This window comes from Mammaliicoccus sp. Q-M61 (assembly GCF_022386055.1).
Classification (GTDB): domain Bacteria; phylum Bacillota; class Bacilli; order Staphylococcales; family Staphylococcaceae; genus Mammaliicoccus; species Mammaliicoccus sciuri_A.
On record NZ_JAJNJL010000002.1, the window covers coordinates 230,687 to 288,357 of the forward strand.

70 protein-coding genes and 1 riboswitch (2 of these 71 running past the window's edge) are annotated in these 57,671 nt (G+C 32.0%); of the genes, 60 read left to right on the forward strand and 10 right to left on the reverse strand.

The window, feature by feature from the left end; all coding sequences use genetic code 11:
* From dnaK to recO, 16 genes are all read left to right on the forward strand, one after another.
* Window positions 1–586, forward strand: the end of a protein-coding gene (dnaK, locus tag LQ677_RS04530; protein WP_191835624.1) for a molecular chaperone DnaK. 1,250 nt of this gene lie to the left of the window's left edge; the window shows 586 of its 1,836 coding nt (coding positions 1,251–1,836); the start codon falls outside the window, past its left edge; its stop codon occupies window positions 584–586.
* A gap of 94 nt (window positions 587–680) precedes the next feature.
* On the forward strand, window positions 681–1,814 hold the full coding sequence (dnaJ, locus tag LQ677_RS04535; RefSeq protein WP_037588347.1) for a molecular chaperone DnaJ: 1,134 nt from the start codon (window positions 681–683) through the stop codon (window positions 1,812–1,814).
* 3 nt (window positions 1,815–1,817) lie between these two features.
* Window positions 1,818–2,750 (forward strand): 50S ribosomal protein L11 methyltransferase, encoded by a 933-nt coding sequence (prmA, locus tag LQ677_RS04540; RefSeq protein ID WP_126477525.1) that lies wholly within the window; start codon window positions 1,818–1,820, stop codon window positions 2,748–2,750.
* Between the two features lie 8 nt (window positions 2,751–2,758).
* The gene (locus LQ677_RS04545; RefSeq protein ID WP_126477619.1) at window positions 2,759–3,508 is read left to right on the forward strand and encodes a 16S rRNA (uracil(1498)-N(3))-methyltransferase; all 750 of its coding nucleotides are present in this window, start codon (window positions 2,759–2,761) and stop codon (window positions 3,506–3,508) included.
* A gap of 6 nt (window positions 3,509–3,514) precedes the next feature.
* A complete protein-coding gene (gene mtaB, locus LQ677_RS04550; RefSeq protein ID WP_191835623.1) occupies window positions 3,515–4,861 on the forward strand; it encodes a tRNA (N(6)-L-threonylcarbamoyladenosine(37)-C(2))-methylthiotransferase MtaB in 1,347 nt (448 codons plus the stop codon).
* A 124-nt stretch (window positions 4,862–4,985) separates the two neighbouring features.
* Complete coding sequence (gene rpsU / locus LQ677_RS04555) at window positions 4,986–5,162, forward strand: 30S ribosomal protein S21 (RefSeq protein ID WP_016998564.1); 177 nt, start codon at window positions 4,986–4,988, stop codon at window positions 5,160–5,162.
* Between the two features lie 211 nt (window positions 5,163–5,373).
* Window positions 5,374–6,090, forward strand: coding sequence for an NfeD family protein (locus LQ677_RS04560; protein ID WP_191835622.1), 717 nt, complete (start codon window positions 5,374–5,376; stop codon window positions 6,088–6,090).
* Between the two features lie 23 nt (window positions 6,091–6,113).
* Entirely contained in the window at window positions 6,114–7,109 is a 996-nt protein-coding gene (gene floA / locus LQ677_RS04565) for a flotillin-like protein FloA (protein ID WP_025904203.1), read from the forward strand.
* Between the two features lie 15 nt (window positions 7,110–7,124).
* The gene (locus LQ677_RS04570; RefSeq protein WP_191835621.1) at window positions 7,125–7,829 is read left to right on the forward strand and encodes a hypothetical protein; all 705 of its coding nucleotides are present in this window, start codon (window positions 7,125–7,127) and stop codon (window positions 7,827–7,829) included.
* A 102-nt stretch (window positions 7,830–7,931) separates the two neighbouring features.
* Window positions 7,932–8,435, forward strand: a complete 504-nt coding sequence (locus tag LQ677_RS04575; RefSeq protein ID WP_232174156.1) for a PH domain-containing protein — start codon at window positions 7,932–7,934, stop codon at window positions 8,433–8,435.
* A gap of 35 nt (window positions 8,436–8,470) precedes the next feature.
* The gene (locus LQ677_RS04580; RefSeq protein ID WP_037588335.1) at window positions 8,471–9,418 is read left to right on the forward strand and encodes a PhoH family protein; all 948 of its coding nucleotides are present in this window, start codon (window positions 8,471–8,473) and stop codon (window positions 9,416–9,418) included.
* A gap of 1 nt (window position 9,419) precedes the next feature.
* On the forward strand, window positions 9,420–9,881 hold the full coding sequence (ybeY, locus tag LQ677_RS04585) for an rRNA maturation RNase YbeY (RefSeq protein WP_025904199.1): 462 nt from the start codon (window positions 9,420–9,422) through the stop codon (window positions 9,879–9,881).
* Window positions 9,874–10,221: a diacylglycerol kinase family protein gene (locus LQ677_RS04590; protein ID WP_191835620.1), complete on the forward strand. Its 348-nt coding sequence runs from the start codon at window positions 9,874–9,876 to the stop codon at window positions 10,219–10,221. The genes ybeY and LQ677_RS04590 overlap by 8 nt, the downstream gene beginning before the upstream one ends.
* Window positions 10,222–10,240: 19 nt before the next feature.
* Window positions 10,241–10,645, forward strand: coding sequence for a cytidine deaminase (cdd, locus tag LQ677_RS04595; RefSeq protein ID WP_025904197.1), 405 nt, complete (start codon window positions 10,241–10,243; stop codon window positions 10,643–10,645).
* Window positions 10,646–11,545 carry a GTPase Era gene (gene era, locus LQ677_RS04600; protein ID WP_191835619.1) on the forward strand — a complete coding sequence of 300 codons (900 nt, stop codon included), beginning with the start codon at window positions 10,646–10,648 and terminating at the stop codon, window positions 11,543–11,545.
* 22 nt (window positions 11,546–11,567) lie between these two features.
* Complete coding sequence (gene recO / locus LQ677_RS04605; protein WP_159315601.1) at window positions 11,568–12,320, forward strand: DNA repair protein RecO; 753 nt, start codon at window positions 11,568–11,570, stop codon at window positions 12,318–12,320.
* A 103-nt stretch (window positions 12,321–12,423) separates the two neighbouring features.
* On the opposite strand, the gene LQ677_RS04610 is transcribed toward recO, so the two are convergent.
* Window positions 12,424–13,812 carry a glycine--tRNA ligase gene (locus tag LQ677_RS04610; protein WP_025904194.1) on the reverse strand — a complete coding sequence of 463 codons (1,389 nt, stop codon included), beginning with the start codon at window positions 13,810–13,812 and terminating at the stop codon, window positions 12,424–12,426.
* A 294-nt stretch (window positions 13,813–14,106) separates the two neighbouring features.
* On the opposite strand from LQ677_RS04610, the gene ccpN reads away from it, so the two are divergent.
* The 7 genes from ccpN (at window position 14,107) to LQ677_RS04645 (ending at window position 20,757) form a co-directional block, all read left to right on the forward strand.
* A complete protein-coding gene (gene ccpN / locus LQ677_RS04615) occupies window positions 14,107–14,742 on the forward strand; it encodes a transcriptional regulator CcpN (RefSeq protein ID WP_191835618.1) in 636 nt (211 codons plus the stop codon).
* 14 nt (window positions 14,743–14,756) lie between these two features.
* Window positions 14,757–15,572 (forward strand): pyruvate, water dikinase regulatory protein, encoded by an 816-nt coding sequence (locus tag LQ677_RS04620; protein WP_037588325.1) that lies wholly within the window; start codon window positions 14,757–14,759, stop codon window positions 15,570–15,572.
* An 11-nt stretch (window positions 15,573–15,583) separates the two neighbouring features.
* Entirely contained in the window at window positions 15,584–17,356 is a 1,773-nt protein-coding gene (gene dnaG, locus LQ677_RS04625) for a DNA primase (RefSeq protein ID WP_239705285.1), read from the forward strand.
* A 26-nt stretch (window positions 17,357–17,382) separates the two neighbouring features.
* Complete coding sequence (gene rpoD / locus LQ677_RS04630) at window positions 17,383–18,492, forward strand: RNA polymerase sigma factor RpoD (RefSeq protein ID WP_025904190.1); 1,110 nt, start codon at window positions 17,383–17,385, stop codon at window positions 18,490–18,492.
* Window positions 18,493–18,592: 100 nt separating this feature from the next.
* Window positions 18,593–18,946: a c-type cytochrome gene (locus LQ677_RS04635; RefSeq protein WP_025904189.1), complete on the forward strand. Its 354-nt coding sequence runs from the start codon at window positions 18,593–18,595 to the stop codon at window positions 18,944–18,946.
* Window positions 18,947–19,000: 54 nt separating this feature from the next.
* The gene (locus LQ677_RS04640) at window positions 19,001–19,666 is read left to right on the forward strand and encodes a tRNA (adenine(22)-N(1))-methyltransferase (protein ID WP_191835616.1); all 666 of its coding nucleotides are present in this window, start codon (window positions 19,001–19,003) and stop codon (window positions 19,664–19,666) included.
* Window positions 19,666–20,757, forward strand: a complete 1,092-nt coding sequence (locus LQ677_RS04645; RefSeq protein WP_191835615.1) for a Nif3-like dinuclear metal center hexameric protein — start codon at window positions 19,666–19,668, stop codon at window positions 20,755–20,757. Before LQ677_RS04640 ends, LQ677_RS04645 begins: the two co-directional genes overlap by 1 nt.
* A gap of 29 nt (window positions 20,758–20,786) precedes the next feature.
* On the opposite strand, the gene LQ677_RS04650 is transcribed toward LQ677_RS04645, so the two are convergent.
* Window positions 20,787–21,755, reverse strand: a complete 969-nt coding sequence (locus LQ677_RS04650; RefSeq protein WP_191835614.1) for a 4-hydroxy-3-methylbut-2-enyl diphosphate reductase — start codon at window positions 21,753–21,755, stop codon at window positions 20,787–20,789.
* Between the two features lie 149 nt (window positions 21,756–21,904).
* On the opposite strand from LQ677_RS04650, the gene LQ677_RS04655 reads away from it, so the two are divergent.
* The 5 genes from LQ677_RS04655 to LQ677_RS04675 all read left to right on the forward strand — a co-directional run bounded on the left by LQ677_RS04655 (window position 21,905) and on the right by LQ677_RS04675 (window position 26,549).
* On the forward strand, window positions 21,905–23,239 hold the full coding sequence (locus LQ677_RS04655; protein ID WP_025904185.1) for a DEAD/DEAH box helicase: 1,335 nt from the start codon (window positions 21,905–21,907) through the stop codon (window positions 23,237–23,239).
* A 9-nt stretch (window positions 23,240–23,248) separates the two neighbouring features.
* Window positions 23,249–24,139, forward strand: a complete 891-nt coding sequence (locus LQ677_RS04660) for a deoxyribonuclease IV (protein WP_025904184.1) — start codon at window positions 23,249–23,251, stop codon at window positions 24,137–24,139.
* A 245-nt stretch (window positions 24,140–24,384) separates the two neighbouring features.
* The gene (locus LQ677_RS04665; protein ID WP_025904183.1) at window positions 24,385–25,191 is read left to right on the forward strand and encodes a metal ABC transporter ATP-binding protein; all 807 of its coding nucleotides are present in this window, start codon (window positions 24,385–24,387) and stop codon (window positions 25,189–25,191) included.
* 100 nt (window positions 25,192–25,291) lie between these two features.
* Window positions 25,292–26,173 carry a metal ABC transporter permease gene (locus tag LQ677_RS04670; protein ID WP_037588309.1) on the forward strand — a complete coding sequence of 294 codons (882 nt, stop codon included), beginning with the start codon at window positions 25,292–25,294 and terminating at the stop codon, window positions 26,171–26,173.
* A complete protein-coding gene (locus LQ677_RS04675) occupies window positions 26,136–26,549 on the forward strand; it encodes a Fur family transcriptional regulator (protein ID WP_025904181.1) in 414 nt (137 codons plus the stop codon). The genes LQ677_RS04670 and LQ677_RS04675 overlap by 38 nt, the downstream gene beginning before the upstream one ends.
* Window positions 26,550–26,976: 427 nt before the next feature.
* Here the strand turns inward: LQ677_RS04675 and LQ677_RS04680 are convergent, their stop codons facing one another.
* The 3 genes from LQ677_RS04680 to LQ677_RS04690 are packed head-to-tail and all read right to left on the reverse strand — an operon-like array spanning window position 26,977 to window position 29,447.
* Window positions 26,977–27,540, reverse strand: coding sequence for a 5' nucleotidase, NT5C type (locus LQ677_RS04680; RefSeq protein ID WP_191835613.1), 564 nt, complete (start codon window positions 27,538–27,540; stop codon window positions 26,977–26,979).
* Window positions 27,541–27,558: 18 nt separating this feature from the next.
* Entirely contained in the window at window positions 27,559–28,659 is a 1,101-nt protein-coding gene (gene ispG / locus LQ677_RS04685; protein WP_103361136.1) for a flavodoxin-dependent (E)-4-hydroxy-3-methylbut-2-enyl-diphosphate synthase, read from the reverse strand.
* Window positions 28,660–28,691: 32 nt separating this feature from the next.
* Complete coding sequence (locus LQ677_RS04690) at window positions 28,692–29,447, reverse strand: DUF1189 family protein (protein ID WP_126477515.1); 756 nt, start codon at window positions 29,445–29,447, stop codon at window positions 28,692–28,694.
* A gap of 164 nt (window positions 29,448–29,611) precedes the next feature.
* Here LQ677_RS04690 and LQ677_RS04695 point away from each other — a divergent pair, with 164 nt between their 5' ends.
* The 13 genes from LQ677_RS04695 (at window position 29,612) to LQ677_RS04755 (ending at window position 41,110) form a co-directional block, all read left to right on the forward strand.
* Window positions 29,612–30,214 (forward strand): superoxide dismutase, encoded by a 603-nt coding sequence (locus LQ677_RS04695; protein ID WP_025904177.1) that lies wholly within the window; start codon window positions 29,612–29,614, stop codon window positions 30,212–30,214.
* Window positions 30,215–30,404: 190 nt separating this feature from the next.
* A complete protein-coding gene (locus LQ677_RS04700) occupies window positions 30,405–32,450 on the forward strand; it encodes a peptidoglycan D,D-transpeptidase FtsI family protein (protein ID WP_126477514.1) in 2,046 nt (681 codons plus the stop codon).
* Window positions 32,451–32,886: 436 nt separating this feature from the next.
* Window positions 32,887–33,837: a PstS family phosphate ABC transporter substrate-binding protein gene (locus LQ677_RS04705; RefSeq protein ID WP_037588292.1), complete on the forward strand. Its 951-nt coding sequence runs from the start codon at window positions 32,887–32,889 to the stop codon at window positions 33,835–33,837.
* 66 nt (window positions 33,838–33,903) lie between these two features.
* Window positions 33,904–34,833 carry a phosphate ABC transporter permease subunit PstC gene (gene pstC, locus LQ677_RS04710; RefSeq protein WP_037588290.1) on the forward strand — a complete coding sequence of 310 codons (930 nt, stop codon included), beginning with the start codon at window positions 33,904–33,906 and terminating at the stop codon, window positions 34,831–34,833.
* Window position 34,834: 1 nt separating this feature from the next.
* Complete coding sequence (gene pstA, locus LQ677_RS04715) at window positions 34,835–35,737, forward strand: phosphate ABC transporter permease PstA (RefSeq protein ID WP_025904173.1); 903 nt, start codon at window positions 34,835–34,837, stop codon at window positions 35,735–35,737.
* A 78-nt stretch (window positions 35,738–35,815) separates the two neighbouring features.
* Complete coding sequence (pstB, locus tag LQ677_RS04720; protein WP_232174216.1) at window positions 35,816–36,604, forward strand: phosphate ABC transporter ATP-binding protein PstB; 789 nt, start codon at window positions 35,816–35,818, stop codon at window positions 36,602–36,604.
* A gap of 1 nt (window position 36,605) precedes the next feature.
* Window positions 36,606–37,253 (forward strand): phosphate signaling complex protein PhoU, encoded by a 648-nt coding sequence (phoU, locus tag LQ677_RS04725; protein WP_049318772.1) that lies wholly within the window; start codon window positions 36,606–36,608, stop codon window positions 37,251–37,253.
* A gap of 76 nt (window positions 37,254–37,329) precedes the next feature.
* A complete protein-coding gene (gene rpmG / locus LQ677_RS04730) occupies window positions 37,330–37,479 on the forward strand; it encodes a 50S ribosomal protein L33 (RefSeq protein ID WP_016911879.1) in 150 nt (49 codons plus the stop codon).
* 149 nt (window positions 37,480–37,628) lie between these two features.
* The gene (locus LQ677_RS04735; protein ID WP_126477513.1) at window positions 37,629–38,183 is read left to right on the forward strand and encodes a 5-formyltetrahydrofolate cyclo-ligase; all 555 of its coding nucleotides are present in this window, start codon (window positions 37,629–37,631) and stop codon (window positions 38,181–38,183) included.
* Window positions 38,184–39,632 (forward strand): rhomboid family protein, encoded by a 1,449-nt coding sequence (locus LQ677_RS04740; RefSeq protein ID WP_126477512.1) that lies wholly within the window; start codon window positions 38,184–38,186, stop codon window positions 39,630–39,632.
* 4 nt (window positions 39,633–39,636) lie between these two features.
* Window positions 39,637–39,828: a YqgQ family protein gene (locus LQ677_RS04745; RefSeq protein WP_078099923.1), complete on the forward strand. Its 192-nt coding sequence runs from the start codon at window positions 39,637–39,639 to the stop codon at window positions 39,826–39,828.
* A complete protein-coding gene (locus LQ677_RS04750; RefSeq protein ID WP_126477511.1) occupies window positions 39,825–40,796 on the forward strand; it encodes an ROK family glucokinase in 972 nt (323 codons plus the stop codon). The genes LQ677_RS04745 and LQ677_RS04750 overlap by 4 nt, the downstream gene beginning before the upstream one ends.
* On the forward strand, window positions 40,796–41,110 hold the full coding sequence (locus LQ677_RS04755) for an MTH1187 family thiamine-binding protein (protein WP_048539720.1): 315 nt from the start codon (window positions 40,796–40,798) through the stop codon (window positions 41,108–41,110). Before LQ677_RS04750 ends, LQ677_RS04755 begins: the two co-directional genes overlap by 1 nt.
* Before the next feature lie 29 nt (window positions 41,111–41,139).
* Here LQ677_RS04755 and LQ677_RS04760 read toward each other — a convergent pair whose 3' ends face one another.
* Complete coding sequence (locus LQ677_RS04760) at window positions 41,140–41,415, reverse strand: DUF2759 domain-containing protein (RefSeq protein ID WP_224658742.1); 276 nt, start codon at window positions 41,413–41,415, stop codon at window positions 41,140–41,142.
* 61 nt (window positions 41,416–41,476) lie between these two features.
* On the opposite strand from LQ677_RS04760, the gene LQ677_RS04765 reads away from it, so the two are divergent.
* Window positions 41,477–42,109 (forward strand): MBL fold metallo-hydrolase, encoded by a 633-nt coding sequence (locus LQ677_RS04765; protein WP_126477510.1) that lies wholly within the window; start codon window positions 41,477–41,479, stop codon window positions 42,107–42,109.
* 32 nt (window positions 42,110–42,141) lie between these two features.
* On the opposite strand, the gene LQ677_RS04770 is transcribed toward LQ677_RS04765, so the two are convergent.
* Complete coding sequence (locus tag LQ677_RS04770) at window positions 42,142–42,390, reverse strand: DUF2626 family protein (RefSeq protein WP_025904960.1); 249 nt, start codon at window positions 42,388–42,390, stop codon at window positions 42,142–42,144.
* Window positions 42,391–42,543: 153 nt separating this feature from the next.
* Here LQ677_RS04770 and comGA point away from each other — a divergent pair, with 153 nt between their 5' ends.
* The 10 genes from comGA (at window position 42,544) to gcvPB (ending at window position 50,737) form a co-directional block, all read left to right on the forward strand.
* The gene (gene comGA / locus LQ677_RS04775) at window positions 42,544–43,446 is read left to right on the forward strand and encodes a competence type IV pilus ATPase ComGA (RefSeq protein WP_239748130.1); all 903 of its coding nucleotides are present in this window, start codon (window positions 42,544–42,546) and stop codon (window positions 43,444–43,446) included.
* The gene (gene comGB / locus LQ677_RS04780) at window positions 43,436–44,476 is read left to right on the forward strand and encodes a competence type IV pilus assembly protein ComGB (protein WP_126477508.1); all 1,041 of its coding nucleotides are present in this window, start codon (window positions 43,436–43,438) and stop codon (window positions 44,474–44,476) included. The genes comGA and comGB overlap by 11 nt, the downstream gene beginning before the upstream one ends.
* 15 nt (window positions 44,477–44,491) lie before the next feature.
* Window positions 44,492–44,809, forward strand: a complete 318-nt coding sequence (gene comGC / locus LQ677_RS04785; protein WP_037588275.1) for a competence type IV pilus major pilin ComGC — start codon at window positions 44,492–44,494, stop codon at window positions 44,807–44,809.
* Window positions 44,787–45,236, forward strand: a complete 450-nt coding sequence (comGD, locus tag LQ677_RS04790) for a competence type IV pilus minor pilin ComGD (RefSeq protein ID WP_126477618.1) — start codon at window positions 44,787–44,789, stop codon at window positions 45,234–45,236. Before comGC ends, comGD begins: the two co-directional genes overlap by 23 nt.
* Complete coding sequence (gene comGE / locus LQ677_RS04795; protein WP_126477507.1) at window positions 45,220–45,501, forward strand: competence type IV pilus minor pilin ComGE; 282 nt, start codon at window positions 45,220–45,222, stop codon at window positions 45,499–45,501. Before comGD ends, comGE begins: the two co-directional genes overlap by 17 nt.
* The gene (comGF, locus tag LQ677_RS04800; protein WP_191835609.1) at window positions 45,476–45,910 is read left to right on the forward strand and encodes a competence type IV pilus minor pilin ComGF; all 435 of its coding nucleotides are present in this window, start codon (window positions 45,476–45,478) and stop codon (window positions 45,908–45,910) included. The genes comGE and comGF overlap by 26 nt, the downstream gene beginning before the upstream one ends.
* Window positions 45,911–46,144: 234 nt before the next feature.
* A complete protein-coding gene (locus LQ677_RS04805; RefSeq protein WP_037588260.1) occupies window positions 46,145–46,633 on the forward strand; it encodes a shikimate kinase in 489 nt (162 codons plus the stop codon).
* Window positions 46,634–46,649: 16 nt separating this feature from the next.
* Window positions 46,650–46,745: riboswitch (glycine riboswitch) on the forward strand.
* Between the two features lie 80 nt (window positions 46,746–46,825).
* The gene (gene gcvT / locus LQ677_RS04810; protein WP_126477617.1) at window positions 46,826–47,914 is read left to right on the forward strand and encodes a glycine cleavage system aminomethyltransferase GcvT; all 1,089 of its coding nucleotides are present in this window, start codon (window positions 46,826–46,828) and stop codon (window positions 47,912–47,914) included.
* A gap of 11 nt (window positions 47,915–47,925) precedes the next feature.
* Window positions 47,926–49,269 carry an aminomethyl-transferring glycine dehydrogenase subunit GcvPA gene (gene gcvPA, locus LQ677_RS04815; RefSeq protein ID WP_191835608.1) on the forward strand — a complete coding sequence of 448 codons (1,344 nt, stop codon included), beginning with the start codon at window positions 47,926–47,928 and terminating at the stop codon, window positions 49,267–49,269.
* Window positions 49,262–50,737, forward strand: a complete 1,476-nt coding sequence (gene gcvPB / locus LQ677_RS04820) for an aminomethyl-transferring glycine dehydrogenase subunit GcvPB (RefSeq protein WP_037588250.1) — start codon at window positions 49,262–49,264, stop codon at window positions 50,735–50,737. Before gcvPA ends, gcvPB begins: the two co-directional genes overlap by 8 nt.
* 44 nt (window positions 50,738–50,781) lie before the next feature.
* Here the strand turns inward: gcvPB and LQ677_RS04825 are convergent, their stop codons facing one another.
* Window positions 50,782–51,162, reverse strand: a complete 381-nt coding sequence (locus LQ677_RS04825) for a rhodanese-like domain-containing protein (protein ID WP_025904950.1) — start codon at window positions 51,160–51,162, stop codon at window positions 50,782–50,784.
* Window positions 51,163–51,282: 120 nt separating this feature from the next.
* On the opposite strand from LQ677_RS04825, the gene LQ677_RS04830 reads away from it, so the two are divergent.
* Window positions 51,283–52,113, forward strand: coding sequence for a lipoate--protein ligase family protein (locus tag LQ677_RS04830; RefSeq protein ID WP_191835607.1), 831 nt, complete (start codon window positions 51,283–51,285; stop codon window positions 52,111–52,113).
* A 28-nt stretch (window positions 52,114–52,141) separates the two neighbouring features.
* Here the strand turns inward: LQ677_RS04830 and LQ677_RS04835 are convergent, their stop codons facing one another.
* Together LQ677_RS04835 and LQ677_RS04840 are read right to left on the reverse strand one after the other, a co-directional pair.
* On the reverse strand, window positions 52,142–52,354 hold the full coding sequence (locus tag LQ677_RS04835; RefSeq protein ID WP_025904948.1) for an SA1362 family protein: 213 nt from the start codon (window positions 52,352–52,354) through the stop codon (window positions 52,142–52,144).
* A gap of 55 nt (window positions 52,355–52,409) precedes the next feature.
* Window positions 52,410–53,000 (reverse strand): hypothetical protein, encoded by a 591-nt coding sequence (locus LQ677_RS04840; protein WP_191835606.1) that lies wholly within the window; start codon window positions 52,998–53,000, stop codon window positions 52,410–52,412.
* A gap of 99 nt (window positions 53,001–53,099) precedes the next feature.
* Between LQ677_RS04840 and LQ677_RS04845 the strand changes: the two genes are divergently transcribed.
* The 7 genes from LQ677_RS04845 to xseA all read left to right on the forward strand — a co-directional run.
* On the forward strand, window positions 53,100–54,155 hold the full coding sequence (locus LQ677_RS04845; RefSeq protein ID WP_275583255.1) for a M24 family metallopeptidase: 1,056 nt from the start codon (window positions 53,100–53,102) through the stop codon (window positions 54,153–54,155).
* 25 nt (window positions 54,156–54,180) lie between these two features.
* The gene (gene efp, locus LQ677_RS04850) at window positions 54,181–54,738 is read left to right on the forward strand and encodes an elongation factor P (RefSeq protein WP_025904945.1); all 558 of its coding nucleotides are present in this window, start codon (window positions 54,181–54,183) and stop codon (window positions 54,736–54,738) included.
* A gap of 181 nt (window positions 54,739–54,919) precedes the next feature.
* Window positions 54,920–55,369 carry an acetyl-CoA carboxylase biotin carboxyl carrier protein gene (gene accB / locus LQ677_RS04855; RefSeq protein WP_126477501.1) on the forward strand — a complete coding sequence of 150 codons (450 nt, stop codon included), beginning with the start codon at window positions 54,920–54,922 and terminating at the stop codon, window positions 55,367–55,369.
* A gap of 1 nt (window position 55,370) precedes the next feature.
* Complete coding sequence (gene accC, locus LQ677_RS04860; RefSeq protein ID WP_025904943.1) at window positions 55,371–56,729, forward strand: acetyl-CoA carboxylase biotin carboxylase subunit; 1,359 nt, start codon at window positions 55,371–55,373, stop codon at window positions 56,727–56,729.
* 12 nt (window positions 56,730–56,741) lie between these two features.
* The gene (locus LQ677_RS04865; RefSeq protein ID WP_025904942.1) at window positions 56,742–57,101 is read left to right on the forward strand and encodes an Asp23/Gls24 family envelope stress response protein; all 360 of its coding nucleotides are present in this window, start codon (window positions 56,742–56,744) and stop codon (window positions 57,099–57,101) included.
* Window positions 57,102–57,157: 56 nt separating this feature from the next.
* Complete coding sequence (gene nusB / locus LQ677_RS04870) at window positions 57,158–57,550, forward strand: transcription antitermination factor NusB (protein ID WP_025904941.1); 393 nt, start codon at window positions 57,158–57,160, stop codon at window positions 57,548–57,550.
* Window positions 57,551–57,562: 12 nt separating this feature from the next.
* Window positions 57,563–57,671, forward strand: partial view of an exodeoxyribonuclease VII large subunit gene (gene xseA / locus LQ677_RS04875; RefSeq protein ID WP_191835605.1) — the start only. The gene runs 1,217 nt beyond the window's last position; the window shows 109 of its 1,326 coding nt (coding positions 1–109); its start codon is at window positions 57,563–57,565; its stop codon lies off the right edge, out of view.

A 57,671-nucleotide genomic window follows, 5' to 3' on the forward strand; every position in this document is an offset into this window, starting at 1 on the left:
AGCAGCAGATAACAAAACACTTGGTCGATTCCAATTAACGGATATTCCACCAGCTCCACGTGGTGTGCCACAAATCGAAGTATCATTTGATATCGATAAAAATGGTATCGTTAATGTAACAGCTAAAGATTTAGGTACAAACAAAGAACAAAAAATTACGATTGAATCAAGCTCATCATTATCAGATGAAGAAATCGATCGTATGGTTCAAGATGCAGAGAAAAATGCTGAAGCAGACAAAAAACGTCGTGAAGAAATCGATTTAAGAAATGAAGCAGACCAAATGGTATTTACTGTTGAAAAAACTTTAAATGATCTTGGCGATAACGTTGATGAAAGCGAAAAAGCTAAAGCTGAAGAAGCTAAAGAAGAATTGAAAAAAGCACTTGAAGGTACTGATATAGAAGATATCAGAACTAAAAAAGATGCACTTCAAGAAATCGTACAACAATTATCTGTTAAAATGTATGAACAAGCTGCACAAGCACAACAAGGTGCGGAAGGCGCTGAAGGCCAATCTACTTCAAACGATGATGACGTAGTTGATGCTGAATATACAGAAGTCAACGAAGACGATAAAAAATAATACTAATCATTAAAAAGTCAAAGTCAATGTGATTGGCTTTGACTTTTTTAATTCATATACGTATTATAAATCAGTGTGTAAAGGAGAGATTACATTGGCAAAAAGAGACTATTATGAAGTACTTGGCGTATCCAAAGATGCTTCTAAAGATGAAATAAAAAAAGCTTATCGTAAATTATCAAAAAAGTACCATCCTGATATCAATCAAGAAGAAGGTGCTGACGCAAAGTTTAAAGAAATTTCAGAAGCATATGAAGTGCTAAGTGATGAAAACAAACGTGCGCAATACGACAGATTCGGTCATAGTGGTCCGCAACAAGGATTCGGTGGATCACAAGGATTTGGAGGACAAGACTTCTCTGGATTCGGTGGCTTTGAAGATATTTTCGGTTCATTCTTTGGTGGCGGTGGCGCTAGAAGAGATCCTAACGCTCCAAGACAAGGTGATGACTTACAATATAGCATGACATTAACATTTGAAGAAGCTGTATTTGGTACTGAAAAAGATATTACAGTTCGTAAAGATGTAGAATGTGATACATGTCATGGTAATGGTGCTAAACCTGGCACTAAGAAAAAAACTTGTACGTACTGTAACGGACAAGGTCATGTAACAGTTGAACAAAATACTATTCTAGGCAGAATGCAAACGCAAAAAGTTTGTCCTGAATGTGAAGGTTCTGGACAAGTATTTGAAGAAAAATGTTCAGATTGTCATGGTAAAGGTACTCAAAACAAAAAAGTTACAATCAAAGTGAAAGTACCTGAAGGTGTTGATAATGACCAACAAATTCGCTTAGCTGGTAAAGGTGGACCAGGTGTAAATGGTGGACCTGCAGGCGATTTATATGTTGTGTTCAGAGTGAAACCACACAGTAAATTTAGACGTGATGGAGACAATATCTTCTATGATCTAAATCTATCATTTCCTCAAGCAGCATTAGGTGATGAAATTACTGTTCCTACATTGACTGGTAATGTATCATTAACCGTTCCAGCAGGTACACAAACTGGTAAACAATTTAGATTGAGAGAAAAAGGTGTTCAAAACGTTCATGGTTACGGTAAAGGTGATTACTTTGTAACTGTTAAAGTTGTAACACCAGATAAAATGACTGAAAGACAAGAAGAACTATTACGTGAGTTTGCTGAAATAGGTGGAGAAACTATTACAGAACAACCATCTAGCTTTAAAGACAGAGCCAAAAAGTTTTTTAAAGGAGAATAGCCTGTGAATTGGATTGAGTATTCTATCATGATAAATAGCGAAGCAGAACCAGAAGTTACAGCATTGTTAAATGAATTAGGTGCAAATGGTGTCGTAATTGAAGATTCAGCAGAATTAGAGAAAGAACATACAGATGTATACGGTGAGATTTATGAATTAAATCCCGCAGATTATCCTGATCATGATATTAGGGTTAAATGTTATTTTAATGAATTAGTATTTACGGATCAATTAGAACAAGAAATTCAAGAAACAATTGCAAATGTAAATGGCATTCAGTCAGAAATTTTATCGTTTGAGAAAACGATTATTAAAGAATCAGATTGGGAAAATGAATGGAAAAATTATTTCCATCCGTTTAAAGCTTCTGAAAGATTTGCGATTGTTCCAAGTTGGGAACAAGAAGGATATCAAAATAACGAAGGTGATCTTTGCATCAAACTGGATCCAGGTATGGCTTTTGGTACAGGTGACCACCCCACAACAAGTATGTGTTTAAGACATATAGAAGAGGTTGTACAACCTCAACACAAAGTGATTGATGTTGGTACAGGTTCAGGTATTCTAAGCATAGCTTGTCATTTACTAGGGGTAAACGACATTAAAGCGGTGGATTTAGATGATTTAGCAATTAAAGTTGCTAAAGAAAACTTTGAAATCAATGATTGTGAAAAAGATATCGTCGCAGATACTGGCAATTTGCTTACTGAAGAAACAGAACAATATGACGTGGTTATTGCAAATATATTAGCGCATATTATTGATTTAATGATAGAAGATAGTTATGAAAGATTGAATGATAATGGCTACTTTATTACTTCAGGCATTATTGAAGAAAAATCCGATGAAATAATTGAAAAACTACAAAATACTGGTTATACTATCGAAAAAGTACTACGTGAAGATGGTTGGGTTTCAATACGAGCTAGAAAGTAGGAGAAATGATGCAAAGATATTTCTTACAAGAAAACGCTGAGTTAAATCAGCGTTTTTTTATACATAATACAGATGATATACATCATATTAAAAATGTGATGCGCAAAAGTATCGATCAAGAAATTATATTAACTTTTGAAGATCAAAAGTCGTTAATTTCAAAAATCATTGCTTTTCATGACGATAGCATTGAGTTAGAAACGGTAGAAGACATTACAAGACAAACGGAACTACCTGTTGATATAACGATTGCGAGTGGGCTTATTAAAGGCGATAAATATGAATGGTTGCTTCAAAAAGCAACTGAAATGGGTGCGCATCATTTTATTGCTGTCCAATCCGAAAGATCTATTGTCAAATTAGACGAGAAAAAAATATCTAAAAAATTAGATAGATGGCAAAAAATTGTTAAAGAAGCTAGTGAACAAAGTATGAGACTTACTATACCAAGTATAAAGTATAAGTCGAATTTTAAATCAATTTATGATAATATGAATGAATATGATTATGTAATAATAGCTTATGAAGAAGAAGCTAAAAGTGGGGGAACAAGCAAATTTCATCAAATTGGTTCTAACCTTAAACATGGACAAAAGGTTTTAATGATATTTGGACCAGAAGGTGGATTAACTGAAAATGAAGTTAATCTTTATGATGATGCTATTAAGGTGAGTTTAGGACCTAGAATATTAAGAGCTGAAACCGCTCCATTGTATGCTTTAGCTGCTTTAAGCTATCAATTAGAATTAATGAGGTGAATAAAATTGGCTACAGTAGCGTTCCATACGTTAGGTTGTAAAGTAAACCATTATGAAACTGAAGCAATTTGGCAATTATTTAAGGAAAATGATTACGAAAGAGTGGATTTTGAAACGAATGCTGACGTCTTTATCATTAATACTTGTACTGTAACAAATACAGGCGACAAGAAGAGTAGACAAGTGATTAGAAGAGCAATACGTAAAAATCCAGATGCAGTTGTTTGTGTAACAGGTTGTTATGCTCAAACATCTCCTGCTGAAATTATGGCAATTCCGGGCGTTGATATTGTTGTAGGTACTCAAGATAGACATAAACTTATTTCTTATATTGAGGACTATAAACAAAGCAGACAACCTATTAATGGTGTAGGTAATATTATGAAAAACAGAAAGTATGAAGAATTAGAAGTTCCATACTTTACTGACAGAACACGTGCATCATTAAAAATTCAAGAAGGCTGTAATAATTTCTGTACTTTCTGTATCATTCCATGGGCAAGAGGGTTAATGAGATCAAGAGATCCTGAACAAGTAGTAAGCCAAGCAACAACACTTGTAAACTCAGGATATAAAGAAATTGTTTTAACAGGTATTCATACAGGTGGATATGGTGAAGATTTAAAAGATTATAACTTAGCGCAATTATTAAGAGATCTAGAACAAGTTGAAAATCTTGAAAGAATTCGTATTTCATCTATAGAAGCGAGTCAGCTTACAGATGAAGTTATTGATGTTATCGATAAATCAACTAAAGTTGTAAGACATCTTCATATACCATTACAATCAGGTTCTGATACTGTATTGAAACGTATGAGAAGAAAATATACGATGGCACACTTCTCTGAAAGATTACAAAAATTGCATAAAGCTTTACCAGGTTTAGCTGTTACAAGTGATGTAATTGTTGGATTCCCCGGTGAAACTGAAGAAGAATTCCAAGAAACATATGACTTCATTGTTAAACATCAATTTTCTGAATTACACGTGTTCCCTTATTCTATGAGAACAGGAACACCAGCAGCTAGAATGACAGATCAAATTGATGAAGAAGTTAAAAATGAACGCGTACATCGTTTAATTGAATTATCAAATCAATTAGCTAAAGATTATGCTTCTAAATTTGATCAAACTGTATTAGAAGTGATACCTGAAGAAAAAGGTTCAACTGATGGTAAACTAGTCGGATATGCAGATAATTACATGAAGATTGAATTTGAAGGCGATGAATCACTAATTGGAGAATTAGTGAAAGTGAAAGTTATAACACCAGGTTATCCTATCAATAAAGGTAAACTTGTAAAAGTTGTGGATCATGCAACAAATAAAGACGAAAGATTAGTTGCATATTAATATTCATAACAAATGATTATTGACTTAAAAAATGACTTATTTTATAATGTTTAAGTACATAGTAATATATACTATGTAAATGACATATAAAGCTTTGTTGATATTTGGAGGGAGGGAAATACAGATGTCTAAAACAGTAGTTCGTAAAAACGAATCAATCGAAGATGCATTACGTCGCTTCAAACGTACAGTTTCAAAAAGCGGTACGATTCAAGAAGTGCGTAAACGTGAGTTCTATGAAAAACCAAGCGTTAAGCGTAAGAAGAAATCAGAAGCAGCACGTAAACGTAAATTTAAATAATTAATTTTTTATTGAACTCCCTCAATGAATATTAATTAATTATAATGAACAATATTTAACGTTGAACGTCATAAAGAACACATAAACGATATCGTTTATGTGTTCTTTTATTTATTTGAAAAACATTTAAGTTTATAAATTTAGAATATTATGTATATACGTTTTAGTTCACGGCTATTTTATTGTATAATAAATATGAGGGGTGAGATTATTGACATCAGGGTATGAATACATATTTGCTTATTTTCAGAACAACTTGAATTTAGGTATTGTTTCAAGTCAAAGTATGTCGTCTATTGGTGAGTTTATTACAACGCCATTAGTCACATTGATACTGACTTGTATTATTTTTCTAGGTGCACTATATCAATTATATTCAGAACGTATTAATTTTGCGGGAATTTTAAGCTTTATTTGTACACTTATCTTTTTCATCGGCTACGTTTTAATTGATGAAATTAGTTTGATTTCTGTTTTACTTTTTGGGATCGGTGCATTGTTAGTAATAATTGAATTATTTGTTATAGGAGCAGTACTAGGTATCCTTGGTTTTATTGCCATTATTGGTAGTTTCGTATTAGTTGGAGAAAATATCTTAACTATGGGTATGATTATTGCTGTAGCATTAATTCTAACAACGATAGAGTGGGTGATATTAGTGAAAGGATTCAATCGTAAAATACCATTCTTTGATAAAGTCATTCTTAGAGACTCTACAAATAAAGAATCTGGCTATACATCTCATGATGATAGAAGTCATTTGATTGGCAAAATATGTACAACATACACTGCATTGAGGCCCTCAGGAATTATACTTGTTGATGACGAAAGAATAGATGCTGTTTCAGATGGTAGTTTTATTCAGAAGGATAAGCAAGTTAAAATTGTACAGGTTGAAGGTACAAGAGTTGTCGTAAGAGAAATTTAATTTAGACAAGGAGAGAAATGCATATGTTATCAGGTTTAATTGCTTTTGTAATTATTGCTGTCATATTAATCGTACTACTTATGATTTTATTCTCATTTGTACCAGTAGGATTATGGATTTCAGCTATTGCAGCAGGCGTAAAAGTAGGTATTGGTACTTTAGTTGGTATGCGTTTGAGACGTGTATCACCTAGACGTGTTATTAACCCATTAATCAAAGCGCACAAAGCTGGTTTAGCATTAACAACGAACCAGTTAGAATCTCATTATCTTGCAGGAGGTAATGTTGATAGAGTAGTTGATGCAATTATTGCGGCTCAAAGAGCAGAAATCAACTTAGTATTTGAAAGAGGGGCAGCGATTGATTTAGCTGGTCGTGACGTTTTAGAAGCTGTTCAAATGTCCGTTAACCCTAAAGTAATTGAAACACCATTTATCTCAGGTGTTGCGATGAATGGTATCGAAGTTAAAGCAAAAGCTAGAATTACAGTTAGAGCGAACATTGATCGATTAGTCGGTGGTGCTGGTGAAGATACAATCATCGCACGTGTTGGTGAAGGTATTGTATCAACTATTGGTTCAAGTCAACATCACACTAAAGTACTTGAAAATCCAGATAGTATTTCACAAACAGTATTAAGTAAAGGTTTAGATTCAGGTACAGCATTTGAAATTCTATCAATTGATATTGCTGATGTGGATATCGGTAAAAACATTGGTGCAGACTTGCAAACTGAACAAGCACTTGCTGATAAAAATATTGCACAAGCTAAAGCCGAAGAACGTCGTGCAATGGCCGTTGCTACTGAGCAAGAAATGAAAGCAAGAGTACAAGAAATGCGTTCTAAAGTTGTTGAATCAGAAGCAGAAGTACCACTTGCAATGGCAGAAGCACTTAAATCAGGCAATTTAGGTGTTAAAGACTACTATAATTTAAAAAATATAGAAGCTGACACTGGCATGAGAGAAGCAATCAATAAGAGTACAAAGCCACAAGATTCTAATTCACCGAACCAATAAGAGAGGTGATTTAAAATGGAAATAGGCATTATCATCTTTGTTATTTGGGTTATTTTTAGTGTCGTGAGCGGTATAATCGAAGGCGCTTCTAAAAATAAAAAGAAAAATAAGCAACCTCAAACAAGACAAAGACAAAATCCAGTAAATAGACAAGCTGAAGATAAGAAAAAATCTGCTGAGCAAGAATTAAAAGAGTTAGTTAATAAGTATGAAACTTATAAACAAAAAGCAGAAACAAGTTCAACTGAACGAATGTCTGGCCATTATAAAAACTTAGCAGATCAACTTGCCAATCATCTTAAACAATATAATATAGATGTTGAAAGACCTGTTGTTCAAACACATAAAGTAGAACAACAACCAGAGCAAACATCTAATGAGCATGAGAATGCTTATATCAATCAGAAGAAAGAACAAATTCATAAAAATAGACCTAAAAAACAACAAGAAGCAATCAAACAGCTATTGGCATACAGCCAAGAAGAGAAAAAGTCTTTAATGAATGTACAGCGTGAAAGTATAGCTGATGTTGAAAAAGAAGCAGAGCAAATTATCAACAACACGCAACTTTCAGAAAGAACGAGAAGAGCGATGGTTAAACAACTCTATTTAAACAGTAAACATAAGTTTAACGATGAAGCAATCAATGTTGATGAAAACCAAGTCGTAAATGGTATCATTTGGTCAGAAATTTTAAAAAGACCAAATGAATTAAAATAACGAATATAAACAAGCTGGGACATAATGTAATGTCTCAGCTTGTTTTTTATTCACAAAAATACCATTTAGACTTACAATAAAGGTAGGATTCAAGAGGGTGTGATGAAAATGGTATTTAAGAAAAAACAGAGTATATTATCTATTATCATTTCGATTTTATTATTTTTTATTGCTTTAATACCGCTTTTTATTAGTAATAAGTATTTAATAGTCATTACTTTTATTCTCGTTTTTCTTATAATTTTAAACATTCTTTTTGAAAGATACACAATAAAAGAGCATTTTTTATCCATAAGAAGAGGATTATTCAAAAATCGTTACAATATCTTTGATATCGATCAAATTAATATGACTAAATCCATAGAAGGCAACAGTATGTTAGAAATTGTTTCAAAAGGTGAATTGGTCGAAAAAGTGAGTCCAATTGAAGAACGTGAGTTTATTATTACATTAATTCGAATTAATCCTAAAATTAAATTAAATAATAGCAATAGACTACATGAATATGAAAAAGTTAGAAATCTCATTATTGCACGTGAAAAACTAAATAATATACAAAATAAAGTGCATAAGATTGCACGTTACAATAAGGTTTGGTACATTTAAAGTGTCAACAATTCAACTTATAAAGGAGATATTTAATGCCTACATTAATTCAAATCGAGAATATGGATCAAGCTCAAGCTCTGTTGGGTAACGGAGATGAGCACATAAAGTATATTGAAAATGAACTCGAGGTGGATATATTAACACGTGGACAAGAAATTGCTGTCCGTGGTAAACGTATAGAAAATGTTGAAAAAGCTGAAAAAGTATTATTGAACTTATTAAAAGTAATCGAGAGTGGTGCGAGTATAACGATTAATGATGTCCAAGCAGCTGTTAAAATGGCTGACAAAGGAACAATCGATCAACTCATTAATTTATATGATGAAGAAATCACTAAAGATAGTAATGGCAAAATAATAAGAGCTAAAACAATGGGTCAAAGAGTATATATCAATAATATAAAGAACAATGACTTAGTATTCGGTATAGGTCCAGCAGGTACAGGGAAGACCTTCTTAGCTGTTGTAATGGCTGCAAGGGCATTGCGCCTAGGACAAGTGAAACGTATCGTATTAACGCGTCCTGCAGTTGAAGCAGGTGAATCATTAGGTTTCTTACCAGGTGATTTAAAAGAAAAAGTAGACCCTTATTTAAGACCTTTATATGATGGGCTTCATACAGTGTTAGGAACTGAGCAAACATCACGCTTAATTGAAAGAGGTACGATAGAAATCGCACCACTTGCTTATATGCGAGGTCGTACATTAGATGATGCGTTTGTAATCCTAGATGAAGCTCAGAATACAACACACCCACAGATGAAGATGTTCTTAACAAGATTAGGTTTCGGTTCAAAAATGGTTGTAACAGGTGACCGTACACAAATCGATTTACCTAAAGGTGTGAAAAGTGGATTAATTGAAGCTGATCAACGATTAAGTGGTGTAAAAGGTATAGCAATGACATACTTAGAACAAACAGACGTTGTGAGACACCCATTAGTAGGTAAAATAATAAACGCATACGAAGAGGAGAAATAATATGCTAACAATGGATTTTATAGATGAGCAACAAGTAATTGATGAAGATACAAAAAATCAAATTGAATCATTGCTCACTTTTGCTGCTAAAAAGGAAAATATTACTGAAGAAGCAGAACTTTCAATTTCATTTGTCGATGAAGAAGAGATTCAAGCTATCAATCGTGATTATCGCGATAAAGATAAAGTAACAGATGTTATTTCATTTTCGTTAGAAGAAGATGAGCCTGAAATAGAAGGCTTAGATATGCCTAGAGTGTTAGGTGATATTATCATCTGTCTTGAAGTTGCTAAAGAGCAAGCTGAGTCTTATAATCATAGTTTGAGTAGAGAATTAGGATTTTTAGCATTACATGGATTTTTACATTTACTAGGTTATGATCATATGACTGAAGAAGATGAAAAAGAAATGTTTTCTCGACAAGATGAAATATTAAATGAATTTGGATTAACACGTGAATAAATTTGTAAATCGCTTTAAATTTCCTTTAGCAGGTTTAGTGACGATTCTAAAAAAAGATAAAAACTTTTTATTACATCTTATATTCGCTGTACTTGTATTGATTGTTAGTTTAATATTAAATCTCAATACATTTGAATGGTTATGGATTTTATTTGCAATATTTAGTGTACTCATTGTAGAGGTTATTAATACTTCTATAGAGTATGTAGTAGATATGTTTACGGATGAATATAACTTACTTGCTAAACATGCTAAAGATACAGCCGCTTTAGCCGTTTTATTAACATCAATAATGGCTGCAATAATCGGGATAATCATATTTTTACCAAAAATAATATAAACATATAGGGGGAAATGGTATGGAATTCAAACAAGAGTGGTATGAAGGTGCAAGAGAAGCACAAAAGAGAGCATATACACCATATTCTAAATTTAATGTAGGTGCATATTTAGTAACGAAAGATGGTAAAGCTTATTATGGTGCTAACATTGAAAATGCAGCTTACCCATCAACAATTTGTGCTGAGAGATCTGCACTCGTTGCAGCAATGTCAGATGGGTATAGACCGGGAGACTTCAAATGTATTACAGTTACAGTAGATGCTGATAAACCATCATCTCCATGTGGCACATGCAGACAAGTGTTAAAAGAGTTATGTGATGATGACATGCCAGTATTTTTAACACATCAAACAAATGAAAGAATTGAAACTACAGTTAATGAATTATTACCTTTAGGTTTCTCAGGAAAGGATCTAGAATAAATGAATGAATTTAAATCAGGGTTTATATCTATAATAGGTAGACCTAATGTTGGTAAATCTACTTTTATGAATAAAGTTATTGGTCATAAAGTAGCGATAATGTCTGATAAAGCACAAACGACTCGAAACAAAGTGCAAGGTGTATTAACAACAAATGATGCTCAAATGATATTTATTGATACACCTGGTATTCATAAACCTAAACATGCTTTAGGTGATTACATGATGAAAATCGCTAAAAATACTTTAAAAGAAGTAGACTTAATCATGTTTATGGTTAATGTTGATGAAAGCATCGGTAAAGGCGACGAATACATTATCGAATTGTTGAAACAAACGAAAACACCAGTATTTTTAGTGTTAAATAAAATAGATTTAATTCACCCTGATCAACTATTAGTTGAAATTGAAAAGTATCAAAAAACAATGGATTTTGCAGAAATTATTCCAATTTCAGCATTAGAAGGATTAAACATTGAGACACTACTAGAACAATTTAAAAAGTACCTTGAAGAAGGTCCAATGTATTATCCTAAAGACCAAATTTCTGATCACCCAGAACAATTTGTTGTAGCTGAGTTGATAAGAGAGAAAGCATTACACCTTACGAATCAAGAAATTCCGCATGCTATCGGTGTGAACGTTGATAAAATGACTAAAGCAGAAGGTGAGAAAGTCCAAGTAGAAGCAACAATTTATGTTGAAAGAGACTCACAAAAAGGCATTGTCATTGGTAAAGGCGGTAAAATGCTTAAAGAAATAGGTAAACGTGCAAGAAGAGATATTGAAATGCTACTTGGCTCAAAAGTATACTTGGATTTATGGGTTAAAGTACAAAAAGATTGGCGTAATAAACCTAATTTCATTAAACAAATTGGTTATAGAGAAGACGAGTATTAAGTAGAATGGAGGCGATGATATAATGCTTTATAAACAAGAAGGATTTGTCATTCGCTCTGTAGATTATGGTGAAAACAATAAAATCATCACTATATTAAATGAACACGGTCATAAAGTTCCATTAATGGCACGTGGTGCTAAAAAAACAAGTCATCCACTACAAGGTGCTACTCAGCCCTTTGTACATGGCTTGTTTATTTTTTCGAAGTTTAAAGGAATGGGCACACTATCATCTGCTGATATTATAAACAGTCATAGAACGATGCAATCCGATATTTTTAAAAGTGCATATGGTGCATATTGTATAGAAGTCGTAGATAAGGCGTTAGAAGCGGAAGAACATGATGTATTCTTTTATGATTTATTGTTAGGTGTATTTCAAGCAGTAGAAAGAGGCGTTGATGCAGATACGATGAGCATGATTGTTGCGTTGAAATGTATGCCTAAATATGGTTATGAACCAACTTTTAATGCGTGCGTCGTAACAGGAGATATGGATCAACAGCAACTAAATGCCTATAGTTTCAAATATAACGGACCACTTAGCAATCAAGCATTAATACACGATGAACATGCATATCGAATATCTAATAGAGCATTATATTTTATGAATCTTATGTATCAATTACCGATCAAACATTTAAACAGTTTTAAAATAAACGAACAAGTCAAAAAAGAAATACAAACTTTAATCGATAATATGTATGACGAATACGTTGGAGTTGTATTTAGAACCAAAAAATTACTCAACCAACTCGAAAACTTAAAAATGTAAAAGTCTTATGTGAAGTGTTTCGTAATGGTTTCTTAACAACTTAATTATAAAAAAACAGAGCTAAACTTAATTTATAAGTTTTTGCTCTGTTTTTTGTTTAGTATTAGAATCTAATTTTTTCAGCTAAGAAGTTTTCAACTTCATCAATTGGCATACGTACTTGTTCCATTGTGTCTCTGTCACGTACTGTAACTTGGTTGTCTTCTAATGAATCGAAGTCAAATGTGATACAGTATGGTGTACCAATTTCATCTTGTCTACGGTAACGTTTACCGATTGATTGTGACTCATCAAAGTCGATTGCAAATCTTTCACTTAATTTTTCATATACTTTAATAGCATCTGGTGAAAGTTTTTTGCTTAATGGTAAGATTGCTGCTTTATAAGGTGCTAAAGCAGGGTGGAAATGCAATACTGTACGTTGGTCTTTCTCACCTTCATTTTCTTCTTCGTATGCGTCACATAAGAATGCTAATGTTACACGGTCAGCACCTAATGATGGTTCGATACAGTAAGGGATGAATTTTTCATTTGTTTCTTGATCGTGATATTTGAAGTCTTCACCACTGAATTCACTATGTTGTTTTAAGTCGTAATCTGTTCGTGAAGCGATACCCCAAAGTTCTCCCCAACCAAATGGGAATTTATATTCGATATCTGTTGTTGCATTTGAGTAGTGACTTAATTCGTCTTCGTCATGGTCACGTAATTTTGTATTTTCTTCTTTAATACCTAAATCTTTTAACCATTTTGCAGCAAAGTCTTTCCAGTAATTTTGCCATTCAATTTCAGTACCAGGTTTACAGAAGAATTCAAGTTCCATTTGTTCGAATTCTCTTGTTCTGAAAATGAAGTTACCAGGTGTAATTTCGTTTCTGAATGATTTACCAACTTGCGCAATACCGAATGGTAATTTTTTACGCATAGAACGTTGAACGTTTTTATAGTTTACGAAAATACCTTGTGCAGTTTCAGGACGTAAGAAAATTTCGTTTGTTGAAGATTCAGTAACACCTTGGAATGTTTTGAACATTAAGTTGAATTGACGAATGTCTGTCCAGTTTGCTGTACCACTTTCAGGACAAGTGATGCCTTTATCATCAATTAATTGTTTCATTTCATCAAAGCTCATACCGTCAGCGATAAAGTTCTCATCACCTTCAACATTATGCATGTAATCTTCAATTAATTTATCTGCTCTGTAACGAATTTTAGAATCTTTGTTGTCTATCATTGGATCGTTAAAGTTTGATAAGTGACCTGAAGCTTCCCAAGTTCTTGGGTTCATTAAAATAGCTGCATCTAGTCCAACGTTGTATGGAGATTGTTGAACAAACTTTTGCCACCATGCTTTTTTAATGTTATTTTTTAGTTCAACACCAAGTGGACCATAGTCCCAAGTGTTTGCTAAACCACCATAAATTTCACTACCAGGGAATACAAACCCTCTATGTTTTGCTAATGTTACTACCTTATCCATATCTTTTGCCATAAAAATTCACTCCTCAATTAAATTAAAAAAGCCCCAAGACATCATCAAATAATGCCTTGGGACGAGTATATTACCCGCGGTTCCACCCAAATTAGTGTAGCCACTCACTTTTTATAAAATTTTGTAAGCCAAAACTTTAATGTTAAGCTTTCACCATCCTTAACTCGCTTTTATTTCAAAGTTAATTAAAATATAGCACGGTATGGGAGAGTTATCAAGTGAAAACAGATATTCAAATTGAGCAATATTTGCGTTACATGTTATAATTAATCTATCTGAATTGTGTTCGAAGGGGTGAGAGCAATCGAATTAAATCAAAGACAAGAACAAATTGTACAAATTGTTAAGAACAATGGACCCATTACAGGAGAAAAAATAGCTGAACGATTAAGTTTAACAAGAGCAACTTTAAGACCAGATTTAGCAATTTTAACAATGGCAGGTTATCTTGATGCAAGACCTAGAGTAGGATATTTTTATACAGGGAAATCAAGTACACAATTATTAAGTGATTCAATTAAAAAAATGACCGTAAAAGAATCGATGGCGATACCAGTCGTAATAGAAGAAAGTATTTCTGTATATGAAGCAATATGTAAGATGTTTTTAGAAGATGTTGGCACATTATTTGTTATAAATAATGAAGGGAATTTAATCGGCGTTTGTTCGAGAAAAGATTTACTGAGAGCAGCAATAGGTGGTCAAAGCTTAAAAGATACACCTGTTAGTATTAATATGAGTAGAATGCCAAACATAACAGTATGTTTAGAAGATGACTTATTGATTTATGCAGCTAAATTATTAATTGATAAACAAATAGATGCAATACCAGTTGTCAAAAAACTTAAAGGCGACAAAATGAAAGTTAAAGGCAGAATTACAAAAACAACGATCACAAGAGCATTTGTTTCACTTATTGAAGATGAGTAGGAGGAATTAGTTAAATGGAAGAGATAAGAATAATTATAGCATCCGATTCAGTAGGAGAAACGGCAGAGCTTGTTACGAAAGCATGTACGTCTCAATATAAGACAGAAGGAAATGCTTTAGATATTGTCAGATTACCGTATATAGAGAATGAAAGTAATATTAATGAAGTTGTATCATTAGCATTAGAACAAAAATCAATAGTCGTTTATACATTGGTTAAACCAGAAATGCGATTATACTTAAAAGAAAAATTAGAAGAAAATAATATAGAAAATGTAGACATTATGGGTCCATTGATGAGCATATTAAGCAATGAACTTAATGAAGCCCCACTTAATGAGCCAGGCAATATCCATAAATTAGATGAAGATTATTTCAAGAAAATTGAAGCAATCGAATTTGCGGTTAAATATGATGATGGTAGAGATCCACGTGGCTTACCAAAAGCTGATATCATTCTTATTGGTGTATCTAGAACTTCAAAAACACCATTGTCACAATACTTGGCACATAAACGTTATAAAGTAATGAATGTACCATTAGTGCCTGAAGTTGCACCACCAGAAGGATTATTTGAAATAGATCCTAAGAAATGTATCGCTTTAAAAATTAATCAAAAAAACCTTAATGCGATTAGAAGAGCAAGATTAATTCAATTAGGTTTAAGTGATGATGCTAATTATGCGAAAGATGACAGAATCGAAGAAGAATTAAGATACTTCGAGGAAATTGTTGAGAAAATTGGCTGTCCTGTACTAGATGTTTCTGACAAAGCTATAGAAGAAACAGCAAATGACATTATTAAAATCATTACACAACAAAACCGTTAAAGGGTGACAGGATGCGTATAGAACAAGAACTCATTAATGAAATACGTGAGAAGAATGACATATTAGATGTCGTAAGTGAATATGTGAAACTAGAAAAGAGAGGACGTAATTACATTGGATTATGTCCTTTCCATGATGAAAAGACACCGTCGTTTTCAGTATCTGAAGATAAACAAATTTGTCATTGCTTTGGTTGTAAGAAAGGCGGCAATGTTTTTCAATTTATTCAAGAAATTAAAGGAATATCATTTGTCGATGCAGTCAGAGAATTGGGTGATAAAGTAGATATTCATATAGAACAGCAAGAAACAGCACCAACTGAAGGTATTGTGGATGACCATATCAAAATGATTGAAATGCATGAGTTGATGGCAAATAACTACCATTATATATTGAAGCATACTGAAGAAGGTGAGGCAGCTTTAAACTATTTAAAATCAAGAGGTTTCACTGAAGAATTGATTAATGATAGAAAAATTGGATATGCACCAAACCATTCGAAATTCACGCATGACTTTTTAGAGAAAAATGGTTATGATGCTGTACTTGCTTATGAAGCAGGTTTGTTAAGCCGAAATGATGAAACGTTTGATTACTTTGACCGATTCAGAGACAGAATCATCTTTCCATTGTTAAATTTCCAAGGTAAGACAGTTGGTTTCTCTGGTCGAACGTATACCGATCAATCGCCGAAATATTTAAACAGTCCAGAAACACCTATATTCCAAAAAAGAAAAATGTTATACAACATTGATCGCGCAAGGAAATTTATAAGACAAAATGATGAAGTTATTCTATTAGAAGGATTTATGGATGTCATAAAATCATTCGAAGCGGATATTAAACAAGTTGTAGCAACAATGGGTACAGCATTATCTAGAGAACACGTTACGATGGTCAAAAAACTGGCATCTAATGTAACTTTACTGTATGATGGAGATTTCGCAGGAAAAGAAGCTGCCATAAATGTTGGTAAAGACTTATTAAATGAAGGATTAAATGTCTTTGTTGTCAATTTACCAAAAACGATGGACCCTGATGATTATATTACAGAATACGGAAGTGATGCTTTCAAATCATTTGTTGAAGGGCAAAAACAATCATATGTTGCATATAAAGCGCAACAATTATATTATGCCAACGAAAATAATGATTTAAAACATGAACAACATATTGAAGAGTTGATTCATGACATCAATCTGATTCAATCGGAATTTTTAAGAAAAAAAGTATTGCAACAAGTAGCAGATTTGTATAAAGTAGATGTTAACAGTCTAAAAAATCGACTTTCGCCTAATATTGTTCAAAATTATACCGATTATAATAATTTCGTTCCTGAAATGAAGGAAAAAAAACTTGATAAAGTCGGTAGAGCAGAGCAAGCGTTGTTAAAACATTTTATGAATCATAAACAGCTATTTTTAGAATATCATTCTAGGATTAATCAAGAAGACTTCACTTCATTGAATAATAGAGTGATTTTTTCACGTTTAAATGGGTATTATAAGAATAACGATGTTTTTAACATAAGTGATTTTTCAAGTTACATTGAAGAACATCAAATCATTGAAACGGTTATGTATCTAGATTCATTGCTCATCAATGATGAACCAGAGACAGAAGAAATCGAAGACTACATTAGGATTATCAGTCCTAACGAACACAAAGAAAATTCCATAGAATATTTGAATCAACAATTGAATAAAGCAATGCAAGCAGGCGATATCGCACTGCAAAGGCAATATTTAGAACAAATTGTACAATATAATCGGAATAGAATGTAAGAGTTAATAACCCGGGAGGCCTATTCATGTCTGATAAAGAATTAAACAAAATTAATAGCGCTAATAATGAAGAAGTGCTTACAATTGAACAAGTTAAGCACCAATTAATTGAACAAGGTAAAAAAGCAGGACATTTGAGTCACGAAGAAATTGCAGATAAATTGCAAAACTTCGAAATGGATCCAGATCAAATGGATGATTTCTTTGATTTAATTAATGAGAATGAAATCAATCTTATTAATGAAAAAGATTCAAGTGATACAAATGACAAACTAAATTTAAATGACTTAAGTGCTCCTCCAGGTGTTAAAATAAACGACCCAGTAAGAATGTACTTAAAAGAAATCGGACGCGTCAATTTATTAACTGCACAAGAAGAAATCGAATTAGCTAAACGTATCGAGCAAGGTGACGAAGTTGCGAAATCACGTCTTGCTGAAGCGAACTTAAGACTTGTTGTAAGTATCGCTAAACGTTATGTAGGTAGAGGTATGTTATTCCTAGATCTTATTCAAGAAGGTAATATGGGTCTAATCAAAGCCGTAGAAAAATTCGACTTTAACAAAGGTTTCAAATTCTCAACATATGCAACATGGTGGATTCGTCAAGCAATTACAAGAGCGATTGCTGACCAAGCACGTACAATCCGTATCCCAGTTCATATGGTTGAAACAATCAATAAATTGATTCGTGTTCAACGTCAATTACTACAAGATTTAGGCAGAGACCCATCTCCTGAAGAAATTGGTGAAGAAATGGACTTACCACCAGAAAAAGTTCGTGAAATTCTGAAAATTGCTCAAGAACCAGTATCATTAGAAACGCCAATTGGTGAAGAAGATGACAGTCACTTAGGCGACTTTATTGAAGACCAAGATGCACAAAGTCCATCAGATCATGCTGCATATGAATTGCTTAAAGAACAATTAGAAGATGTATTAGATACATTAACTGACAGAGAAGAAAATGTATTAAGATTAAGATTTGGTCTTGATGATGGTAGAACAAGAACTCTTGAAGAAGTTGGTAAAGTATTTGGTGTTACAAGAGAACGTATTCGTCAAATAGAAGCGAAGGCATTACGCAAGTTAAGACACCCATCTAGAAGTAAGCGTTTGAAAGATTTTATGGATTAAACATGAAAAGTTTATATTAATCCCAAAAAGCCTTTGACAATGCCTTGTTTTAATATAAAATATAATTGTATGAAGGTTTAACAAAAGGGAGGTTGTATGAATGAATCGTAATCCTGTTATCCCGTTTATTCTGATTTTACTACTCGGTGTAGGATTAATATTCTTCATGTCAGCACATGGTGCTAACAAAGAGGAAGAAAAAGAAGGCGGTGGCGGTGCAAAAACTGAAAAGTTTGATGCAGCTACATTCGCTAAGGACAATTGTACAAGTTGTCATGGACAAAATCTTGAAGGTGGAATGGGACCTAAATTAGCTGGAAGCAAAAAAGGTGCCGATGAAATGAAAAAAATCATTCGTGAAGGTAAAGGTTCAATGCCTGCACATGACGAAGCTACTATTTCAAATAAAGATTTAGACACACTTGTCAAGTACTTAAAAGATGGCGCTAAATAACACAAAAAAATCTTTTGCTATTGCAAAAGATTTTTTTAATGAAAGGGAAAAATAATGATCCAAATAAATAAACGTTTAATGAAGGTAAGTGAATATTTAAATCATCATAAATTAGCAGATATCGGTTCCGATCATGCATATTTACCTATATACGCAATTCAAAATGGATTAATTAAAGAAGCGATTGCTGGAGAAGTTGTTAAAGGACCTTTTCTTGCTGCTCAAAAGAATACTAAATTATATGGTATGAATGAACTTATTGAAGTTAAACTGGGCGACGGTTTAGAAGTAGTAGACGATACGATCGATGCCATCACGATTTGTGGCATGGGTGGTCCATTAATTGCTCAAATTATTGAAGAAGGAAAGCATAAGTTAACTGGGCATCCTGATCTAATTTTACAAGCTAATATACATGCGTTACCAATTAGAAAAGTATTACAAAGCATTGGTTATCAAATCGTTGATGAACAACTTATTAAAGATAAAAAACATATATATGAAATCATAGTGGCTAAAAAAGGTGAGATGGACCTAAATGAATTAGAATTAAAATTTGGTCCTAAATTATTAGCCAATAAAAATGATTTATTCTATGAAAAATGGGAAAGAGAGTTAGAGTCACTTAATAAAATTAGTAAACAATTAGAACATCATGAGGATAAAAATAGGTATAATGAAATTAATCAACAAATACTTCAAATAAAAGAGGTGCTTTAATGATTATTCAAGAGCTATTACACGAAATTGATAAACAAGTTCCATTTTCTACGAGTGAATCTTGGGATAATGTTGGTTTATTAATTGGTTCAGAAAAAAGTGAAGTGAACGGTGTATTAACAACATTAGATTGTACGTTAGAAGTTGTAGATGAAGCCATTCAAAACAATATCAATACGATAATTGCACATCATCCACTTATTTTTAAAGGTGTTAAAAATATTACGGATAAAAGCTATGGTCCAATTATTCGTAAATTGATTCAGCATGACATCAATTTGATAGCACTTCATACAAATCTTGATGTACATCCTAAAGGCGTTAGTTACATGATTGGACAACAAATAGGATTAAGTAATATGAAAGTATTAGAAGAACAACAAGAATCATATTATAAAGTACAAATTTTCTTACCTGATCAAGATGTTGAAGCAATGAAAGCTGCATTTAATGAACATCATTTAGCTCAAACAGAAGAATACAGCGAAGTATTTTTCCAGTCTCAAGGTAAAGGCCAATTTAAACCGAGCGCAACAGCTAATCCACACCTTGGACAAGCTGATAAGACTGAGACAGTTTATGAAACGAAATTAGAATTAATGGTTGATGATAAAGATTTAGCACTTGCTAAAGAACTCATTATTCAAACGCATCCATATGAAGAACCCGTTTATGATTTCATCAAAATGTCGAGAACATCTTCTGTAGGCTTAGGAATTATCGGAGAATTAAATGTAACGCAATCAGTAAATGAATTTGTGCAAAACTATAAAGAAAAGCTCGCTATACCAGCAGTTAGATTTATAGGAGACCAATCAGCGCAAATAAAACGCGTCGCAATTGTTGGTGGTGCGGGTATTGAATATGCAAATTTAGCTAAAGCACAACAAGCTGATTTATTTATTACTGGAGACGTTAAACATCACGAAGCATTAGATGCACTAATGGACGGTATAAACGTCTTAGATGTTAATCATTATAGTGAGTATGTTATGAAAGAAGGATTAAAGTCATTATTAGAAGAATGGACAAATGGAACGATTAAAGTGTTAACATCTTCTATTAATACAGATCCTTATCAATATATGTAAAAAACTGCCGAATTCACTCGGCAGTTTTTTTAGTCCATTATTTTTACAGGTTTAGGCTTTTTGATTTTTGGTAATATTTTTTCAACAGGTACATTACTGGTTAAGTTTGCGTCATTTACTTCTGTTGGGTCATAATTTTTAATATAATCTATGACTTCTTTAACGATAGGTGTTGGAGTTGAAGCACCTGCCGTTACAGCTACACTTTCGATGTCTTGTAGCCATTCTAATTTTAATTCACTTAAATCAGCAATTCGATATGCGTTTGTATGTGCGATTTCTTTAGAAACTTGGGCTAATCTATTTGAATTATTACTTTTAGGATCACCAACGACAATGAGTAAATCTGCTTTATCTGCTTGTGTGGCAACAGCTTCTTGTCTAACTTGTGTTGCTAAACAAATTTCTTCATGTACTTCAATATGAGGATATTTAACTTTTAATTCATCAATAAGATGTTTAACATCCCATTGTGACATAGTTGTTTGATTCGTTACGATGAGTTTTTGGTTCATTAATGCTTCAGGCAAGGCATCGATATCTTCTAAAGTTTGAACGAGATGTACGATATCAGGTGCCACACCAACTGCGCCTTCAGGTTCTGGGTGTCCTTTTTTACCAATATAAATGACGTGATAACCATTTGATTTAACGTCACGTATTAACTGATGTGTATTATCTACATCTGGACATGTCGCATCTATACAAACGAGTCCTTTTTCTTTAGCACGTCTTTTGACTTCAGGTGACACACCATGCGCAGTAAATATAACGGTACCTTCATCAATTTGTTCTAAAATCTTCAATCTGTTCGGACCATCTAACGTAATAATGCCATCAGATTCAAAAGCATCAGTCACATGTTTATTATGAACAATCATGCCTAGTATATAAATGGGTCTTGGAAGTGACTTATCTAAAGATGCATTTCTAGCAATAACCATAGCGTCTACAACACCGTAACAATAGCCTCTAGGGGTAATCTTTATAATTTCCATAAATTGCCCTCCTTATTAATGTCTATTATAACAAACACACAAGTCTTAAAGAAACGAAATAAAAATTCAAAATAAATCTTTTAGCCTATCATAAAGTGCGCATTTACTATATAATGTATGAAGTGAAAAAGAAACGAGGAGGGTCGCTTATGTCTAAGCATCCGTTTGAACATTTTCAACTTGAAAATGAATTAGTAGAGGCCGTTAAAGATTTACATTTTAACCAGCCAACAGAAATACAGCGAAGAGTTATACCCAAAATTAAAAAAGGATCTAATATAATAGGACAATCTCAAACTGGTACTGGGAAATCACACGCATTTCTATTACCATTATTTGATAAAATTGACGTCGATATAAAAGAACCACAAGTGATTATTTTGGCACCAACAAGAGAATTAGCAAAGCAATTATATGATGCAGCTTCACATTTAACTCAATTTAAAAAAGGTGTAAAAGTTAGCTTATACATTGGTGGAACAGATAAATCAAGAGATATTGATAAATCTAAAAATACACCACATGTTGTTGTAGGAACACCGAATAGAATTGATGATATGGCTGTAGAGCGTGCTTTAGATTTACATCTAGCGAAGTCAGTAGTTGTAGATGAAGCAGATTTAATGATTGATTTAGGATTTATGCCTAAAGTAGATAGTATTGCGAGTAGATTAGATGAAAACGCACAAATTTCAGTATTTAGTGCAACGATTCCTAAAGCATTACATCCATTCTTAAATAAATATTTAAGTAATCCTGAATTTGTTGAAATTGAAACAGCATCATCTAACAAAGACAATATCGACTTTTACTTAATACCGACTAAAGGTGTTGAGAAAAAAGAAAAAGTCTTAAAAGTTATGAATGTGATTAATCCTTATTTAGCAATTATATTTGCTAATAGCCGTGATAGAGCAGATGAATTAGTTGCGTATTTATCAGAAGAGGGATATAAAGTTGGGGTTATCCATGGTGGTTTATCACCTAGAGAAAGAACACAACAAATGAAGCGTATTAAACAATTAGACTTTGAATTTGTTGTCGCAAGTGATTTAGCATCACGTGGTATTGATATTGAAGGCGTAAGTCACGTTATCAACTATGATTTACCTAAAGAAATAGACTTCTTTACACATAGAGTTGGTCGTACAGGTCGTGGTGATTATAAAGGTATCGCAATTACATTATATACACCAGATGAAGATGATTTAATTACACAAATTGAGAAGCATAATTACAAGTTTAAACATGTCGATATTAAAAACGATGAATTTGTAGAAATTAAAGATCGTCAAAAGCGTACGAAACGTGTAAAAAAAGAAGATAATATTGAAAAATCACTAAAACAAAAAATTAAAAGAAACAATAAAAATAAAGTAAAACCTGGATATAAGAAGAAATTCAAACGAGAATTAGATGAGTTGAAATTTAAAGAGAAGAAAGCTCATTCTAAGAGAACTAAAAGACAAAGTAGAAAAGGATAGGTGTCAAATATGTTAATTGGATCACACGTTTCAATGAGTGGTAAGAAGATGCTATTACAAGCAGCAGAAGAAGCGGCAAGTTATAATGCTTCTACATTTATGATTTATACAGGTGCTCCACAAAACACAAGACGTAAAAAGATTGAAGATTTAAATATTGAAAATGGTAAAGCAGCAATGAAAGAATATGGTTTATCTAACATTGTTGTGCATGCACCATATATCATTAATATTGCAAATACAACTAAACCAGAAGTATTTAATTTAGGTGTTGAATTCTTACAATCAGAAATTGAACGTACTGAAGCACTAGGTGCTAAAGACATCGTTCTTCATCCAGGTGCTCATGTTGGTGCTGGTGAAGAAAAAGGTATTCAAAAAATTATTGAAGGTTTAAATGAAGTATTAACAAATAATAATGATGTACGTATCGCATTGGAAACAATGGCAGGTAAAGGTTCTGAATGTGGTAAAACATTCGAAGAACTTGCTCAAATCATTGATGGTGTTAACCATAATGAAAGATTATCTGTATGTTTCGATACTTGTCATACAAATGATGCTGGTTACAACGTTAAAGAAGACTTTGATGGTGTATTAAATGAGTTTGATAAAATCGTTGGTATCGATCGTATTAAAGTACTTCACGTAAACGACAGTAAGAATCCACAAGGTGCAAGAAAAGATAGACACGAAAATATTGGTTTTGGATCAATTGGTTATGATGCATTGCACTATATCGTCAATCATGATGCATTTAAAGAAGTACCTAAAATCTTAGAAACACCATATGTTGGTGATGACAAAAAGAATAAAAAACCACCATATAAATATGAAATCGAAATGATTAAAAATGGTACATTCGATCCAGATTTAAAAGAAAAAATCTTTAATCAATAACATTATTCAGGGAGCGGGACAGAAATCTAATTTGTATAAAAAGATTTCGTAGTCCCGCCCCGGCAAGGATGACTAGAGTTGAAAAAAGCTTGGTACAAGCGCATTTTCAATTCAGACATCTACTGCCAAGATACTAGAAAAGTCTGAGACATTACATTATGTCCCAGACTTTTTTTGTTCGTAAACATTACTATTTACATTCTTTCATATTCATTGTATAGTATTCTATTGACGAGGTGATGAAGATGGAAAAAGAAACACCGATTTTCGAGTTAAAAGATATCAGTTATAGCTATCCAAATAAATTGGCACTTAGCCATATTAATATACAAATTTATAAAGGAGATTTCTTGGCAATAGTTGGCCCAAATGGCTCTGGGAAATCGACTTTACTGAAACTGATATTAGGCTTATTACCTTTACAAAAAGGTGATATCTTAATAAGTGGTAAAAAAATTAATCAATATAAATCTTGGGAAAAAATTAGTTACGTATCACAAAAATCTAATGCTTTTAGTTCTGGCTTTCCAGCGACAGTAAAAGAAGTTGTCATGAGTGGCTTAACTAAAAATAAAAGTCTTTTCAAATGGTTTAATAAAGAAGATGCTGCACAAGTAGATGCCATATTAGAAAGATTAAATATAAGTGATCTTAAGAATGAAAATATTGCACAGTTGTCAGGTGGTCAGCAGCAAAGAACGTTTATTGCTAGAGCATTAATTTCTAAACCGAGTATTTTAATATTAGATGAACCTACTGTAGGTATTGATGCGAGACATGTTTCAGAATTTTATCAATTACTGACGCAATTAAAACAAGAAGGGATTACAATCATTCTTGTAACGCATGATATTGGTGTTGTAGCTGATACGGCAAGTAAAGTAGCTTGCTTAAATCAACATATACATTTCCATGGTACAAGTGAGTCATTTAAATCATTAGATGAAGTCTCAATATCTAAAATCTATGGACATCCCGTACAATTTGTCGATCATCAACATGATCGTGACTGTTGTGCACATGAAGAAGTTGAAGAATTAGTACAAAGTTAACGTCGAGCAGAATAAATAAATAGATTTTAAATAAGGAGATTGGATATGTCAGTTGAAACGAGAGATAGATTTATGCTCCTGAATGAAGGAGTGTTATATCGTGATTGATGCGTTTTTAAATTTTGATTTTATAAGATATTCATTTATAAGTGGAATTTTAGTAGGATTGATTGCACCTTTAATAGGGGCATTTATTGTAGTTAGAAGGCTATCGCTCATTGCGGATGCTTTAAGCCATGTGACGTTAGGTGGTATATCAATGGGACTGTTCTTAATGAGTGTTAGTCCATTGTTTGCTACTATAAATCCGATATGGTTTGGTATTATTTTTTCAATAGCAGGCGCGTTATTAATAGAACAATTAAGAACTGAATATAAACATTACCAAGAAATCGCGATACCCATTATTATGAGTGGTGGTATTGGTATTAGTGTTATATTTATTTCTTTAGCAAATGGATTTAACCAAGATTTATTTGGATATTTATTCGGTTCAATTAGTGCCGTAAACTTAAGTGATTTATTTACAATTATCGTCATTACGGTCATTGTCTTAATCTTTGTTATGTTATTGTACAAGTCATTATTTGTATTATCATTCGATGAAGAGTACTCAAAAGTTATTGGCATGCCAAAGTGGATCCAATTATTATTTATTGTCATTGTCGCACTTGTTATTTCAGCTTCAATGAGAGTCGTTGGTATCTTGTTAGTGAGTAGTTTAATGACATTGCCAGTCGCTACAAGTATGAGATTAGCTAAAGGATTTAAACAGTTAATCGCATTAAGTATTTTATTCGGTGAAATCTCAGTAGTACTAGGATTGATATTATCCTTCTATTTGAATATTTCACCAGGAGGTATTATAGTAGGATTATTGATTATAGAATTACTTGCTAGTATTGCGTATAGTAAAGTATTGATTAAAAAAGGAGGCTATCATCTTGAAAGTAGAGGAAGCCATTCAAATATTGAAAAATGATGGACATAAGTACACAAATAAACGTCGTGATATCATCTCATTATTTGTAGATGAAGATAAATATATCACAGCTAAATATATTCAAGAAGCATTGAAAGATGATTATAATGGATTATCTTTCGATACAATTTATCGTAATTTATACTTATTTAAAGACTTGAATATTATCGAAAGTACTGAAATAGACGGCGAAATGAAATTTAGAATTGCATGTCAAAGTCACCATCATCATCATTTTATTTGTGAATCATGTGGTACAACAAAAGTAATAGACTTTTGCCCAATGGATTCAATTAAACAACAATTACCAAATGTAGAAATAGCATCACATAAATTAGAAGTATACGGTAAATGTGAACAATGCAAAACAGTATAATAAGAGAAAAATGGTAGCTTGAGGAGCTACCATTTTTTTATTTGGAGGGAAACAGGTAGAATTGAATATGCGCTAACGATCAAGACTCAAAAACAAGATCGTTAGAAATTCTAACGTTCAAGAATGGAAAACAAGATCGTTAGCCGGCAATTTATACGCAAAAAAATAAAAAATTATGTGCGCTAACGATCAAGACTCAAAAACAAGATCGTTAGAAATTCTAACGTTCAAGAAAACAAAACAAGATCGTTAGCCGACACTTTATATGCAAAAAATAAAAAATTATGTACGCTAACGATCAAGACTCAAAAACAAGATCGTTAGAAAATCTAACGTTCAAGAAAACAAAACAAGATCGTTAGCCGACCATTTAATTACACAATACATGAAAAAACCTGGTCCATCTCACATATGGGCCAGGTTTTAACTATATTCTATTAAGTAACGTTGATACTTCATGCCAATTTTTAATTCTATATATATCATTTTGTAAATCTTTCTGGTTATATGGTGTGTCAAACAAGAAAACAGGGATATTTAAATAATGATTGATATCTTCTGCGTTATCTAATTTATCTTCAAAGAAAATATCAATATTCTGTTCTTTTGTTACTTCTAATTTATTATGACTGCCTGTTAATGTAATTTGATCAAATGGTATATGATGAGATTGGAACCATTCTTTCGTAATATCTTCTAAATAATGATGTCTTGCACTTATATAATAAAGTTCGTAGTCATCTTTTAATTGATTCAAAATGTCTTTTGCACCTTCTGCAACAGGGGAATGTTGGTATATATGTGATTCATTATTTTTAAACCAACTCAACATTTCTTCTTCTTTACAGTTTAAGACATTTGCTAAATTGTATTCTGTAATATCTTCATATTTAAGTTGTTGATTAAAATCTCTTTGTAAATAAGGTACAAATGTTTTTGGACATGTAACTGTGCCGTCAATATCTATACCTAATCTTGGCTTTTGATTCATAAAAATTCACCTTTTACTTTATGCTTTTTGAGCTTCTTTATTTTGTTCCATTTCAATTGCTAATTTATCTATCTCTTTTTTTAATTCTTCAACCATTGTTTTTTCAGGTACTTTACGAACGGTTTTGCCTTTCATAAACAGTAATCCTTCACCACGTGCACCAGCAATACCGATATCAGCTTCTCTTGCTTCACCAGGACCGTTAACTGCACAACCAAGTACAGCTACTTTTAATGGGACTTGAAGGTTTGAAATATATTCTTCTACTTCATTTGCTATCGAGATTAAATCAATTTCTATTCGTCCACAAGTAGGGCAAGCAATTAATGTAGCAGCATTACTCGCTAAACCAAATGCTTTAAGCAAAGATTTCGCTACTTTAACTTCTTCGACTGGATCAGCTGATAAGGAAATTCTACACGTATTTCCAATCCCTAAGCTTAGTATTGCGCCTAATCCTGCAGACGATTTAACCGTTCCATTAAATAGTGTGCCACTTTCTGTTATACCTAAATGTAGTGGATAGTCAAAAGCTTGAGCTGCTTTCGTGTATGCTTCAATAGCTAAATTTACGTCACTTGCTTTCATTGATACGATAATGTCATGAAAATCTAAATCTTCGAGTATTTTAATATGATGTAATGCACTTTCAACCATACCATCAGCAGTAGGGTAGCCATATTTTTTAATAATATGTTTTTCTAATGATCCTGCATTAACACCTATTCGAATAGGAATACCTTTTTCTTTACATGCTTTGACAACTGCTTCAACTTTTTCACGTCTACCAATGTTTCCTGGATTGATTCGAATCTTATCTGCGCCATTTTCAATTGCAATTAAAGCTAATTTGTAATTGAAATGAATATCTACAACTAAAGGTATATTGATTTGCGCTTTAATATCTTTAATTGCATATGCGTCTTCTTCATTTGGACAAGCTACTCTAACAATTTGGCAACCAGCTTCTTCTAATCGTTTGATTTCAGCTACAGTTGCATCAACATCATATGTTTTTGTAGTCGTCATACTTTGAATAATAACTTCATCTGAACCGCCAATCGTTAAATCCCCAACTTTAACAGGTCTCGTTTTAGTGCGATGAATGATTTCTGACATGATAAGACTCCTTTGTTTAAATTTGCTAATCTTTACACTTTAGCAGGTCTTTTTCCTTTAGGTAAATACATAGCAATCATAACAATGCTTAAAATGATTATACACCATGAAGCAATTATTAATAAAGGAATCACTGTAATCATTCCTAATAATAGGACTAAAGTCGGAAGCGTTATCACAAATGTCATCATTTTGAACCAAGTCATAAAGCGAGTCTTTCTTCGTAAAATCATTCCCAATAAATGTCCAGCAAATGCTAGAATACCAATTTTGATAGATAAGCTTAAAAATTGAATAAATAATAGAAAGACAACAATCAAACTTAAGTAAAAATATTTAGAATCATTTATCGTTTCAATAAACTTAATTAAATCGTCTTGATTGGTAACAAGGGAAGATAGGGAACCATAGCTAATTTCTGTGTAGTCACTATAATTTGAAATCTCAATATGATTTGGTTTAAACACGATTAAATGGTGATCTTTCATCTCGAAATCATTAGATTTAGTAAATTCTACCGTTTGATGATGATTTAATTGGATAGATTTATCTTGTGATAAAATCATTTTGTTCTGATTGATTTCAAAATCAGGTATCTCTGTCACTTCATCATTGACTAACGTTGATAAATTTTGAGTGATTTGTATGTATTGAATAGAATTAGGTATGATTAATATCCAACTTAATAATAATATATGAAGGAATATGTATCTTAACTTCGTAATTCTAAACATTGGATACTTACTAGGATGCTTAAATAACCTTTTAAGCTCTTTTATATACTGCATAAATTCACCTCTTCTTCACTTAATAATAATGTTTAAAAACACCTGTTGCAAGGCGATACATAAGAATTAAAAATTTTTTGATTATTTATTAAACAAATTATTTGTTATAAAACTTTAATCTTGATAAGATAGGTATGTAAAACAAATGAGGAGGATGATTTTTTATGGCTTTTGAATTACCAAAATTACCATATGCGTATGATGCATTAGAACCACACATCGATAAAGAAACTATGGAGATTCATCATACGAAACACCATAACACTTATGTAACAAAATTAAATGATGCAGTGAAAGGTACAGATTTAGAAAGCAAATCTATTGAAGATATTGTTAAAAACTTAAACTCTGTTCCTGATGATATCCGTACTGCAGTTCAAAACAATGGTGGCGGACATTATAATCATTCATTATTCTGGGAACTATTAACTCCAAATGCTTCTGAGCCTTCAGGAGAAGTTGTAGATGCAATTAGTTCTACATTTGGTTCATTAGACAAATTCAAAGAAGAATTTGCAGCTGCAGCAGCTGGCCGTTTTGGTTCAGGATGGGCATGGTTAGTTGTAGATAATGGCGAATTAGCGATTGTTTCAACTCCAAACCAAGATAACCCAATTTCAGAAGGTAAACTTCCAATTTTAGGTTTAGATGTTTGGGAACATGCTTACTACTTAAACTACCAAAACAGACGCCCAGATTACATTAATGCATTCTGGAACGTTGTAAATTGGGATAAAGTAAACGAATTATACCAAGCTGCAAAATAATTCGACTTTAAATTTGGATGACTGATTAATAAAACAATCATCCTGATGGGGTGGAGCAATGAAATCTTTTTATTTAAACGAGATTTCAGCTCCACTCTTTTTTTATAAAAATTTACCTATATCAATAGCAATGTAAGTCATAATAATATATGATGAAATTATTATAATAGAGTTAAAAAGGTAGGTTTAGTTGTTGAAACGAGTAAAAAAGAAATCAAAAGAAGAAGCATTTCGCCTATTAATGAATAAACGCGTAAGCCTAATATTGGCAGTAGTCGTCATTTTATTCTCTGTGCTCATTATGCGGTTAGGTTATTTACAAATTGTAAAAGGCGGAGAATACAAGCGTGCGATAGATAGTACAGAATCTATTACAGTTAATGAATCGGTGCCTAGAGGCCGTATATATGATAGAAACGGTAAAGTATTAGTAGACAATGAGTCTAAAAAGGCAATTACATACACGAGAGATAGAAGAACGAGCCAAGATGATATTTTAAAAATCGCTGAAAAACTATCTCACTTAATGAAGATGGATACTTCAAAGATTACAGAACGTGATAAGCAAGATTTTTGGATATTGAGAAATCAAGATGAAGTTCATAAGTTAATGAAAGATGAACAAGCTTTATTCTCAGATGGCAATATTAGTCAAGATGATTATGATAAAGCTTTGTACGACAAAGTGACATCTAAATATACAGATAAATTATCTAAAAAGGATTTACAAATCCTTGCGATATTTAGAGAAATGAATTCTGGATCTCAGCTGAGTCCTGTTGTTATAAAAAATGAAGGTGTTAAAAATGATGAGTATGCAGCTGTATCTCAACATTTATCTGAACTGCCTGGCGTTAATACAACAATGGACTGGGAAAGACGTTATCCTTATGGTGACACTTTAAGAACTTTATTTGGAAATGTTTCAAGTAAAGAAGAAGGTTTGCCTAAAGAGTTAGTGAATGACTATCTCGCGAAAGGATATTCTAGAAATGATAGAGTTGGTAAATCTTACTTAGAATATCAATATGAAGATATTTTAAAAGGCTCTAAGAAGAAAATGAAATATGTCACTGATAAATCTGGGAAAATAACAAGTTCTGAAGTTATTTCACAAGGTTCACGTGGTAACGATTTAGTGTTAACAATCGATATAGATTTACAGAAAAAAGTTGAAGAATATATTGATAAACACATTGAATCATTAAGAAGTAAAGGCGCTACAGATATGGACAGAGTTATGGTTGTTGTCCAAGATCCTAGAAATGGTGATGTATTAGCAATGGCCGGACGTGATATTGACAAAAATGGCAAGATTACGGATAACCATATAGGTAACTTCACGAGTCAATATACAGTAGGTTCATCTGTTAAAGGTGCTACATTACTTACTGGCTACCAAAACGGCGTATTAAATGTTGGCGATACAATGGTCGATGAACCATTAAAATTTAGTGGTGGTTTAACAAAACGATCATACTTTAACCAAAATGGCAGAAAAACAATTACAGATGCTGAAGCTTTAATGCATTCATCAAACGTATTTATGTATAAGACAGCATTGTTATTAGCTGGATCTCCATACAGTAGTGGTATGTCACTACCATCTGATGTAGAACAAGCAGGTATCAAATTACGTAAAGGTTTAAATCAAGTTGGTTTAGGTGTTAAAACAGGCATTGATTTACCAAATGAATCAGCAGGTCAAATTGAACCAATTAAAGATAACCCAGGTAACTACATTGATTTAGCAATCGGACAATTTGATACTTATACACCTATACAGTTATCACAATATGTCGCAACTATTGCGAACGATGGATATAGATTGAAACCACATTTAGCAAAAGAAATTAGAAATTCTACAAATGAAGATTCACTTGGACCTATTAAAAAGACATTTAAAGGTGAAGTGATGAATAAGGTTAATAATAGTGATGCAGAAATAAAACAAGTACAAAAAGGTTTCGATATGGCATTTAATAAGCCAGAAGGAACAGGTTATTCTAGTTTTAATAAAACGGTCGTAAGATCAGCTGGTAAAACAGGTACAGCAGAAGTATTCAAAGATGGTAAACCGAAAGTAAACTCAACATATATTGGATATGCACCTGCTAAAAATCCTGAATTATCATTCTCTATCACATATACAAACCAACCCGTACCAGAACCATGGTTACCAGGTGGGGATTTAGGTCGAGATATTATTAACTATTACTTTAAAGATAGAAAATAACTCAATATAAAGATTGAATCAATATAACATCTCATTTTACTGATTAATTCAGTAGAAATGAGGTGTTATTTTTTTGTTTGTGAATTTGTTTTTCGAGTAGATTACGATTTTGTTTGTGCATGCATAATTACAGTTCTCCGGACTTTTGTAACTAAGGGGTCTATATTAACAGTTCTCCCGACTTTTGTAACTATGGGGGCTCTTATTTACAGTTCTCCCGACTTTTGTAACTATGGGGGCTCTTATTTACAGTTCTTGCGACTTTTGTAACTAATATCCCCATAATAAAACACCATTCTCTTCATTTTTTACATTTTAAAACGTTTTCATACGAAGTTAACACAAAATTTACATTCAATTTATTTGTACTTAATAAAGAAATTGTAAAGTAAAGATGTAATAAAGATTAAGGCGATATTAATTAGGAGGATTTAACATGAAAAAGTGGCAATTAATCGGATCAACAACAGCTTTAAGTTCTGTACTTTTATTAGGAGCTTGTGGTGGGGCAGCTGAAAAATCTAGTTCCGGGGATACTAAATCTTCAGATGATAAAAAATTAAGTGGTGAAGTTAAAGGTGATGGTTCATCAACTGTTGCACCAGTTATGGAAAAAATAAACGAAGACTTCTCAGCCGAGCAACCTGATGTTTCAGTTTCAATTGGTGTATCAGGAACTGGTGGTGGATTTGAAAAGTTCATAGCGGGAGAAACAGACTTTTCAAATGCTTCTAGAGATATTAAAGATGAAGAAAAAGAAAAATTGAAAAAAGCTAAAATAGAATACACTGAGTTTAAAGTTGCTCAAGACGGCTTAACAGTAGCTGTTAACAAAGATAATGACTTTGTTGATGAGTTGAGTATGGATGAATTAGCAAAAATTTATAGCGGCAAAGCAAAAACGTGGAAAGATGTTAATTCAAAATTCCCTGATAAAAAGATCAAAGCATTTTCACCAGACCAATCACATGGTACTTACGACTTCTTTAGTGAAGAAGTATTAGATGAAAAAGATTTACAATCTGAGAAAAATGCTGACACGAATGTCATCGTTAAATCTGTCCAAGATAATAAAGATTCGATCGGATTCTTTGGATATAACTTCTATCAAGAAAATAAAGATTCACTTAAAGCTGTGAAGATTAAAGATGATGGAAAAGCAATAGAACCTACAGATAAAACAGTAAATGATGGTAGCTATCCTTTAAGTAGACCATTATTCGTATATGCGAAAAATAAATCACTAGAAGATAATGATGCGTTTTACGGATTTATGGAATATGTAATTGATAACTCAGCTGATGCTGCTAAAGATGCTGGTTATGTTCCGTTGAAAGATGATGAGTATAAAGAAGATAAAGAAACGTTAGAAAAATTTAAAAAATAATCATTAATAAATTTAAGCAGAGGGCGGTCAGTAATCGCCCTTTTTCAAAATGAAGGAGTTATTTTTATGAAACAACAAACTTCAGTACAAGAATTGATTAAGCAAAATAGCAATAATAAAGGTAAAGTTTTTGCGGATAAAGCTGTTCCCATTATTTTATTGTTAATCGCTTCAGTTTCTGTACTTACAACAATCGGGATATTATTCACACTTGTAACTGAAACAGCAACATTTTTCACGAGAGTGAATCCATTTGAATTTTTATTTACGAAAGACTGGGCACCATTTTCATCTGATCCTAAATACGGTATTTTCGCACTGATTTTAGGAACGTTGAAAGTTACAGCAGTAGCGACAATCTTTGCTGTTCCAGTTGGATTAGGTGCAGCACTATATTTGAGTGAGTATGCTTCTGATAGATCAAGAAGAATTATTAAACCCATTCTTGAAATATTAGCAGGTATTCCGACAATTGTTTACGGATTTTTTGCGTTAACATTTGTAACGCCAATTTTAAGAGGTATATTCCCTGATTTAGGAAGCTTTAACTCAATTAGTCCAGGTTTAGTCGTGGGGGTCATGATTATACCGATGATTACGAGTATGAGTGAAGACGCAATGAGTTCGGTACCTGATTCAATTAAAGAAGGCGCACTGGGATTAGGTGCAACAAAGTTTGAACTTGCAACTAAAATCGTATTTCCAGCGGCTTTATCTGGTATCATCGCATCTGTTGTATTAGCGATATCAAGAGCTATTGGTGAAACAATGATCGTATCTTTAGCGGCAGGTAGTACACCGGATTCAAGCTTTAGTTTAATAGGATCTATCCAAACAATGACAGGATTCATTGTCCAAGTTGCAACTGGAGATGCGACTTACGGATCTGATATTTATTACAGTATTTATGCTGTAGGTTTCACATTGTTTATATTCACATTTATTATGAATATCATTTCACAATGGATTACAAAACGATTTAGAGAGGAGTATTAATATGTCAGAAGTTAATTTAGTTGATCAAACCGTCGTTCGTAAAAAGCTACCGACAAGACTAATGAAAAATAAAGTCATAAAATCAATATTTTTCGTTTGTACATTAATTGGCTTAATCGTATTAGCTATTTTGCTATTTGACATATTTAGAAAAGGTATTCCTTATCTAAGTACAGATTTCTTCACAAACTTCTCATCAACATCACCTGAACGTGCAGGTATTAAAGGTGCTTTAATTGGGACACTTTGGCTCATGATGACAATAGCACCTATATCTATCATTCTTGGTGTTGGTACAGCGATATACATGGTTGAATACGCAAAAGAAAACTGGTTTACGAAATTTATAAGAGTTAATATTTCAAATTTAGCAGGTGTGCCATCAGTCGTATTTGGTTTATTAGGATTAACAATATTTGTACGTGGTGCAGGTATTGAAAACTTATCTCTAGGTAAGACAGTTATTGCAGCAGCATTAACGATGTCACTTATGATTTTACCAATTATTATCGTAGCAAGTCAGGAAGCAATTAAAGCTGTTCCATCATCTATTAGAGAAGCATCATTAGGATTAGGTGGTACTAAATGGCAAACGATTAAAAACATCGTATTACCAGCTTCAATACCTGGTATTTTAACAGGGACAATTCTTGCACTATCAAGAGCACTTGGAGAAACAGCTCCACTTGTTGTAATCGGTATTCCTGCCATATTGATGAAAACACCTAATAGTATATTTGAATCTTTCCAAGCTTTACCAATGCAAATATACAACTGGGCTAAGTTGCCACAAGCAGAATTTCAGTTTGTTTCATCAGCAGCAATTATCGTATTACTCGTAATTTTAATTCTTATGAACTCAATCGCAATCTATATTAGAAATAAATATCAAAGAAAATTATAATAATCAAAATGAAGAGGGGTCATGACTATGACAGACGTAAAAATTAGAGATTTATCTCAAAATATACCTTCAAATGAAATGACAGCAAATCAACAAATAGCAGTAGAAGATAAAAATATTGTTTATAAAACGAATAATTTAGATTTATGGTATGGAGATTTTCATGCGCTTAAAAATATAAATTTAGATATTGCAGAAAATGAAGTGACGGCAATTATTGGACCATCTGGATGTGGTAAATCAACTTATATTAAAACATTAAATAGAATGATTGAATTAATTCCAAGTGTTAAAACATCTGGTGAGATCATTTATAGAGATAAAAACATTTTCGACAAAAAATACAGTGTTGAAGAATTAAGAACGAATGTTGGTATGGTGTTTCAAAAACCAAACCCATTCCCGAAATCAATATATGACAATATTACTTATGGACCTAGAATTCATGGTATTACAGATAAAAAGGTACTAGATGAAATCGTTGAACGTTCATTAAAAGGTGCAGCAATCTGGGATGAATGTAAAGACAGACTAGATAAGAATGCATATGGATTATCTGGTGGACAACAGCAAAGAATTTGTATAGCGAGATGTTTAGCAATTGAACCAGATGTTATTTTAATGGATGAGCCAACTTCAGCACTTGATCCTATTTCAACATTAAAAGTTGAAGAATTAGTGCAAGAATTAAAAACTAAATACTCAATCATTATCGTGACACATAACATGCAGCAAGCAGCTAGAATTTCTGATAAAACAGCGTTCTTCTTAAACGGTTATGTAAATGAGTTCGATCAAACAGATAAAATCTTCTCTAACCCAACAGATAAGAAAACAGAAGACTATATTTCTGGGAGATTTGGATAATATGGTTATTAGAGAAAAATATGAAGATGAATTAAATTCACTCATTAATGATTTATTTGTGTTGGGTAAAGAAGTATACTTTATGATAGAACAATCAATATCTGTATTGAGTGATGAAGATAGAAACAATGCTCGTAATTTAATCAAATACGATAAAAAAATTAACCAAATGGAATATGACATTAATGAAAAAGTAGTTATGCTAATTACAAAGCAACAACCTATAGCGACAGACCTTCGTGTTATGATTTCAGGTTTAAAAATAGCTTCTGAATTAGAGCGAATGGCAGACAATTCTACTAATATTGCTCAAATCAGAAAAAGAGTTAAAATAACAGATTACTTTATACTAACGAGATTAAAAACGATGGGTAAATTGGCTATGCTAATGTTAAAAGATTTAGAAGCGGCAGTTAATGATAAAGATATATTGTTGATAAAAGAAATTATCGATCGCGACAATGATATTGATGATTTATATCGTGAGATTAATAACACGACATATTTAATCGATAACGATCCATTTATTTCTGGTCAAGCACATCTTGCTGCAAGATACTTAGAAAGAATAGGAGACCACATCACGAATATCAGTGAAAGTTGCTATTATTATATAACTGGTGAACACTATGAACCTATTGAAAAATAGTACTGGAATTATATAAGCATAGATGGTATTATAATAAGGTCGTATATTAATTGAAATAAGAATAGGAGGGTTCATCATGCGCGTAAATGTAACTTTAGCATGTACTGATTGTGGTGAAAGAAACTACATCTCTAAAAAGAATAAACGTAACAACCCAGAGCGTATTGAAATGAAAAAATATTGTGCTCGTGACGGTAAACACACTCTTCATAGAGAAACAAAATAATAAAACGAATAAAAACACATTCCATTATACGGGAATGTGTTTTTTTAATACCTTTAAAGGTTGTACGACTACCTATCACAATAATTCTTGTGTTATCATATTATGTGTAACTGATAAAAATTTAATCAATATTTGGAAGTGTTAAATTCATGTCAAACAAGAAAAATTTAAGAAAAGAAATATTGAATTTAATGAGAAATCAAGACATATCTCAAAAAGAACAATATGATTTAAATTTAAAAGAACAATTATTTGAACATAACAATTTTAAGCAAGCCAATTCAATTGCTATCGTTATGAGTATGGATCATGAAGTCAATACGATACCTATTATTGAACATCTTTTAAATATAGGTAAGAAAGTATTCGTACCGAGAACCAATTACGAAACGAAACAAATGGAATTTCAGCGAATACTTGATTTGAATTCCATTGCAATTGATCAAAAAGGCATTAAGTATGTTAATCAAGAAACTGAAATTAGTGATGATATTGATTTAATTATTGTACCTGGTGTTGTATTTAATCAAGCTGGTTATCGAATAGGCTATGGTGGAGGGTATTATGATAAATATTTATCTCGTTATAATGGACATACAATAAGTTTGTTATATCCTTTTCAGTTAAGAAACTTTGATGCTGAATCACATGATATACCAGTTGATGAAATGTTGACACCAAATGATATATATGGAGAAGAATAGATGGATAAAACAAAACAAATGTGGAAGTCGATATATTATTTAGTCTACACTGAAGGCTACAAAATAATATCGATTGATGAAGAAGAAGCAGAAATATGGTTGACCCATGAATCTAAAAAAATTGTCAAAAGATTTATACATAAGACGCCTACACATCAAGAAGTTGATTTTGACTTAGAAAAAATCACTGACCATTTAGGTGACTTAATTGATAGTATAGGGTTTAGTTTTGAACAATTAGATGTTTTTTATATTACCGAAAAAGAGATAGATTTCACTGAATTTAATCATACTAAACGACCTAAAATTAGATATCATGCTTTATATGAGCTTGGTGATTTTGAGAAAGTATCTCATCACTTCGTAACGAAACATCAAATTAAACGTAATAGAACAAATCCTGTTACGACATATAAAAACAAATTATTGAATGCGAGCTTTATTGATAGCTTTATGCTTAAGTTTTCACCGGTAACATACTTTTTAGTAGCTGCTAATGTAATTGTATGGCTGTCTTTAGTTTTAATTTTTAATCATTTTGGCCAAATTAATTTAGTCGATTACGGCGGACTTGTGCACTTCAATGTAGTACACGGTGAATGGTACCGTTTATTAACGTCCATGTTTATACACGCGAATTTTACACACTTAATGATGAATGTATTTTCGCTTATTATATTCGGTAAACTGATTGAAGGTGCATTAGGGTCCATTAAAATGTTCACCATTTATTTCATATCAGGTCTATTTGCAGGTATTGTATCGCTTAGTATAGATACACAATCTATTTCAATTGGTGCAAGTGGTGCCATTTTCGGATTAATTGGTGCATTTATTGTGTATTTATTTACACGTAAAAATATTAATAAACAATTTGTATTACAAACATTTATCGGTATTGTGATTATTTCGTTATTAGCATTGTTTATTAATAATGTGAACCACTTTGCCCATTTAGGTGGATTTGTTGGCGGGGCAATCTTAATGTTTATCATGTACAAATGGATGGAACATGATAAATTCAAACTTTATTATATTACTGCCTTTATAGTGATCATCATCATTTTGATCGTTATCATCTTTAACAGACAACAACATTATATATATGATGAATTAACGAAAGATGCTATGAATAACGGTGATTTTGATAGAGCAGAAACTATGGTAAAGCAAATTAAAGAAAAGAACTTCGAGTCGGATGAGACATATATTTTAAGTGGCTTAATCGTAGCGAATAATACATCTTTGAATGAAGCGATACTAGAATGGGAAAGAGGCTTAAAAGTTTTTCCTAATTCAGCTAAATTAAATTACCAATTAGCTTTAGGTTATAGAGCAAAAGATGACTATGATAAAGCAAATAAGTTTATTAATAAGGCCATAAAGCTTGATAAAAAGAATAAACATTATGCAGCATTAAAAGATGAAATTGATGCGTTTAGGAGTTAATTTTATGAATAATTTATACGACGTACAACAATTACTTAAAAAATTTGGTTATATTATTTATTTTAAAGATGAAGAAGATCAACTAGAAATGATGGAACAAGAAATAAAAGCTATGTATCAATCTATGCTTATTGATAAAGAAACATTTTTACAAGCAAGACTTATTATAAATCAGAGAAGGATTGAGAAAAAATGACACATATTTTATCAGCTGATATTGGTGGTACGACTTGTAAATTAGGTATTTTTGATCGTTCACTAAATATCGAAGAGAAATGGGAAATTTCAACGAATAAAACTGGAGAAGGCATATTAGAGAATATATATGATTCATTCGTTGTCCATCTGAATAGAAAAGATATCGATATCAAGAACATTATCGGTATGGGAATCGGTGTACCTGGCCCAATTGATTTTGAAAATGGTATCGTCAACGGTGCTGTGAATTTAAATTGGACTGGTAACATTGAAGTTAGAAAACATATGCAACAATATTTTGATGGACCAATTTACGTAGATAATGATGCGAATGTGGCAACTTTAGGAGAAAAATTTAAAGGCGCTGGCCAAAATGAAAGTGATGTTGTTTGTATGACGCTAGGAACAGGTGTAGGCGGCGGCATTGTTTCAAATGGGGAATTAATTCATGGCCATAATGGTTCAGGCGCTGAAATAGGTCATTTCTTAGTAGACCAAAAGAAGAGATTTCAATGTAATTGTGGTATGAAGGGCTGTCTTGAAACGGTTGCTTCTGCTACAGGTGTCATTAATTTAGTGCATCATTATTATCCAAATATCAATATGAAATCAAGTATTCATGACTTAATAACAGGTAAAAATGTAACAGCTAAAGACGTATTTGATGCTGCAAAATCAGGAGATGAATTCAGTTTATTTATCATTGATAAAGTTGCTGGTTACATAGCTTATGCTGCAAGTGTTGTTAGCGTCATGACTAACCCTAAATATATTATAATTGGTGGTGGCGTTAGTAAAGCCGGTGATATTCTTATCCAATTTATTAAAAAGCATTATGAAAAAATGACATTTAAACCTGCACAAGATGGTACAAGCATCGTAGTAGCACAACTAGGTAACGACGCAGGTATCATCGGTGCAGCTGGTCTAATTAAGACATATGTAATAGAAAAGGAGAATGAATAATGGCAATAGTTGACGTAGTCGTAATACCAGTGGGAACAGAAGGACCTAGTGTGAGTGAATATATTGCAGATATTCAATTGATCTTAGAAAAGCATAAAGAAGCAGGTACAATTGATTATCAATTAACACCAATGAATACGCTTATTGAAGGTGATTTAAAAGATTTACTTGAAATTATTCAAGAAATTCATGAAAGTCCATTCAATAAAGGATTAGACAGAGTTTGTACAAATATCCGAATTGATGATAGAAGAGATAAGTCTAGAAAAATGAACGATAAATTAGATTCTGTTAATAAACATTTGAACAAATAAAAAAAGACGAGTGTAAACTCGTCTTTTCTTTAATGATGTAAAATTGGATAACCGTATGTAAAGATTGTAGCTAATGAGAAGAACCCAAAAGATACTACAGTTATTGCACCAAAAAGAATGCCCAAAATATTTTTGTTTTTGAATGCTGAAATTAAACCAAATATAGCTAGAATAAAAACAGCTAGCATTAATAATGAGAAAATATTAACACCGATATGGATTTTTACTCCAAATAACTCAAATAGTTCCCCTGTGTCGATAAATGGCATTCCAATACCCCCAATACAAATTTCTTTTATTATCATATTAATTGTATAATTAATATGTGGTTTTGTCGAGATACTTTTTAAAAGAGGAGGAAATAAAATGCAAGTACATAGTTTTTCATTAGGAATTGTAGAAACAAATTGTTATATTCTCGAAGGTGAAAACGAATTACTCGTGATAGATCCGGGAGATAATGGCGAGTTTTTAAATAAACAAATTAAACAATATAATAAAAAGGTGAGTGCTGTATTATTAACACACGCTCATTTTGATCATATAGGTGCAGTAGATGATGTCGCAAATGAATTTGATGTGAAAGTATATGTACATCCTGAAGAAAAATCGTGGCTAACAGATACAGAGAAAAATGGTTCTAAAAAATTTGCAATGTATCAATTGCCACAAGTGGTTCAACATACTGTTCCACAAATAATGGAACCTGGAGAATATGAGATTGGCGAATTTAAATTTGAAGCGATCCATACACCAGGACATTCACCGGGTAGTTTATCATTTGTATTTGGCGACTTTGCTATAGTAGGTGATACTTTATTTAAAGGTGGAATTGGCAGAACGGACTTATATAAAGGTGATACAAAAACATTATTGAATTCAATTGAAGATAAGTTGTTAGAACTAGATCCAAATACAACTATTTTCCCAGGTCACGGACCGGAGACAACAATAGCAGATGAAGAAATGACAAATCCGTATTTAAATGGATTTAATTAAAAAAAGCATTACACGTTTGTGTAATGCTTTTTTTAATGATGTGCTCCAAAACTTGGCTCTAATAAGAATGTAGAATAATATGTAAATCCAACAAAACATAATACTAAATAAATTGCGAATATATACATATACATTCTTTCTGTTAATTTTAAGTATCCCAACAATACGAAAAATCCAGTTTGTGCTAAGAAGAAATATGCCATCATGTCCATACCACCGACATAAAACATCGTAGCAAAAATAGCAGTCCAGAAGCCTAGAGTTTTATAAACTTTATCCATCTTCTTAAGAACCCCCTCTGTGTTTACTTTCTTATTCATATTTAATTATAAAGTTACTCTATACAAAAGTAAATAGCATTTTAACGCAAATTCATAAGCATTAAACAAGTAATTTAGCTAATTGGAAGCGTTTATATATATTAGGAGGAGATTATGGAGAAATTATTTAAGTCAATTATTAACGATGCTGTTAATTCAAATGCGAGTGATATTCACTTTGTACCTTTAAACGATGATAAAGTCTTTGTTCAAATGAGGATAAATGGCGATAATACACCTTATGATTTAAATCTAGACTTTAAATTGTATAGTAGGCTACTCATTTATATGAAATTTATCGCGCATCTTGATGTAAGTGAACGTAATAAAGCACAAGGCGGTCAATATCTATATGAACATGACATTCATTATTACTTAAGAATTTCTACAATACCAATAAGTTTAGGAATAGAATCTAGTTCCATTAGAATAACCCCTCAACATTTTAATCACTCACATGGAAAATTAGAAGATCAATCATATATCGTTCTACAAAATAGAATGTATCAATCAGAGGGGTTATTTCTATTTACGGGGCCAACAGGATCAGGTAAGACGACATTAATGTATGAATTGATGTATGCGTTAAAGAGAGAGAAGAATAAACATATTATTAAGATTGAAGATCCTGTAGAACAAACATTAAATGGCATTGTCCAAGTTTCAGTCAATGAAAAAGCTAACATAACTTATCAACAATCCTTTAAAGCTATTTTAAGATGTGATCCTGACGTTATTATGATTGGGGAGATAAGAGATGATGTTACTGCTAAGCAAGTTATTCAGGCAAGTTTAAGTGGTCATTTAGTTCTTTCAACTATGCATGCGAGTGATACAATCGGGGCAATCCACCGACTAATTGAACTAGGTGTAACAGTCGAACAAATTAAACAAGGTATTTCATGTATCACGAACCAACGTCTTGTGAAGAAAAATGATGAAACAAGAACATTAGTTATGTCTTATATTTTTAAAGATGACATTATTAAATATATGGAGAATGATTATGAAACGTAAGAAAAATGTATTAAAAAAAGACCAAGTATTATATTTAACACGACTGTTAGATATGTTGAAACAAGGTTTCACTTTACTAGAAGCTATTCAATTACTGTCTGATCAATTCATACAACTTAAAAAGCATAATTTAAATACGACTGCTTGTGAAATTGTTAAAGAGACTGGTCAATTACATGAAATACTTAAACTGTTTAATTATCCGCAAGTCATTATTACTCAAATATACTTTGGTGAACAATATGGTAATTTGAATGAAACGTTAGAACACTCTATTCTATATTTAAAAAAGATTGAACAAGTTAAACAAAGATTTATAAAAACAATTCAATATCCCGCTTTATTATTCAGCATCTTTTTTATGTTACTCGCTGTTGTGAATCAAACCATTATTCCTCAATTCACAGAAATTTATGCTTCAATGAATGTAGAAATTTCTACTTCGTTACGTATTATCACGACAATATTTTCTTATTTACCAATAACCATTTTAGCGTTAGTCCTCATTTTATTCCTCGTTTATCTTATCAGTTATATGAATTTTATGGATAAAGAAATGGCTCGTAAATTAGCTATATATAAGAAAATTCCAATCATCAATCGTTACATTACGATGTATAACTCATATCGTATATCTAGAGATTTTTCCTTTTTTATTCAAAATGGTATTACCCTTACTAAAATTATTGAAATATATATGTTGCAAACTAAAGATGACTTTTTGAAATATATTGGACATTCCATCAATCAATCATTAGTTTCTGGTATGACATTTCCAAATTCAATTAAGAAGTTAGGGTGCTTTGAATCTAATTTTATACACTATATCAATCACGGAGAAAATAAATCTAAATTAGATTTAGAACTTTATTATTACAGTCTTTTTATGCTAGACACATTAGAGAAGACTTTTTTAAAACATCTCAAATGGATACAACCAGTAGTATTTGGTGTTCTAGCTTTATTAATCGTAACGCTATATCTAATAATTATTCTACCGATGCTGCAAATGGTAGAAGGTATAAAGTGAAAGGAATGTTTTAAAATGAAAAGATTTAAATTTTTAAGTAAAAAAGAAGGATTTACATTGGTTGAGATGCTAATTGTCCTTTTAATCATAAGTATATTATTGGTGATCATCATACCAAACATAAGTAAGCAATCAGAGACGGTAAAAAGTACTGGATGCCAAGCTCAAGTGAAAATGGTTGCTGGACAAGTAGAAGCTTATACATTGAAACACGACGCTAAACCAAATTCTATAAATGATTTAGTAAGTGATGGTTATATTAATCAAAAGCAACTGACATGTAAATCAGGTGAGACAATTACACTTGAAAATGGTGAAGTTGTTGCACATTAATGATAATAAAGGTTTTACGCTGGTGGAAATGATTATTGTTCTATCGATCATCAGTATTATCTTTATGGTGACAATGTATTTATCTGTAAACGCATTGGCAAGTAGTGGATTAAATAATGGCATAGATGATTTTGAAACGAAGCTAGAGTTTTTAGAAACGAAATCTCTATCTCAAAAGCAACCTATATTAGTTTGGTTTAAACCTAATTCAGATAAAATATTTTATCAAATTGAGAAGAATCAGATTCAAACCATTTCACTCTATAAAGGTCGTATTTCTAAAAATAATGAGTTTACGACATTAGTTTTTGATGGAGAGGGGAATATTAACCAATTTGGTACTTTAAAAGTGGAATTTAATGAAAGAAAGTATCATGTTATTTTTCGCATCGAGAAAGGGAGATATAGAATTGTTGAAACGACATGATGGGTATGTGTTTATAGATTTTATGTTGTCAATTTTTATCATAATGTTACTGAGTGGGACATTACTTCCTTTAGTTTCAACATTAAATGAAAATATCACTCGTGAACACTATAGAATAAAGCTTTATCAAATGCTTTATCAAACAGTACAATCAAAATCTAACGAACCAAAATATGATGTAAAGAGATATAAATATTTAGAGTTTAATACAAAAGTTTGTATGAAAGATGAATTAAAAAATGAAAAAATATGTATTGAAAAATAGTAAAGGCTTTACGATGATAGAAATGCTACTGTCGTTATCATTTTTATTAATTATATTGGCATTAATTCCATTGCTCATTAAGAGTCTTTATTTGTTTAAAGATAATGCAATGGATCATACGCATTTTGAATTGATGATGTTTAGAAAAGAACTCTCCGATGAAATAAAAGAAAGTACTATAAAATTAGACAATGCTCAAAACAGGATTAAATTCATAAATGAAACACGTTCTACAGAATTCACATTATTAAATGGAAAGATAATAAAAACTATAAATGGTCGCGGAAACATCACTTTAATTAATAATGTGAAGACTTTTCAAGTAGATAAGATATCTAACGAAACATTTAAAGTATTTATTATAATAAGAAAAGGCGATAAAGAATTACATGAAGAAATTTATTTCTAACGATGCTGGTTTTATTTTACCGTTACTACTTGGGATATTATTTATTTATAGTTCCTTTTTGTCATTTTACTTAGTACAATATAGCTTTAAGCTTAATACTTATCACAATTTAGAACAATACTATATACGTGAAATAAAAATAATGATAAATAAATAATTTTAAGCTTTTTATTTTCTGAATAATGAGATAGAATAAAGTTTAAGTTGAAATGAAACAACTGAGGAGTAGATTTAATGTCAATCGTATTAATTGGATTTATGGGTGTTGGCAAAACAACTATCGGAAATTTGTTGAGCGAACATTATGATAAAAGTTTAGTAGATATAGATACTTATATCGTTGAAACAACTCAATTACCAATCCCACAAATTTTTGAAAAATATGGTGAAAAACATTTTAGAGATTTAGAGTATCAAGCTTTAAAAAAATGGATTGACCAAGATGTGATTATTTCAACTGGTGGCGGTATTGTAGAATCGGAATTATGCAAAGAATTATTAAAGCAAAATGACAATACTTTTTGGTTAAAATGTGATGTCGAAATTCTATTTAATAGAATTAATCATGATAACAACAGACCAAATGCTAACGGAAAGTCATTAAATGAATTAAAAACCTTGTATTCAAAACGAGAATTAAGTTATAATGAAATCGCATTCAAGCATATTGATGCTAACAGACCTAGAGAAGTAGTTGCAAGTGAGATTATTGAATCTCTATAAGCTTAAATATTTGCGAATGATCAAAGTTAGAGAGAATGAATGATATATTCATCGCCGAAGGAGCAAGCCAGATTTGAGTGAATCTCTCAGGCAAAAGGATAACTTTGTGACGCATTCCTGAAGAGCACTTCAACAGGGTAGCGAAAGCTACCCTGTTTTTTTATTATACATATTCAGAAGGGGAGAGTTATGATGACGACAGATTTAAAACAAACACCTTTGTATCAAACTTATATAGATCAAGGTGCTAAAGTAATTGATTTTTCTGGATGGGCTTTACCAGTCCAATTTTCAAGTATTAAAGAGGAACACAATGCAGTAAGAAATAATGTTGGTATTTTTGATGTGAGTCACATGGGTGAAATTCTCGTTACAGGTGAAGAAGCGGATCAGTTTATTCAATACACTTTAACGAATGATTCAACATTATTAACGGATAGTAAAGCTCAATATACAACGCTATGTAACCAAGATGGCGGTGTAATTGATGATTTAGTTGTTTATAAATTAGACGACAAAGTTTATTTCTTAGTTGTCAATGCAGGTAATACAGATAAAGACTTCGAATGGTTAAAATCAATTAAAGATTTTAATGTAAATGTTGAAAATAAATCTTCTGAATATGGCCAATTAGCAATCCAAGGTCCAGAAGCACGCGAACTAATTCAAAAATTAGTCAGTGATGATGTATCAGAAATGAAAATGTTTGAATTTAAACAAAATGTAACACTATTCGGGAAAGAAGTTATATTATCTCAATCTGGTTACACAGGTGAAGATGGTTTCGAAGTTTATTGTGATGCTGCAGACACTAAAGCAATTTGGGATGGATTTATAAACGAAAATGTTGTTCCATGTGGTCTTGGTGCACGTGATACTTTAAGACTTGAAGCTGCTTTACCATTACATGGTCAAGATTTATCTGAACAAATCACACCATATGAAGCTGGCATTGGCTTTGCAGTTAAACCATTAATTGAAGATGACTTTATTGGCAAAGATGTATTGAAAGCTCAAAAAGAAAATGGTGCGCCAAGAAAATCAATCGGTATAGAAATGATTGATAAAGGCATACCGAGAACAGATTATGCAATTCTAGATACTGATGGTAATGAAATTGGTTATGTAACTTCTGGAACTCAGTCTCCATCAACTGGCAAATCAATTGCTATGGGATTAATTGAGAAGGGTGCATTTGAATTAGATAAAGAAATTTTAATACAAGTTAGAAAAAGACAAGTAAAAGCTAAAATTGTTAAAAAATCATCATTTAAATCATAGGAGTGAATAAAATGGGTCACCGCTATATACCTTTAACTGAAAAAGATAAATCTGAAATGTTAGATGTCATTGGTATTCAATCTGTAGATGAATTATTTACGGATATACCTGAATCTGTAAGGTTTAATAAACCGTTAAATATTAAAGAAAAGAAAGCTGAAACGCCTTTATTACGTGAACTATCTCAAATTGCGAACAAAAATATTACAAGTGAAACACATGCTTCATTTTTAGGTGCAGGTGTTTATGATCACTATATTCCAACTGTTGTAGATCATGTTATATCTCGTTCAGAATTTTATACTGCTTACACACCTTATCAACCAGAAATTTCACAAGGTGAATTACAAGCTATTTTTGAATTTCAAACTTTAATTTGCGAATTAACTGGTATGGATGTAGCCAATTCATCTATGTATGATGGTGGAACTGCTTTTGCTGAGGCTGCTGTTCTTGCAGCAGGTCATACTAAGAAATCAAAAGTAATTGTATCTAAATCTGTACATTATCAATCTATAGAAGTACTTAAAACTTATACAAAAGCTCAAGACATTGAAGTAGTTGAAGTTGATTTAGACGGAACTGTTACGGACTTAGAAAAGTTAAAAGCAGTTATCGATGACGATACAGCAGCAGTATGTGTTCAATATCCTAACTTCTTTGGTTCTTTAGAAGACTTAGAGGCAATTAAACAATTAATTGAAGATAAAAAAGCTTTATTTATCGTATCAAGCAATCCTTTATCACTTGGATTAATTACACCTCCTGGTGAATTCGGTGCTGATATTGTTGTTGGTGATGCACAAGTATTCGGTATTCCAGCACAATATGGTGGACCTCACTGTGGTTATTTTGCATCTACCAAGAAACTTATGAGAAAACTACCAGGACGTTTAGTTGGTCAAACTCAAGATGAAGATGGCAATAGAGGCTTTGTTCTAACGCTACAAGCACGTGAACAACATATTAGAAGAGATAAAGCGACATCAAATATTTGTTCTAACCAAGCTCTAAATGCATTAGCAGCATCAGTTTGTATGAGTGCATTAGGTAAAAATGGTGTGTTTGAAATGGCTAAACTTAACATGGAAAAGACAACTTACATGAAGCAAAAAATGCAAGAAGCTGGATTTGATGTGTTAGAAGGTATTTCATTCAACGAATTTGTTGTTAAATTTAACAAACCGATAAGTGAAATCAACGCTGAATTACTTGAAGAAGGTATTATTGGTGGATTTGACTTAGGTTTCATCGACGAAGCATTCAACAATCATATGTTAATTGCAGTAACAGAATTAAGAACAAAAGAAGAAATCGACACATTTATCAAAAAAGTAGGTGAATACAGTGCGTAAACCATCAAGCGAATTAATATTTGAAAGATCTAGAAAAGATAGATTTGCATATTCTTTACCTGAAAAAGATGTTGAAACACAAGATGTTCAAGATCTTTTAGGAGATAAATTTACAAGAAAACAAAAAGCAGAATTACCAGAAGTTAGTGAATTAGATTTAATGCGCCATTACACTGAATTATCTAATAAAAACCATGGTGTAGATACAGGATTCTATCCTTTAGGTTCATGTACGATGAAATACAATCCTAAAATTAATGAAAAAGTCGCTAGAATGTCTGGCTTTGCAAACGCACATCCATTACAAGATGTTTCAACTGTACAAGGTTCATTAGAAATCATTTATGATTTACAAGAACATTTAAAAGAAATTACGGGTATGGATGAAGTAACACTTCAACCTGCAGCAGGTGCGCACGGTGAATGGACAGCATTATTAATGATTAAAGCTTTCCACGAAGCAAATGGCGATTTCAATAGAACGAAAGTTATTGTTCCAGACTCAGCTCACGGTACGAATCCAGCTTCTGCAAAAGTAGCAGGTTTCGATACAGTAACTGTAAAATCTAATGAAAAAGGATTAGTTGATATCGAAGACTTAAAACGTGTAGTTGGAGATGACACAGCCGCTATTATGTTAACGAACCCTAACACATTAGGTTTATTCGAAGAAGATATTTTAGAAATCAGAGAAATCGTACACCAAGCAGGTGGTAAATTGTATTACGATGGTGCTAACTTAAATGCAATTATGAGTAAAGTTAGACCTGGTGATATGGGATTTGACGCTGTTCACTTAAACTTACACAAAACATTCACAGGACCTCATGGAGGCGGTGGACCTGGTTCAGGACCAGTTGGTGTTAAAGCAGATTTAGTACCATTTTTACCTAAACCAACAGTAGTAAAAGAAAATGATACATTTAAATTCGAACATGATATGCCACAATCTATCGGAAGAGTTAAACCATTCTTCGGTAACTTCGGTATCTATTTAAGAGCTTACACTTATATTAGAACGATGGGCCCAGATGGATTAAAAGCAGTTTCAGAAACAGCAGTATTAAACGCTAATTACATGTTGAGAAGATTACAAGATCACTTTGATACACCATATACACAACACTGTAAACACGAATTCGTAATCAGTGGTTCAAGACAGAAAAAACTTGGTGTAAGAACATTGGATATTGCTAAACGTCTCTTAGACTTTAACTTCCATCCACCAACAATTTACTTCCCAATCAACGTGGAAGAATGTATGATGATTGAGCCAACAGAAACAGAATCTAAAGAAACATTAGATGCATTCTGCGATACGCTTATTCAAATTGCTAAAGAAGCAGAAGAAACACCAGAAGTTGTATTAGAAGCACCACATACAACTGTCATTGGTCGATTAGATGAAACACAAGCAGCAAGAAAACCAGTACTTAAATTTGAATTACTAAAAGAAGAAAAAGCATAATAAAAAGCGTCTTGGTCGCATTTAACGACCAAGACGCTTTAATTTTATTTAGATTTAACTTTACCAGTCCATTTTTTATAGCCGCCTTTAAGCATGAATAATTCAGTGTAACCTTTTTTCTTCATCATTCTAGCAGCTCTATAACTTGCTACGCCATTTGCGTCACAAAAATATATAGGTTGGTCTTTACGTAAACCTTGATATCTTGTACGAAATACACTCATCGGTATATTTCTTGCCCCGATAATATGACCATAGTCAAAATCAGCCTTTTCACGCAAGTCTATAACTTGTGCCTTTCTTAATCCCTTATGGAATTCATTTTGATCTAATTCTTTTACTGCGCGCTTATTTAATGAATAGTTAATTGCCATATAAATGATAATCAAGACTAGGACTATGAGCGCGATATACCAATAATTCATGGTCTGATTCCTCCCAATTCAAGTCGATACCCTTATTATAAGATTTCTTGTGAGATTTATCAAAATTTTTTTGCTAAAATAGAAAAGTACATAAGAATTAATTGAATAGGAGTTTTAATTGTGAAAGAAACTTGGCACTTTATAAACACGAAATCGAATAATCCATATTATAATATGGCAGTTGATGAAGCACTTATGAATTTTGTGAGTAGAGGAGAAATCGATCCGGTTATTAGATTTTACACATGGGGTCCAGCTACGTTATCAATTGGATATTTTCAAAAACTAACTAAAGAAATTGATATTGAAAAAGTAAAAGAAAAAGGTTTTGGACTTGTAAGACGTGCTACAGGAGGTAGAGGTGTCTTACACGATAAAGAGTTAACTTATAGCGTCATCGTTCCAGAATCGCATCCCAATATGCCTAAAACGGTAACTGAAGCATATAGAGTCATTTCAGAAGGATTGTTAGAAGGATTCAAGTCGTTAGGGTTTGATGCATATTTTTCAATTCCAAAGACAAAAGAAGAAAGAGATAAACTTAAGGCACCACGTAGTTCAGTTTGTTTTGATGCGCCAAGTTGGTATGAACTTGTTGTAGAAGATAGAAAAATAGCAGGCAGTGCACAAACACGTCAAAAAGGCGTTATCTTGCAACATGGTTCAATTTTACAAGATATAGATGTTGATGAATTGTTCGATATGTTTATATATAGAAATGATCGTCTAAAAGATAAAATGAAAGCTGCATTTACAGATAAAGCAGTTGCTATCAATGATTTATCAGATAAATACATCACTTTAGAAGAAATGGAAACAGCGTTTTTTGAAGGATTCAAGAAAGGTTTAGATATTGAATATAAACCACTTGAATTTACTGAAGAACAACTTGCTGAAATTAAACAATTAGAAGAAAAATATAAATCAGAAGAATGGACTTATAGAAAGTAAAAAAAAGAGACTATTGAAGTCTCTTTTTTTATCTATTTCTACGCTTTTGTTTGCGCATGGCTTTTTTATATTTTCGTTGATCTGGCGTTAAAAAGAAGAAATAGTAAATTAGATAGATGATTAATCCGAATATGATAAATGAGACAATCATACGAATGAAGCCCATGATAAAGAAATCAAGATTCATAATTAATCCAAAAACTGCTATAGCAATAATTAAATAGAATAAAACATTTTTCATAAAATCTCACCTTAAATTATTAGTCTATTTAATATAGCACATTTTATGTATAATCTCACTCAATTTGACCTATCTCTTTGTCTAATCCATGAAGTTCATCAATAGCTTTTTGAACATCTTTTTTATCCTTTTTATTGTAGGCATCATTTAAATCTTTAAACACTTTTTCAAAACTTGTTGATAACTTTAACATGCTTTTATGAAGAGATTTATAATCTTTAGGAATAGATTTACCTTTCATTTCATTTTTATATCTATCAGTAATATTTTCTTGATTATGATAAATATTTTCTAATTCATTTTTAGTATGTTCATCGTCGAATTTTGAAGTTACATTTTTCTTGATTTTGTTATAACTCGCTATATTCGTTTTCGTTTCATTTACAAATTTTGTAGATGACTTTAAATATTGAGTTGTAAACTGGCTAGACGACTCTTGTTCATTTTTTTTAATTTTGCTTTTAACACTATTTTCTTTTTGTTTATATGTTTTGTTTTTATCTTCTAAGTCTAATACTTCTTGTTTTAATTTTCGATTATCACTTTTTAATGAAGACTTCTTTTCTTCAAGTTGTTGAACTTTATCATTTCCACACGCAGATAAGACAACTGTACTTGCCATGATTGTTATAATTGTTTTTCTCATGTTTATTTACTCCCAATGTTTTACTGTGAAAAAATTTCGATATGTATGATATTATTTTAATGTATATAGATTTATTGTACAAATAGAAAGGGGATAATTATGAAAATTAATAAATTAAGAGAAGTCATGAATGAAAAAGGTCTTGAAGCAGTTGTAATTCTATCACCGTATAACAGAAGATATCTTTCTGGATTTACAGGGACAAGTGGTAGTCTACTAATTACACAAGATAAATCCCTTTTAATTACAGACTTTAGATACATTCAACAAGCGAATGATCAAGCTCAAGATTTTGAAGTTATTAATCAAGAAGGACCAATGTTAGGTAAGATTAATGAACTGATTAAAGAAGGTCAATATAAAAAAGTTGGCGTTGAAGCACATTTAATTACTTTTAATGAATATCAAGCATTAAATACAGATGCAGTTGAACTTTCTTCTATTGAAGATGTTATTGAAACAATCAGAATGATTAAAGACGAATTTGAAATTAAACAAATTCAAAAAGCAGCTGACATTGTAGATGAAACATATGAACACATTTTAAAATGGGTTAAACCAGGCATGACTGAAAATGAAGTGAATAATGAAATGGAAATGTTCATGAGAAGTAAAGGTGCAACATGTTCTTCATTTGATACGATTGTTGCTTCAGGTCACCGTGGTGCATTACCGCATGGTGTAGCAAGTAATAAAGTTATCGAAGAAGGAGATATGATTACTTTAGACTTCGGTGCATTATATGAAGGTTACGTGAGTGATGTTACGAGAACATTTGCTATTGGTGAACCTAAAGAAGAAATGAAGAAAATCTATAATATTGTTTTAGAAGCACAATTAGCAGCTTTAGAACAAATTAAACCGGGTATGACAGGTAAAGAAGCAGATACAATTGCAAGAGATGTTATTAAAAGTTATGGCTACGGTGAACAATTTGGTCATTCATTAGGACATGGTATTGGGTTAGAAGTACATGAAGGTCCAGCACTATCTCAAAAATCCGATATCGTACTTGAAGAAAATATGTGTATCACATTAGAACCAGGTATTTATGTAGATGGTTTAGGTGGCGTTAGAATAGAAGATGACGTATTAGTTACAAAAAATGGCTTACAGCGCTTTACTAAATCTTCAAAAGACCTTATTATTTTATAAGAAGGTATAAATAGGAGGAAAATGAATGATTTCAGTTAATGATTTTAAAACAGGTTTAACAATTAAAGTTGATAATGGTATTTGGAAAGTTATGGACTTCCAACACGTAAAACCAGGTAAAGGTGCGGCATTCGTACGTTCTAAATTAAGAAACTTAAGAACTGGTGCAATCCAAGAGAAAACTTTTAGAGCCGGTGAAAAAGTTGAAAAAGCTCAAATCGATAATCGTCGTATGCAATATCTATATGCTAATGGTGATAGCCATGTGTTCATGGATAACGAAACTTACGATCAACTAGAGTTACCTGGTGATAAACTAGAATATGAACTTAAATTTATTAAAGAAAATATGGAAGTTCAAATCCAATCTTACGAAGGTGAAACAATTGGTATTGAATTACCAAATACAGTTACACTTCAAGTAACAGAAACTGAACCTGGTATTAAAGGTGATACAGCAACTGGTGCAACTAAACAAGCTACAGTTGAAACAGGTTATAGTTTAAACGTACCGTTATTTGTTAATGAAGGTGATTTACTTGTCATTAATACTACTGATGGAAGCTACGTATCAAGAGGTTAATATTAAACATTAAAATGAGGCCGGGACAGTAACTTGTGTCCTGGCCTCAATCATTTTGGTTAAATTAGGAATGTATCTTATTTACAATTATAATTAAATATTAAAATCTCTTGAATTGGTATGACCACTAAAGTAAAATGTATGAAGTGTAACGTATTAGAATTTAAAAGGAGTTTTTCAAATGAACTTAAAACAAATTAAAGAACTAGTTGATGTGTTAGATAATTCTTCTTTAACTGAAATTGATATTAATGATAAAGATTTTAAACTAACTTTAAAAAAAGATATTAAACAAGAAGTCATTTATAGCCAAGGGGCAACAAATGTCGTTGCAGAACAACCACAACAAGCAACTCAATCAGCACCACAACAAAATGTTGAACAAGAAGCACCTAGTGGTTTAACAATTAATGCGCCAATGGTTGGTACATTCTATAAATCACCATCTCCTGATGAAGGTCCATATGTTCAAGTAGGTTCACGTGTAGAAGCTGATACAACTGTATGTATTTTAGAAGCAATGAAATTATTTAATGAAATTCAAGCAGAAGTTTCTGGTGAAATCACTGAAATATTAGTTGAAGACGGACAAATGGTAGAGTATGGCCAACCGTTATTCAAGGTGAAGTAATATGAAAAAAGTATTAATTGCAAATAGAGGGGAAATTGCAGTAAGAATCATTAGAGCTTGTAGAGAATTAGACATACAAACGGTCGCAATTTATTCAGAAGCTGATAAAGATGCATTACATACTCAAATAGCAGATGAAGCTTATTGTGTTGGACCGACACAATCTAAAGATTCATACCTTCACGTTCCTAATATTATTTCAATTGCAAAATCAACAGGTTGTGACGGTATCCATCCTGGATATGGTTTCTTAGCCGAAAATAGTGATTTTGCTGAAATGTGTGAAGCATGCCAAATTAAATTTATTGGACCTAGTTATCAATCTATCCAGAAGATGGGTATTAAAGACGTTGCGAAAGAAGAAATGATCAAAGCGAACGTACCTGTTGTGCCTGGTAGTGATGGTTTAGTAGATACAGTAAGAATTGCAAAGAAATGTGCGAAGAAAATTGGTTACCCCGTTATTATTAAAGCTACTGCCGGTGGTGGCGGTAAAGGTATCCGAATTGCACGTAATGAAGAAGAGCTTGTAACAGGATTTAGAATGACACAACAAGAAGCTGAAACAGCATTCGGAAATAAAGGTTTGTATTTAGAAAAGTTCATCGAAAACTTTAGACATATTGAAATTCAAGTAATGGGTGATTCAGAAGGTAATGTTATACATCTTGGTGAACGTGATTGTACGATCCAAAGACGTATGCAAAAATTAGTAGAAGAATCGCCATCACCAGTCCTTTCTGAAGAAATGCGTAAAGAAATGGGTGAAGCGGCTATTAGAGCAGCTAAAGCCGTTAATTATGAAAATGCTGGTACAATTGAATTTATTTATGATTTAGATGCTGAAACGTTCTATTTCATGGAAATGAATACGCGTATTCAAGTAGAACATCCTGTTACTGAGATGGTAACTGGAATGGATTTAGTTAAACTTCAACTAAAAGTAGCAAGTGGTGAAACTTTACCTGTTACACAAGAAGAAGTTGACTTGAGTGGACATGCGATTGAATTTAGAATCAACGCAGAAAGCCCATTTAAAAATTTCATGCCATCACCAGGTAAAATTAATCAATATTTAACACCAGGTGGATTTGGTGTGCGTATTGATTCAGCTTGTTATACAGGATATACGATTCCGCCTTATTACGATTCAATGGTTGCGAAGCTTATTGTTCATGGTAAAGATAGAACAGATGCAATTCAAATCGGTAAAAGAGCTTTATCAGAATTTTTAGTTGCTGGTATAGATACAACGATCCCATTCCATTTAAGATTGTTAGAAAATGATGTATTTGAATCAGGTGATTTTAATACCAATTTCCTAGAGATTCATGATATTATAAATAATGAAGACAAATAGGGAGGGATTCAAATGGCTAAAACAATTGAAAATAAAAAGCCTTCTTTAGGTAAAATAGAGATTGCGCCAGAAGTTATTGAGGTCATTGCGAGCATTGCGACTACTGACATTAAAGGTGTATCTCATATGCAATCCGTTTTTAATAAGAATTCCTTAGAAAAATTCGGGAAAAAGAATTTTGGTAAAGGTATTAAAGTCGATATTAAAGAAGACGGCATCTACATTAATGTCTACTGTACATTTGACTACGGTACAAAAATTTCTGAAACAGCACGTAAAGTACAATCAGAAATTAAACAAGCATTAAATACGATGACGGCATTAACACCAAAAGAAGTTAATGTACATATCGTTAATATACATTTCCAATAATAAAATGATTAATTAAGAGGATGCGTGCATCCTCTTATTCTTTGAAGGAGAAGAATATGAAAAGAACAGAACTAAGAGAGATTGTCTTTAAATCACTATATCAATTAGAAAATAACAAAACTGATTTAACAGTAGAAGAAGCGATTCAATATTTAGTAGAAGATTTTAAAGGTGAACAATATTTATACGTGAAGAACTTTGTTAAAGAAGTGATAGAGAAAAAAGACGAATTAGATGAAATTGTAAGTCCACATTTAAAAAACTGGACATTAGACCGTTTACTTAAGACTGATAGAATCATCTTGAGAATGGCAACTTATGAATTAAAATATACAGATACACCAGAGAAAGTTATATTTAATGAAGCAGTAGAAATTGCGAAAGTATACAGTGATGATGATCACTATAAATTTATTAATGGTGTATTAAGCAGTTTATCAAAAAGTTAAAGAGTGATATAAATGGATAAGTATTTATCAGTTACAGCAATAACTAAATATATCAAATATAAATTTGATCAAGATCCACATCTACTTAATGTCTTTATTAAAGGTGAAATATCAAACTTTA

Coding starts and splice junctions, on each gene's coding strand:
- LQ677_RS04545 (WP_126477619.1), top strand. CDS start 2,759: ATGCAAAGATATTTCTTACAAGAAAACGCTGAGTTAAATCAGCGTTTT.
- rpsU (WP_016998564.1), top strand. CDS start 4,986: ATGTCTAAAACAGTAGTTCGTAAAAACGAATCAATCGAAGATGCATTA.
- floA (WP_025904203.1), top strand. CDS start 6,114: ATGTTATCAGGTTTAATTGCTTTTGTAATTATTGCTGTCATATTAATC.
- LQ677_RS04570 (WP_191835621.1), top strand. CDS start 7,125: ATGGAAATAGGCATTATCATCTTTGTTATTTGGGTTATTTTTAGTGTC.
- LQ677_RS04575 (WP_232174156.1), top strand. CDS start 7,932: ATGAAAATGGTATTTAAGAAAAAACAGAGTATATTATCTATTATCATT.
- LQ677_RS04580 (WP_037588335.1), top strand. CDS start 8,471: ATGCCTACATTAATTCAAATCGAGAATATGGATCAAGCTCAAGCTCTG.
- ybeY (WP_025904199.1), top strand. CDS start 9,420: ATGCTAACAATGGATTTTATAGATGAGCAACAAGTAATTGATGAAGAT.
- cdd (WP_025904197.1), top strand. CDS start 10,241: ATGGAATTCAAACAAGAGTGGTATGAAGGTGCAAGAGAAGCACAAAAG.
- era (WP_191835619.1), top strand. CDS start 10,646: ATGAATGAATTTAAATCAGGGTTTATATCTATAATAGGTAGACCTAAT.
- recO (WP_159315601.1), top strand. CDS start 11,568: ATGCTTTATAAACAAGAAGGATTTGTCATTCGCTCTGTAGATTATGGT.
- LQ677_RS04610 (WP_025904194.1), bottom strand. CDS start 13,812: ATGGCAAAAGATATGGATAAGGTAGTAACATTAGCAAAACATAGAGGG.
- LQ677_RS04620 (WP_037588325.1), top strand. CDS start 14,757: ATGGAAGAGATAAGAATAATTATAGCATCCGATTCAGTAGGAGAAACG.
- dnaG (WP_239705285.1), top strand. CDS start 15,584: ATGCGTATAGAACAAGAACTCATTAATGAAATACGTGAGAAGAATGAC.
- rpoD (WP_025904190.1), top strand. CDS start 17,383: ATGTCTGATAAAGAATTAAACAAAATTAATAGCGCTAATAATGAAGAA.
- LQ677_RS04635 (WP_025904189.1), top strand. CDS start 18,593: ATGAATCGTAATCCTGTTATCCCGTTTATTCTGATTTTACTACTCGGT.
- LQ677_RS04640 (WP_191835616.1), top strand. CDS start 19,001: ATGATCCAAATAAATAAACGTTTAATGAAGGTAAGTGAATATTTAAAT.
- LQ677_RS04645 (WP_191835615.1), top strand. CDS start 19,666: ATGATTATTCAAGAGCTATTACACGAAATTGATAAACAAGTTCCATTT.
- LQ677_RS04650 (WP_191835614.1), bottom strand. CDS start 21,755: ATGGAAATTATAAAGATTACCCCTAGAGGCTATTGTTACGGTGTTGTA.
- LQ677_RS04655 (WP_025904185.1), top strand. CDS start 21,905: ATGTCTAAGCATCCGTTTGAACATTTTCAACTTGAAAATGAATTAGTA.
- LQ677_RS04660 (WP_025904184.1), top strand. CDS start 23,249: ATGTTAATTGGATCACACGTTTCAATGAGTGGTAAGAAGATGCTATTA.
- LQ677_RS04665 (WP_025904183.1), top strand. CDS start 24,385: ATGGAAAAAGAAACACCGATTTTCGAGTTAAAAGATATCAGTTATAGC.
- LQ677_RS04680 (WP_191835613.1), bottom strand. CDS start 27,540: ATGAATCAAAAGCCAAGATTAGGTATAGATATTGACGGCACAGTTACA.
- ispG (WP_103361136.1), bottom strand. CDS start 28,659: ATGTCAGAAATCATTCATCGCACTAAAACGAGACCTGTTAAAGTTGGG.
- LQ677_RS04690 (WP_126477515.1), bottom strand. CDS start 29,447: ATGCAGTATATAAAAGAGCTTAAAAGGTTATTTAAGCATCCTAGTAAG.
- LQ677_RS04695 (WP_025904177.1), top strand. CDS start 29,612: ATGGCTTTTGAATTACCAAAATTACCATATGCGTATGATGCATTAGAA.
- LQ677_RS04705 (WP_037588292.1), top strand. CDS start 32,887: ATGAAAAAGTGGCAATTAATCGGATCAACAACAGCTTTAAGTTCTGTA.
- pstC (WP_037588290.1), top strand. CDS start 33,904: ATGAAACAACAAACTTCAGTACAAGAATTGATTAAGCAAAATAGCAAT.
- pstA (WP_025904173.1), top strand. CDS start 34,835: ATGTCAGAAGTTAATTTAGTTGATCAAACCGTCGTTCGTAAAAAGCTA.
- pstB (WP_232174216.1), top strand. CDS start 35,816: ATGACAGCAAATCAACAAATAGCAGTAGAAGATAAAAATATTGTTTAT.
- phoU (WP_049318772.1), top strand. CDS start 36,606: ATGGTTATTAGAGAAAAATATGAAGATGAATTAAATTCACTCATTAAT.
- rpmG (WP_016911879.1), top strand. CDS start 37,330: ATGCGCGTAAATGTAACTTTAGCATGTACTGATTGTGGTGAAAGAAAC.
- LQ677_RS04735 (WP_126477513.1), top strand. CDS start 37,629: ATGTCAAACAAGAAAAATTTAAGAAAAGAAATATTGAATTTAATGAGA.
- LQ677_RS04740 (WP_126477512.1), top strand. CDS start 38,184: ATGGATAAAACAAAACAAATGTGGAAGTCGATATATTATTTAGTCTAC.
- LQ677_RS04745 (WP_078099923.1), top strand. CDS start 39,637: ATGAATAATTTATACGACGTACAACAATTACTTAAAAAATTTGGTTAT.
- LQ677_RS04750 (WP_126477511.1), top strand. CDS start 39,825: ATGACACATATTTTATCAGCTGATATTGGTGGTACGACTTGTAAATTA.
- LQ677_RS04755 (WP_048539720.1), top strand. CDS start 40,796: ATGGCAATAGTTGACGTAGTCGTAATACCAGTGGGAACAGAAGGACCT.
- LQ677_RS04760 (WP_224658742.1), bottom strand. CDS start 41,415: ATGATAATAAAAGAAATTTGTATTGGGGGTATTGGAATGCCATTTATC.
- LQ677_RS04765 (WP_126477510.1), top strand. CDS start 41,477: ATGCAAGTACATAGTTTTTCATTAGGAATTGTAGAAACAAATTGTTAT.
- LQ677_RS04770 (WP_025904960.1), bottom strand. CDS start 42,390: ATGGATAAAGTTTATAAAACTCTAGGCTTCTGGACTGCTATTTTTGCT.
- comGA (WP_239748130.1), top strand. CDS start 42,544: ATGGAGAAATTATTTAAGTCAATTATTAACGATGCTGTTAATTCAAAT.
- comGB (WP_126477508.1), top strand. CDS start 43,436: ATGAAACGTAAGAAAAATGTATTAAAAAAAGACCAAGTATTATATTTA.
- comGC (WP_037588275.1), top strand. CDS start 44,492: ATGAAAAGATTTAAATTTTTAAGTAAAAAAGAAGGATTTACATTGGTT.
- comGD (WP_126477618.1), top strand. CDS start 44,787: ATGGTGAAGTTGTTGCACATTAATGATAATAAAGGTTTTACGCTGGTG.
- comGF (WP_191835609.1), top strand. CDS start 45,476: ATGAAAAAATATGTATTGAAAAATAGTAAAGGCTTTACGATGATAGAA.
- LQ677_RS04805 (WP_037588260.1), top strand. CDS start 46,145: ATGTCAATCGTATTAATTGGATTTATGGGTGTTGGCAAAACAACTATC.
- gcvT (WP_126477617.1), top strand. CDS start 46,826: ATGACGACAGATTTAAAACAAACACCTTTGTATCAAACTTATATAGAT.
- gcvPA (WP_191835608.1), top strand. CDS start 47,926: ATGGGTCACCGCTATATACCTTTAACTGAAAAAGATAAATCTGAAATG.
- LQ677_RS04825 (WP_025904950.1), bottom strand. CDS start 51,162: ATGAATTATTGGTATATCGCGCTCATAGTCCTAGTCTTGATTATCATT.
- LQ677_RS04835 (WP_025904948.1), bottom strand. CDS start 52,354: ATGAAAAATGTTTTATTCTATTTAATTATTGCTATAGCAGTTTTTGGA.
- LQ677_RS04840 (WP_191835606.1), bottom strand. CDS start 53,000: ATGAGAAAAACAATTATAACAATCATGGCAAGTACAGTTGTCTTATCT.
- LQ677_RS04845 (WP_275583255.1), top strand. CDS start 53,100: ATGAAAATTAATAAATTAAGAGAAGTCATGAATGAAAAAGGTCTTGAA.
- efp (WP_025904945.1), top strand. CDS start 54,181: ATGATTTCAGTTAATGATTTTAAAACAGGTTTAACAATTAAAGTTGAT.
- accB (WP_126477501.1), top strand. CDS start 54,920: ATGAACTTAAAACAAATTAAAGAACTAGTTGATGTGTTAGATAATTCT.
- accC (WP_025904943.1), top strand. CDS start 55,371: ATGAAAAAAGTATTAATTGCAAATAGAGGGGAAATTGCAGTAAGAATC.
- LQ677_RS04865 (WP_025904942.1), top strand. CDS start 56,742: ATGGCTAAAACAATTGAAAATAAAAAGCCTTCTTTAGGTAAAATAGAG.
- nusB (WP_025904941.1), top strand. CDS start 57,158: ATGAAAAGAACAGAACTAAGAGAGATTGTCTTTAAATCACTATATCAA.